65 protein-coding genes, 4 tRNA genes and 1 pseudogene (1 of these 70 only partly in view) are annotated in these 52,854 nt (G+C 60.9%); 33 read left to right on the forward strand and 37 right to left on the reverse strand.

Annotated elements, in window-relative coordinates; all coding sequences use genetic code 11:
- Together APH36_RS04180 and APH36_RS04185 are read right to left on the reverse strand one after the other, a co-directional pair.
- Positions 1 to 270 (reverse strand): AAA family ATPase (locus APH36_RS04180; RefSeq protein ID WP_156342057.1); only part of this gene is annotated, 270 nt, incomplete at its 3' end.
- A 137-nt stretch (positions 271 to 407) separates the two neighbouring features.
- On the reverse strand, positions 408 to 1,637 hold the full coding sequence (locus APH36_RS04185; protein ID WP_080578069.1) for a ParA family protein: 1,230 nt from the start codon (positions 1,635 to 1,637) through the stop codon (positions 408 to 410).
- A gap of 117 nt (positions 1,638 to 1,754) precedes the next feature.
- Between APH36_RS04185 and APH36_RS31545 the strand changes: the two genes are divergently transcribed.
- Complete coding sequence (locus tag APH36_RS31545; RefSeq protein ID WP_134792788.1) at positions 1,755 to 2,384, forward strand: hypothetical protein; 630 nt, start codon at positions 1,755 to 1,757, stop codon at positions 2,382 to 2,384.
- 171 nt (positions 2,385 to 2,555) lie between these two features.
- On the opposite strand, the gene APH36_RS32535 is transcribed toward APH36_RS31545, so the two are convergent.
- From APH36_RS32535 to APH36_RS04195, 3 genes are read right to left on the reverse strand one after another with little or no spacing between them, the layout of a single operon-like run.
- Positions 2,556 to 2,945 (reverse strand): hypothetical protein, encoded by a 390-nt coding sequence (locus APH36_RS32535; RefSeq protein WP_080578070.1) that lies wholly within the window; start codon positions 2,943 to 2,945, stop codon positions 2,556 to 2,558.
- 5 nt (positions 2,946 to 2,950) lie between these two features.
- Positions 2,951 to 3,418 carry a hypothetical protein gene (locus tag APH36_RS04190; RefSeq protein WP_016711400.1) on the reverse strand — a complete coding sequence of 156 codons (468 nt, stop codon included), beginning with the start codon at positions 3,416 to 3,418 and terminating at the stop codon, positions 2,951 to 2,953.
- A 48-nt stretch (positions 3,419 to 3,466) separates the two neighbouring features.
- Positions 3,467 to 3,859, reverse strand: a complete 393-nt coding sequence (locus APH36_RS04195; protein WP_016711401.1) for a hypothetical protein — start codon at positions 3,857 to 3,859, stop codon at positions 3,467 to 3,469.
- Positions 3,860 to 3,995: 136 nt separating this feature from the next.
- Between APH36_RS04195 and APH36_RS04200 the strand changes: the two genes are divergently transcribed.
- Together APH36_RS04200 and APH36_RS04205 are read left to right on the forward strand one after the other, a co-directional pair.
- Positions 3,996 to 4,457 (forward strand): helix-turn-helix domain-containing protein, encoded by a 462-nt coding sequence (locus APH36_RS04200; RefSeq protein ID WP_016711402.1) that lies wholly within the window; start codon positions 3,996 to 3,998, stop codon positions 4,455 to 4,457.
- 269 nt (positions 4,458 to 4,726) lie between these two features.
- A pseudogene (locus APH36_RS04205) lies at positions 4,727 to 5,062 on the forward strand (endonuclease); the annotation flags it as partial.
- Positions 5,063 to 5,065: 3 nt separating this feature from the next.
- Here the strand turns inward: APH36_RS04205 and APH36_RS04210 are convergent.
- From APH36_RS04210 to APH36_RS04225, 4 genes are all read right to left on the reverse strand, one after another.
- Entirely contained in the window at positions 5,066 to 5,491 is a 426-nt protein-coding gene (locus tag APH36_RS04210) for a GTP pyrophosphokinase (protein WP_060497607.1), read from the reverse strand.
- 156 nt (positions 5,492 to 5,647) lie between these two features.
- Entirely contained in the window at positions 5,648 to 6,217 is a 570-nt protein-coding gene (locus APH36_RS04215; protein ID WP_060497608.1) for an SPOR domain-containing protein, read from the reverse strand.
- A 132-nt stretch (positions 6,218 to 6,349) separates the two neighbouring features.
- A tRNA-Val gene (locus APH36_RS04220) sits at positions 6,350 to 6,426 on the reverse strand.
- Between the two features lie 169 nt (positions 6,427 to 6,595).
- Positions 6,596 to 6,672, reverse strand: a tRNA-Val gene (locus tag APH36_RS04225).
- A 203-nt stretch (positions 6,673 to 6,875) separates the two neighbouring features.
- On the opposite strand from APH36_RS04225, the gene APH36_RS04230 reads away from it, so the two are divergent.
- Positions 6,876 to 8,159: an FAD-binding oxidoreductase gene (locus tag APH36_RS04230; protein ID WP_060497609.1), complete on the forward strand. Its 1,284-nt coding sequence runs from the start codon at positions 6,876 to 6,878 to the stop codon at positions 8,157 to 8,159.
- Positions 8,160 to 8,273: 114 nt separating this feature from the next.
- Here APH36_RS04230 and APH36_RS04235 read toward each other — a convergent pair whose 3' ends face one another.
- Positions 8,274 to 8,951: a peptidase C39 family protein gene (locus APH36_RS04235; RefSeq protein ID WP_060497610.1), complete on the reverse strand. Its 678-nt coding sequence runs from the start codon at positions 8,949 to 8,951 to the stop codon at positions 8,274 to 8,276.
- A gap of 223 nt (positions 8,952 to 9,174) precedes the next feature.
- Here APH36_RS04235 and APH36_RS32010 point away from each other — a divergent pair, with 223 nt between their 5' ends.
- Positions 9,175 to 9,351, forward strand: coding sequence for a hypothetical protein (locus APH36_RS32010; RefSeq protein WP_164524771.1), 177 nt, complete (start codon positions 9,175 to 9,177; stop codon positions 9,349 to 9,351).
- 45 nt (positions 9,352 to 9,396) lie between these two features.
- On the opposite strand, the gene APH36_RS04240 is transcribed toward APH36_RS32010, so the two are convergent.
- Complete coding sequence (locus APH36_RS04240) at positions 9,397 to 10,149, reverse strand: TerC family protein (RefSeq protein WP_019096844.1); 753 nt, start codon at positions 10,147 to 10,149, stop codon at positions 9,397 to 9,399.
- A 29-nt stretch (positions 10,150 to 10,178) separates the two neighbouring features.
- A complete protein-coding gene (locus APH36_RS04245) occupies positions 10,179 to 10,418 on the reverse strand; it encodes a hypothetical protein (protein WP_060497611.1) in 240 nt (79 codons plus the stop codon).
- Between the two features lie 131 nt (positions 10,419 to 10,549).
- On the opposite strand from APH36_RS04245, the gene nhaR reads away from it, so the two are divergent.
- The 3 genes from nhaR to APH36_RS04260 all read left to right on the forward strand — a co-directional run bounded on the left by nhaR (position 10,550) and on the right by APH36_RS04260 (position 13,481).
- Complete coding sequence (nhaR, locus tag APH36_RS04250) at positions 10,550 to 11,443, forward strand: transcriptional activator NhaR (RefSeq protein ID WP_060497612.1); 894 nt, start codon at positions 10,550 to 10,552, stop codon at positions 11,441 to 11,443.
- 90 nt (positions 11,444 to 11,533) lie between these two features.
- The gene (gene sstT / locus APH36_RS04255; RefSeq protein WP_060497613.1) at positions 11,534 to 12,745 is read left to right on the forward strand and encodes a serine/threonine transporter SstT; all 1,212 of its coding nucleotides are present in this window, start codon (positions 11,534 to 11,536) and stop codon (positions 12,743 to 12,745) included.
- An 88-nt stretch (positions 12,746 to 12,833) separates the two neighbouring features.
- Positions 12,834 to 13,481: a YceH family protein gene (locus APH36_RS04260; RefSeq protein ID WP_060497614.1), complete on the forward strand. Its 648-nt coding sequence runs from the start codon at positions 12,834 to 12,836 to the stop codon at positions 13,479 to 13,481.
- Between the two features lie 4 nt (positions 13,482 to 13,485).
- Here the strand turns inward: APH36_RS04260 and APH36_RS04265 are convergent, their stop codons facing one another.
- The 8 genes from APH36_RS04265 to APH36_RS04300 all read right to left on the reverse strand — a co-directional run bounded on the left by APH36_RS04265 (position 13,486) and on the right by APH36_RS04300 (position 20,843).
- A complete protein-coding gene (locus APH36_RS04265) occupies positions 13,486 to 13,674 on the reverse strand; it encodes a hypothetical protein (RefSeq protein WP_043199601.1) in 189 nt (62 codons plus the stop codon).
- 167 nt (positions 13,675 to 13,841) lie between these two features.
- Positions 13,842 to 15,404, reverse strand: coding sequence for an alkyl hydroperoxide reductase subunit F (gene ahpF, locus APH36_RS04270; RefSeq protein ID WP_025753711.1), 1,563 nt, complete (start codon positions 15,402 to 15,404; stop codon positions 13,842 to 13,844).
- Positions 15,405 to 15,530: 126 nt separating this feature from the next.
- Positions 15,531 to 16,094, reverse strand: a complete 564-nt coding sequence (ahpC, locus tag APH36_RS04275; RefSeq protein WP_003250537.1) for an alkyl hydroperoxide reductase subunit C — start codon at positions 16,092 to 16,094, stop codon at positions 15,531 to 15,533.
- A gap of 206 nt (positions 16,095 to 16,300) precedes the next feature.
- Positions 16,301 to 17,656, reverse strand: a complete 1,356-nt coding sequence (gene gorA / locus APH36_RS04280; RefSeq protein ID WP_060497615.1) for a glutathione-disulfide reductase — start codon at positions 17,654 to 17,656, stop codon at positions 16,301 to 16,303.
- A gap of 97 nt (positions 17,657 to 17,753) precedes the next feature.
- A complete protein-coding gene (gene galU, locus APH36_RS04285) occupies positions 17,754 to 18,593 on the reverse strand; it encodes a UTP--glucose-1-phosphate uridylyltransferase GalU (RefSeq protein ID WP_016711416.1) in 840 nt (279 codons plus the stop codon).
- 251 nt (positions 18,594 to 18,844) lie between these two features.
- The gene (locus APH36_RS04290; RefSeq protein ID WP_060497616.1) at positions 18,845 to 19,759 is read right to left on the reverse strand and encodes a c-type cytochrome; all 915 of its coding nucleotides are present in this window, start codon (positions 19,757 to 19,759) and stop codon (positions 18,845 to 18,847) included.
- Positions 19,756 to 20,406, reverse strand: a complete 651-nt coding sequence (locus tag APH36_RS04295) for a cytochrome c (RefSeq protein ID WP_060497617.1) — start codon at positions 20,404 to 20,406, stop codon at positions 19,756 to 19,758. Before APH36_RS04295 ends, APH36_RS04290 begins: the two co-directional genes overlap by 4 nt.
- 77 nt (positions 20,407 to 20,483) lie before the next feature.
- Positions 20,484 to 20,843 (reverse strand): hypothetical protein, encoded by a 360-nt coding sequence (locus APH36_RS04300; RefSeq protein WP_060497618.1) that lies wholly within the window; start codon positions 20,841 to 20,843, stop codon positions 20,484 to 20,486.
- Positions 20,844 to 21,002: 159 nt separating this feature from the next.
- On the opposite strand from APH36_RS04300, the gene APH36_RS04305 reads away from it, so the two are divergent.
- The 8 genes from APH36_RS04305 (at position 21,003) to csrA (ending at position 26,762) form a co-directional block, all read left to right on the forward strand.
- Positions 21,003 to 21,305 carry a DUF1883 domain-containing protein gene (locus tag APH36_RS04305; RefSeq protein ID WP_003250918.1) on the forward strand — a complete coding sequence of 101 codons (303 nt, stop codon included), beginning with the start codon at positions 21,003 to 21,005 and terminating at the stop codon, positions 21,303 to 21,305.
- A gap of 7 nt (positions 21,306 to 21,312) precedes the next feature.
- Entirely contained in the window at positions 21,313 to 21,483 is a 171-nt protein-coding gene (locus APH36_RS32015; protein ID WP_177337078.1) for a hypothetical protein, read from the forward strand.
- A gap of 51 nt (positions 21,484 to 21,534) precedes the next feature.
- Positions 21,535 to 22,611, forward strand: coding sequence for a nitronate monooxygenase family protein (locus tag APH36_RS04310; RefSeq protein ID WP_060497619.1), 1,077 nt, complete (start codon positions 21,535 to 21,537; stop codon positions 22,609 to 22,611).
- 88 nt (positions 22,612 to 22,699) lie between these two features.
- Complete coding sequence (gene modA, locus APH36_RS04315; protein ID WP_060497620.1) at positions 22,700 to 23,458, forward strand: molybdate ABC transporter substrate-binding protein; 759 nt, start codon at positions 22,700 to 22,702, stop codon at positions 23,456 to 23,458.
- Complete coding sequence (gene modB / locus APH36_RS04320; protein WP_060497621.1) at positions 23,458 to 24,138, forward strand: molybdate ABC transporter permease subunit; 681 nt, start codon at positions 23,458 to 23,460, stop codon at positions 24,136 to 24,138. The genes modA and modB overlap by 1 nt, the downstream gene beginning before the upstream one ends.
- Position 24,139: 1 nt before the next feature.
- Positions 24,140 to 25,231 (forward strand): molybdenum ABC transporter ATP-binding protein, encoded by a 1,092-nt coding sequence (gene modC, locus APH36_RS04325; protein ID WP_060497622.1) that lies wholly within the window; start codon positions 24,140 to 24,142, stop codon positions 25,229 to 25,231.
- A gap of 57 nt (positions 25,232 to 25,288) precedes the next feature.
- Positions 25,289 to 26,311, forward strand: coding sequence for a DNA topoisomerase IB (locus tag APH36_RS04330; protein ID WP_060497623.1), 1,023 nt, complete (start codon positions 25,289 to 25,291; stop codon positions 26,309 to 26,311).
- 253 nt (positions 26,312 to 26,564) lie between these two features.
- Positions 26,565 to 26,762 (forward strand): carbon storage regulator CsrA, encoded by a 198-nt coding sequence (gene csrA, locus APH36_RS04335; RefSeq protein ID WP_004375914.1) that lies wholly within the window; start codon positions 26,565 to 26,567, stop codon positions 26,760 to 26,762.
- A gap of 45 nt (positions 26,763 to 26,807) precedes the next feature.
- Here csrA and APH36_RS04340 read toward each other — a convergent pair whose 3' ends face one another.
- The 4 genes from APH36_RS04340 to APH36_RS04355 form a co-directional block, all read right to left on the reverse strand.
- On the reverse strand, positions 26,808 to 27,161 hold the full coding sequence (locus APH36_RS04340; protein ID WP_060497624.1) for a response regulator: 354 nt from the start codon (positions 27,159 to 27,161) through the stop codon (positions 26,808 to 26,810).
- Between the two features lie 12 nt (positions 27,162 to 27,173).
- Positions 27,174 to 28,619, reverse strand: a complete 1,446-nt coding sequence (locus APH36_RS04345; protein WP_060497625.1) for an ATPase domain-containing protein — start codon at positions 28,617 to 28,619, stop codon at positions 27,174 to 27,176.
- 5 nt (positions 28,620 to 28,624) lie between these two features.
- Positions 28,625 to 29,785: a nitrogen regulation protein NR(II) gene (locus tag APH36_RS04350; RefSeq protein WP_019096530.1), complete on the reverse strand. Its 1,161-nt coding sequence runs from the start codon at positions 29,783 to 29,785 to the stop codon at positions 28,625 to 28,627.
- An 84-nt stretch (positions 29,786 to 29,869) separates the two neighbouring features.
- Entirely contained in the window at positions 29,870 to 30,145 is a 276-nt protein-coding gene (locus tag APH36_RS04355) for a hypothetical protein (protein WP_060497626.1), read from the reverse strand.
- A gap of 201 nt (positions 30,146 to 30,346) precedes the next feature.
- Here APH36_RS04355 and APH36_RS04360 point away from each other — a divergent pair.
- Positions 30,347 to 30,431, forward strand: a tRNA-Leu gene (locus APH36_RS04360).
- A gap of 104 nt (positions 30,432 to 30,535) precedes the next feature.
- A complete protein-coding gene (locus tag APH36_RS04365) occupies positions 30,536 to 30,949 on the forward strand; it encodes a DoxX family protein (protein ID WP_016711429.1) in 414 nt (137 codons plus the stop codon).
- A gap of 1 nt (position 30,950) precedes the next feature.
- On the opposite strand, the gene APH36_RS04370 is transcribed toward APH36_RS04365, so the two are convergent.
- Positions 30,951 to 31,148, reverse strand: coding sequence for a hypothetical protein (locus APH36_RS04370; RefSeq protein WP_016711430.1), 198 nt, complete (start codon positions 31,146 to 31,148; stop codon positions 30,951 to 30,953).
- Positions 31,149 to 31,530: 382 nt separating this feature from the next.
- Between APH36_RS04370 and adhP the strand changes: the two genes are divergently transcribed.
- The 3 genes from adhP (at position 31,531) to APH36_RS30545 (ending at position 33,337) form a co-directional block, all read left to right on the forward strand.
- On the forward strand, positions 31,531 to 32,541 hold the full coding sequence (gene adhP, locus APH36_RS04375; RefSeq protein WP_060497627.1) for an alcohol dehydrogenase AdhP: 1,011 nt from the start codon (positions 31,531 to 31,533) through the stop codon (positions 32,539 to 32,541).
- Between the two features lie 89 nt (positions 32,542 to 32,630).
- Positions 32,631 to 32,837, forward strand: a complete 207-nt coding sequence (locus APH36_RS04380; RefSeq protein ID WP_060497628.1) for a DUF6434 domain-containing protein — start codon at positions 32,631 to 32,633, stop codon at positions 32,835 to 32,837.
- Positions 32,838 to 33,100: 263 nt separating this feature from the next.
- Positions 33,101 to 33,337 carry a hypothetical protein gene (locus tag APH36_RS30545; protein ID WP_082426335.1) on the forward strand — a complete coding sequence of 79 codons (237 nt, stop codon included), beginning with the start codon at positions 33,101 to 33,103 and terminating at the stop codon, positions 33,335 to 33,337.
- 79 nt (positions 33,338 to 33,416) lie between these two features.
- Here the strand turns inward: APH36_RS30545 and APH36_RS04385 are convergent.
- Together APH36_RS04385 and sohB are read right to left on the reverse strand one after the other, a co-directional pair.
- Positions 33,417 to 33,490 (reverse strand) — tRNA-Cys (locus APH36_RS04385).
- Between the two features lie 154 nt (positions 33,491 to 33,644).
- Positions 33,645 to 34,664, reverse strand: coding sequence for a protease SohB (gene sohB / locus APH36_RS04390; protein WP_060497629.1), 1,020 nt, complete (start codon positions 34,662 to 34,664; stop codon positions 33,645 to 33,647).
- 197 nt (positions 34,665 to 34,861) lie between these two features.
- Here sohB and APH36_RS04395 point away from each other — a divergent pair, with 197 nt between their 5' ends.
- From APH36_RS04395 to APH36_RS04410, 4 genes are all read left to right on the forward strand, one after another.
- On the forward strand, positions 34,862 to 35,572 hold the full coding sequence (locus APH36_RS04395) for a histidine phosphatase family protein (protein WP_060497630.1): 711 nt from the start codon (positions 34,862 to 34,864) through the stop codon (positions 35,570 to 35,572).
- A 57-nt stretch (positions 35,573 to 35,629) separates the two neighbouring features.
- Entirely contained in the window at positions 35,630 to 35,947 is a 318-nt protein-coding gene (locus APH36_RS04400; RefSeq protein ID WP_060497631.1) for an SCP2 sterol-binding domain-containing protein, read from the forward strand.
- Positions 35,948 to 36,131: 184 nt separating this feature from the next.
- The gene (locus APH36_RS04405; protein WP_060497632.1) at positions 36,132 to 37,199 is read left to right on the forward strand and encodes a phosphotransferase family protein; all 1,068 of its coding nucleotides are present in this window, start codon (positions 36,132 to 36,134) and stop codon (positions 37,197 to 37,199) included.
- A 36-nt stretch (positions 37,200 to 37,235) separates the two neighbouring features.
- Positions 37,236 to 38,003, forward strand: coding sequence for an SDR family oxidoreductase (locus APH36_RS04410; RefSeq protein ID WP_016711440.1), 768 nt, complete (start codon positions 37,236 to 37,238; stop codon positions 38,001 to 38,003).
- On the opposite strand, the gene APH36_RS04415 is transcribed toward APH36_RS04410, so the two are convergent.
- Both APH36_RS04415 and APH36_RS04420 read right to left on the reverse strand, forming a co-directional pair.
- A complete protein-coding gene (locus APH36_RS04415; protein ID WP_060497633.1) occupies positions 38,004 to 38,825 on the reverse strand; it encodes a bifunctional 2-polyprenyl-6-hydroxyphenol methylase/3-demethylubiquinol 3-O-methyltransferase UbiG in 822 nt (273 codons plus the stop codon).
- 110 nt (positions 38,826 to 38,935) lie between these two features.
- The gene (locus tag APH36_RS04420) at positions 38,936 to 39,286 is read right to left on the reverse strand and encodes a hypothetical protein (protein ID WP_060497634.1); all 351 of its coding nucleotides are present in this window, start codon (positions 39,284 to 39,286) and stop codon (positions 38,936 to 38,938) included.
- A 114-nt stretch (positions 39,287 to 39,400) separates the two neighbouring features.
- Here APH36_RS04420 and APH36_RS04425 point away from each other — a divergent pair, with 114 nt between their 5' ends.
- Positions 39,401 to 39,691: an RcnB family protein gene (locus tag APH36_RS04425; RefSeq protein ID WP_060497635.1), complete on the forward strand. Its 291-nt coding sequence runs from the start codon at positions 39,401 to 39,403 to the stop codon at positions 39,689 to 39,691.
- Position 39,692: 1 nt separating this feature from the next.
- Here the strand turns inward: APH36_RS04425 and APH36_RS04430 are convergent, their stop codons facing one another.
- Positions 39,693 to 40,853, reverse strand: a complete 1,161-nt coding sequence (locus APH36_RS04430) for a GGDEF domain-containing protein (protein ID WP_060497636.1) — start codon at positions 40,851 to 40,853, stop codon at positions 39,693 to 39,695.
- Positions 40,854 to 41,077: 224 nt separating this feature from the next.
- On the opposite strand from APH36_RS04430, the gene APH36_RS04435 reads away from it, so the two are divergent.
- The 4 genes from APH36_RS04435 to APH36_RS04450 all read left to right on the forward strand — a co-directional run bounded on the left by APH36_RS04435 (position 41,078) and on the right by APH36_RS04450 (position 45,262).
- Complete coding sequence (locus APH36_RS04435; protein WP_060497637.1) at positions 41,078 to 41,269, forward strand: hypothetical protein; 192 nt, start codon at positions 41,078 to 41,080, stop codon at positions 41,267 to 41,269.
- 73 nt (positions 41,270 to 41,342) lie between these two features.
- Entirely contained in the window at positions 41,343 to 41,732 is a 390-nt protein-coding gene (locus tag APH36_RS04440) for a glycine zipper domain-containing protein (RefSeq protein WP_025753699.1), read from the forward strand.
- Between the two features lie 138 nt (positions 41,733 to 41,870).
- A complete protein-coding gene (locus tag APH36_RS04445; RefSeq protein ID WP_060497638.1) occupies positions 41,871 to 43,700 on the forward strand; it encodes an SLC13 family permease in 1,830 nt (609 codons plus the stop codon).
- A 137-nt stretch (positions 43,701 to 43,837) separates the two neighbouring features.
- A complete protein-coding gene (locus tag APH36_RS04450; protein ID WP_060497639.1) occupies positions 43,838 to 45,262 on the forward strand; it encodes a GGDEF domain-containing protein in 1,425 nt (474 codons plus the stop codon).
- Between the two features lies 1 nt (position 45,263).
- Here APH36_RS04450 and APH36_RS04455 read toward each other — a convergent pair whose 3' ends face one another.
- Positions 45,264 to 46,025 (reverse strand): TSUP family transporter, encoded by a 762-nt coding sequence (locus APH36_RS04455; RefSeq protein WP_016711449.1) that lies wholly within the window; start codon positions 46,023 to 46,025, stop codon positions 45,264 to 45,266.
- Positions 46,026 to 46,125: 100 nt separating this feature from the next.
- On the opposite strand from APH36_RS04455, the gene APH36_RS04460 reads away from it, so the two are divergent.
- Positions 46,126 to 47,031, forward strand: coding sequence for a LysR family transcriptional regulator (locus APH36_RS04460; RefSeq protein WP_060497640.1), 906 nt, complete (start codon positions 46,126 to 46,128; stop codon positions 47,029 to 47,031).
- A gap of 334 nt (positions 47,032 to 47,365) precedes the next feature.
- Here the strand turns inward: APH36_RS04460 and APH36_RS04465 are convergent, their stop codons facing one another.
- The gene (locus tag APH36_RS04465) at positions 47,366 to 47,722 is read right to left on the reverse strand and encodes an SH3 domain-containing protein (protein WP_019096764.1); all 357 of its coding nucleotides are present in this window, start codon (positions 47,720 to 47,722) and stop codon (positions 47,366 to 47,368) included.
- A 555-nt stretch (positions 47,723 to 48,277) separates the two neighbouring features.
- Between APH36_RS04465 and APH36_RS04470 the strand changes: the two genes are divergently transcribed.
- Positions 48,278 to 48,463: a hypothetical protein gene (locus APH36_RS04470; RefSeq protein ID WP_060497641.1), complete on the forward strand. Its 186-nt coding sequence runs from the start codon at positions 48,278 to 48,280 to the stop codon at positions 48,461 to 48,463.
- Between the two features lie 75 nt (positions 48,464 to 48,538).
- Here the strand turns inward: APH36_RS04470 and APH36_RS04475 are convergent, their stop codons facing one another.
- Positions 48,539 to 49,693 carry an MFS transporter gene (locus APH36_RS04475; protein WP_060497642.1) on the reverse strand — a complete coding sequence of 385 codons (1,155 nt, stop codon included), beginning with the start codon at positions 49,691 to 49,693 and terminating at the stop codon, positions 48,539 to 48,541.
- Positions 49,694 to 49,978: 285 nt separating this feature from the next.
- On the opposite strand from APH36_RS04475, the gene APH36_RS04480 reads away from it, so the two are divergent.
- A complete protein-coding gene (locus tag APH36_RS04480; protein ID WP_060497643.1) occupies positions 49,979 to 51,196 on the forward strand; it encodes an amidohydrolase family protein in 1,218 nt (405 codons plus the stop codon).
- Positions 51,197 to 51,361: 165 nt separating this feature from the next.
- Here APH36_RS04480 and APH36_RS04485 read toward each other — a convergent pair whose 3' ends face one another.
- The 4 genes from APH36_RS04485 to APH36_RS04495 form a co-directional block, all read right to left on the reverse strand.
- Positions 51,362 to 52,240, reverse strand: coding sequence for a LysR substrate-binding domain-containing protein (locus tag APH36_RS04485; protein WP_060497644.1), 879 nt, complete (start codon positions 52,238 to 52,240; stop codon positions 51,362 to 51,364).
- Between the two features lie 110 nt (positions 52,241 to 52,350).
- The gene (locus tag APH36_RS04490) at positions 52,351 to 52,653 is read right to left on the reverse strand and encodes a GNAT family N-acetyltransferase (protein ID WP_306303026.1); all 303 of its coding nucleotides are present in this window, start codon (positions 52,651 to 52,653) and stop codon (positions 52,351 to 52,353) included.
- A complete protein-coding gene (locus tag APH36_RS33035; protein WP_306303027.1) occupies positions 52,654 to 52,800 on the reverse strand; it encodes a hypothetical protein in 147 nt (48 codons plus the stop codon).
- Between the two features lie 33 nt (positions 52,801 to 52,833).
- On the reverse strand, positions 52,834 to 52,854 hold the end of the coding sequence (locus APH36_RS04495) for a methyl-accepting chemotaxis protein (protein ID WP_374754778.1). The gene runs 2,166 nt beyond the window's last position; only the last 21 of its 2,187 coding nucleotides appear in the window; its start codon lies off the right edge, out of view — the gene reads right to left on this strand; it ends in the stop codon at positions 52,834 to 52,836.

Raw genomic sequence — 52,854 nt, forward strand, 5'->3', positions numbered from 1 at the left:
GGGAACCCGGGGCGATTCAAAGTGAAAATCCGCTTCAAGCCACAGAGAGCGCTCTTCGGGTGCTTCCACCTCATCAAACGGTACGTAAAAATCGGAACGGCGAATCCGACGCAGCGACGGATCGAAGCAGAACATTCGGCACAACGCCTGTAGAACGGCAGTTTTGCCTGCTCCGTTCGGGCCAATTAGAAACGTGGAATCCTCAAAGTAGATCGAGGTTGGCTTGCCGAAGGATTGAAAATTACTCAGTCGAACACTGTGCAGCTTCATTGCCTATCTCCGTCCATGATGCGCTGGTTTCCACCAGCCAGGGTGGGAGGAGGATAAGCTCATTTCACACAGTGATGGTAGAGGGCCACTACCCTAATGCGATGTCCTGCGTACGAGCGGAGCGCGATAAACTCGGCCTAGGCTGATCTAGGTAGGTACACCATCCCATGATATTCCCTTGTAACGCAGTCAATCAGCTCATCGGTAAGCCGACGAATCTCGTCGCTAGCCAGTGAGTCTGGAGCGAAGTCGACTACCGAATCAAAATAGCAGTAACCGTCCCAAAAACCTCTAGTGCTGTTGTATCTCGCAATCTCCATGGAATGCGCCTTAGTCATAAACGTACGCAACATCGGCACTCTCAGTTTTCGCGCCTCAAGGTAAACTTCGGATTGATGCTCATAGGATTCAATTACCTCTCTACGAACCTGCTCCGCGTCCGCCTCATCATCTATATACTCAAGATATTCCGTACCATCCCCACACGGAGCATGATTAGTGATAAGCGTATATAAGTGAGACACCGGACGCCCACCATTCATCGCTATGATATCCTCACAATATTGCTCAGCACTCCATATCGAAGACAGGCAACGATTATCTAGCACCAAGGCTATGACATTCGAAAGCAACAGCGTCCTGTACATATCTCTATTCAGATCCAGCAAAATATAATCATATTCTTTAACAAGGGTAGACAACGCATGGCTGGCTACTTTTTTCCGTTTGATCCTCTCAATTTGATATCCGTAGCAAAATCGAATTTCGCCAGGATCTAGAACGCCCGTCCCAGCAAGGTCTTCTTCAAGCTTGCGCTCAAGGTCACGAAGTTCCGCTGAATACAGGATCACATCGGACTCATCGAAATACGTCACAGGGCTATTTTTAATCTTCAGCCGACGATGCTCACGCATTTCGTCACCCATGCTACATCTGTAGACCACATCTCCCGTAATGATTGCCACGCGGCTTCCACGCCTCGCCAACTCCGTGGCCACATCGACCGTAATGGGGGATTTTCCTACTCCGCCCTTATAGGCTGTGATGCTGATGATCTTGCAACCCACAGACAGCAACCTACCGTCGTTCGAAGTCGGCGGATAGGGCACACCATGGCGCTCACAAAAGACACGAAGGCTTCGCTCTGGGATCGTCCTGTGAGATTTGCAGTCCGCCGAGGTCTCGTAGCTTCGCCAAGCCCTAGCCTTAATATCGATAGAAATCGCCGCCTGCTCACAGGTGAGCCTGAGAGATCGTCTCAGATTTTTGAGATCGCTAGGACTGATAAGGGACATAGGTATCCGCCTCCATAGATACCGAAAGAGTAGCGAGCAGCTTTCTGATCGACAATGTGCACAGCGTGCCATCTGGGCCAGTGCGCTTTACCTCGTGCATTCAAGCTTTAACCACCAGGCGGCCTGCACATAGCAACAAGCCATCATGGTAGGATATTGAACTACTCTTCGGCACGACGAGCTCGACACATGTTTGACCCAGAGGATATTGACCCAGACTACATTTCATTCTTATGGAGCGTGTACCACTGCCGCCAAAGTCCATCCGCCGAAGAGTATTTAGATTTCGCCAGGCAGGATCTTACAGACGGTAACACTCCAAGGCATCTTATCAACGCATTATCAAATGCGAAGCGTGCTCTGCACATGAGAATGGAGGATGTATGCCTAGGCTTCGGAGCAGTCTCACTTAAAAGACTTAGAAACTTCCATGCATTATCCGAATACTTAAAGAAGTGCGGACTTCCTTCGCTTTCCGTACTCGAAAAGCTTAATAAAGCAAGAAACGACACCGAACATGACTTCACCGTTCCAGAACAAGAGATGGTTGAAATTTACATTGACGTAGCGCACCTATTTCTAAGTGCTACAGACAGATGGTCTGGCAGGCATCCATGCGACATCGAGATAGATCACAAGAACGAAGCCGGCGATAGGTGGTTGCGTGAGGTTAATTTTCACTGGAGAAAAGGAAGCGTAACACTAAAAATCAATGGCAAAGATAGCCAACGTTATGAATACCCTCACAGTGTTACCTATACCAACAAAGACCCTGAGTTCTTTAAGTGGGTTACCTTTGCCACTAAACACAGTATCTAGCCAGACAAGTGGGGCTATGAAGAACGCGCTCTCTAAGCAAGCGGAGCGCGCAGGCCAGGAAGGCCGAAGGCGTGAAGGCTGTCAGCCCGACAGGGCCGAGACTGGGCGGAACGCCATGGCTCGGTTCACGACAGCCTGGCCGCTATCAGCGGCACGCCCCCTGCGTATAAATCAGTGAAGCCGATTCGGTGATGGGAGATATCCGCCTCCAGCAAGGAGCCTGAACTCGCGGAGGCTTCTCCGACCACCATCTCGCTTAAAGGTAGCCGCGACGTAGCGGGAATTGACGGTGGTAATAACCCAGAACCGCCCTTCCCTCTCTACCTTCTGGATGTCCGAAGTCCGTATCAAGTGACCATCCGAAAACCGCCCATATGGCCCTTTTCGGGCATGTCCATACACCACGCCTACCGCACTGCATGCGTGTATTTGAACGTTCAACAAGTACGCGGTGACCTCGTCCTCATACTCCTGCCCGACAGCTCGAGCAATTCGAAGCAGGTCAAAATCAGAGTAACGCTTAACATGGTAGTCGACTGAAACCGTGCTGATGTCTGTCATGATTATTACGCCCCCGCCATCTCGGCTGCAGCAGCTTTTACAGGGCTGCGCCGGTACAGCTCTTTCAATCCTTTCAGAGACCCCACATCGAGTTCAGGCTCATGGGTGTCGACGTATACTTTTCCGCTCTCGACCTCGAGAACACAGATGGGCACCTCTGCTTTATTGAAGCCCATCGAAAGAGACGTCAGATTTTCCATCTTCCAGCCACCACCTTTGTTCATCCAGCCGGGTGTGACCACTTGGACTTCCCGGACAATCAGGCTCTGATCTTGGGCTAACAACAGCTCAACGAGTCGGGCCTCATCGTTGGGCATTTCCGTATGATTCCTGAATTGACCATCATCGAAACGCTGAACGCTAACGTGATACCAGTGGGTAGCGAGAGCTCTGGATACACTATGCCAATGCATCAGCCCGTCGCCAAACATGCCAGGGATTCCGGCCATGTCAGCTTGGTGGGAACGGAACATATTTTGATCTCTGGAATAGTCGAGTCGTCACGAGCGGGGCCGTGACTCCTAAAAGATTGAGAAGATGCCTTGCAAGGTGGACGACTTACGATAACCAGAGCCCTTAAGCACGTAGACCGTATTCCGCGTCCCGAATAAATATCCATCCTTGAAGGTCTGAGCGATTGTTGACCTAACCCATTCTCCCGGCTCGAAACGCCGCTGTTCATCGTGAACAACCTTGTGGGCAAACAGGAACATGGGCTGGCATCCAGCCGAAGCTACCTTGGCCAGCTCATCTTCAGTGAGGATGGCATCCAAGATCACCCACTCCTCGACAACGCAAAGAGGCATCCACTTGTAGTGCTGCCTGGCGAGGATAAGCACATCAGCTAATTCGAGCTCGCAGCCCATCAAGCTGACACCCTCTCCCATCAGTCCATCATTGATGGCGCCACTCATACATCCTCCTAACGGTGCCCCACCTGAACGCATCTTAAGCGCAGCGGATTCGTCTCTTGCGTCACACGTATCAATATATAGATTTGTGCGGCGCCTAGCAAACACGTCATACCGTCTGCTTTTAGGGAATGGATGGATGTCGCTGCGCTACTCGTTCGCGGCAGTGCTAAGGCTGCTGCGTCATCAGAAGGGTCTGACTCAATCGGACATCTCAAATACCGTGGCCCAGTCCCATGTGAGCCAACTGGAGTCCGCTAAGACAACTGCGACAATCGACGTGAGCTGCGAACTCGCGAGAGCAATGAGGATGCAGCCTGGATCTCTAATCACCCTTGCCCTCGCCTGCTATGGCCAGCGCACGCCACGCGAATTACTTACCGACGTTTTGGCAGAACTCGAGGAGTTGGAGCTTGCGGATGTCGTCTTGAACCATCAGCAGCAGCCCACCAAGACACCCGCGATGATCGATGCAGAACGCAAGAGAGACGCCATTAGAGCATTGAAGCGAGAGGGTGCTACTCAGGCTGAGGCTGCCAGGCAGCTTGGGCTCCCTGAGGCCACATTACGACGCCTATGGCACCAAGTATCTGACAGTTGATTCTTCTCACTGATAAAGCGGAGGCTCAAGCCAAGCTTCGGCATGCTGGCCTTATTTGAGAGGGCGTAAAGCGAGGTAGCCATTTCGCTCCATAACTGTGAACAAGCGCGTCACCAATACCGTTCGTCGGAAAAAATCTAAGCAATTCGACAGCCAAAATGTCAACATTGACAGATAAAAGCACTCTGCATATCGCGTTAAAAATCCTTTTATATCATTGATTTTTAGGGTTTTTTCTCGACATTCCAAAATGTCAATGTAGGGCTGCCTCGGATAATCAAGTCAATGGCGACCGCAGCAACTTCAGTTTCGGCTGGCTGCCGGAGCAACGCGGCCAGTATGGCAGTTGCCTGACCCAAGTCGACTTCAAAGCCAGGAAGGTCATGCCACGCCCCTCGATACGCGGCATGATCGCCCGCACCTACTTCTACATGAGCAAGCAGTACAACCTGCGCCTGTCCCGGCAGGACAGCCAGTTGTTCAAGGCCTGGAACAAGACCTATCCGCCGCAGGCATGGGAGCGGCAACGCAACCAGCAGGTGGCTTGCGTGATGGGCCGGGGGAATGAGTTCGTCGGGCCGGTCAACCTCAAGGCCTGCGGCTGAGCCTCAGGCCAACGCCTGCAAATAGGCGCTGGCTTCCCGGTAGCGGGCCAACCGCGCCAGGTCGGCGGGGCCAGGGCAAGGAATGCGCGTAATGTCGCTGTTATCGGCCAGATCGGCCAGTTTGACGGTTCGCGCCAGCGGGTCATCGCCCAGACGCACCACGAAGTCCTGGTAAGCCTCACCCTCGCGGCGACTGAGCGCCAGCAAGGCTGCAAGGATTTTAAGCGCGAAACCCTCGCGCGCCAGGTCGGACAGGGTCAGCGGGGTGTCCTCAATCACATCGTGAAGTACTGCGACAATCCGTTGTTCGGGTGTGGACACCCGCATCATCACCCGTAGCGGGTGGAGGATATAAGCTGCCCCACCCTTGTCGTATTGCCCTTCATGCGCCCTGGCGGCCACGGCAATGGCCCGCTCCAGTGTAGACATGAGGCCCCTCCCCGTTCGGCATCGTCACTCCAAGCATAGCCAAACTTGTGTGAACAATGCTCAGCGCAAACTTCGGCGAAACTGGCTTGCTCCAAGTCTACGACTTGACGCGATCCCTGTAGGAGCGGCCTTGCATCGCGAAAGGGCCTGGGAAGGTTAGCGTGTGGCCCCGTGCTGGATAACCACCGAATCGGTGCCCAGCTTGGCCATCACTTCATCCCTGCGCGCTTTTGCTTCTTCGCGGGTAGGGAATGGCCCCATCAGCACCACTGGCTTGCCGTCGCGGTATTCCACCGAAGACGGGATGCCCTTTTCGATAAGCCGTGCGGTCATGTCACTCAGCGCGCCCATGTTGGCACCCTGAACCACCTCTACATCCCAGCCCTCGGGTGCCGGTTGGTCTGCCAGCGCCTCGGCGCGGCGCTGCAGGTCGGCACCGCCGCACATCTCGCGGATGCGCAGGTTGTTGCCAGTGTCGTCGACGATGATGTCGTACTGGCCATCGCGCTTGATCGCCACGTAGCTGCGGTAGGCTTCGTACTGCCCGGCATCATCCTTGCCACGGACCTGGCCGCAGATGGTGCCCTGGGTGTCGATCCGTACGTTGCCGAACTTGGCGGTTTTGGGGTTGTGCAGGTGCTCGGCCACCTGCTTGTGCACGCCTTCGACCTCGTTCTCACAGCCCGCCAGGGCGAGCACTGCCATTACCACAGCCAGTTTGCGCACGCGTGTACCTCCAGATTCGAAGGGGCGGATTCTAGCACGCCGACCTCGATCCCGAACCGCGACCAAACGTTACACGCTGCTTCACGCGCACATGCAAAAAGGGCGATCATTTCTGATCGCCCTTTTCGGATTTGGTAGGCACAATTGGACTCGAACCAACGACCCCCACCATGTCAAGGTGGTGCTCTAACCAACTGAGCTATGTGCCTGTCGTGTGGTGCGCATGTTAGTGATCGAATGCACACCTGTAAAGCTTTTTTTTGAGAAAAATCAAAAACTTTCGAATGTAAGCGCTTGGCGCCCCTGCAACGGTTTGCAGCACCCGAAACCGGGCAATGAAAAAAGGGGTGACCCTTGCGGATCACCCCTTCTTCGATTTGGTAGGCACAATTGGACTCGAACCAACGACCCCCACCATGTCAAGGTGGTGCTCTAACCAACTGAGCTATGTGCCTGTCGTGTGGTGCGCATTCTACGCATTCCTAAAACCCTGTCAACACTTTTTTTCGCGCTAAGCTACTGAATCTTAAACTCTTTATAGATAGAAGGGCTGTCAGGTACCCCGTAAAGGATTTTCATCAGACGACTAGCGGGTGTTTATTATTATTGATAGCATCGGTACATTCGTTAAAAATATAAAACACGAGGTTCCTGCAGCATGGCTAACACCCCCTACCCCCAGTCCTACTACGCCGCCTCGGCCAACCCGGTGCCGCCACGTCCGGCGCTGCAGGGTGAGGTGGAAACCGATGTGTGCATCATCGGCGCCGGCTACACCGGCCTGTCCAGCGCCCTGTTCCTGCTGGAGAACGGCTTCAAGGTAAGCATCGTCGAAGCGGCCAAGGTCGGCTTTGGCGCGTCGGGCCGCAACGGCGGCCAGATCGTCAACAGCTACAGCCGCGACATCGACGTCATCGAGCGCACCGTTGGCCCCAAGCAGGCGCAACTGCTGGGCCACATGGCCTTCGAAGGCGGCCGCATCATTCGTGAGCGCGTGGCCAAGTACAACATTCAGTGCGACCTGAAAGACGGTGGTGTGTTCGCCGCCCTCACCAGCAAGCAGATGGGCCACCTGGAGTCGCAAAAGCGCCTGTGGGAACGTTTCGGCCACAACCAGCTGGAGCTGATGGACCAGAAGCGCATCCGCGAAGTGGTCGCCTGCGACAGCTATATCGGCGGCATGCTGGACATGAGCGGCGGCCACATCCACCCGCTCAACCTGGCCCTGGGCGAAGCCGCTGCGGTCGAATCGCTGGGCGGCATCATCTATGAGCAAACCCCAGCGGTGCGCATCGAGCGCGGTGCCAACCCGGTCGTACACACGCCACAAGGTAAAGTGCGCGCCAAGTTCATCATCGTCGCCGGCAACGCCTACCTGGGCAACCTGGTACCGGAACTGGCCGCCAAGTCCATGCCGTGTGGTACCCAGGTGATCACCACCGAGCCGCTGGGTGACGAACTGGCACGCACCCTGCTGCCGCAGGACTACTGCGTCGAAGACTGCAACTACCTGCTCGACTACTACCGCCTCACCAGCGACAAGCGCCTGATCTTCGGCGGCGGCGTGGTGTACGGCGCGCGTGACCCGGCCAACATCGAGGCGATCATCCGTCCGAAGATGCTCAAGGCCTTCCCGCAGCTGAAGAACGTGAAGATCGACTACGCCTGGACCGGCAACTTCCTGCTGACCCTGTCGCGCCTGCCGCAGGTTGGCCGTATCGGTGACAACATCTACTACTCCCAGGGCTGCTCGGGCCACGGCGTAACCTACACCCACCTGGCAGGCAAGGTGCTGGCGGAGGCCCTGCGTGGCCAGGCTGAGCGTTTCGACGCCTTCGCCGGCCTGCCGCACTACCCGTTCCCGGGTGGCCAGATGCTGCGCGTGCCGTTCAGCGCCATCGGTGCCTGGTACTACAGCCTGCGCGATCGCCTGGGCTTCTGATGTAAGCAGGCCCGGCCTATTCGCGGGCAAGCCCGCTCCCACAGGTTCCGCACTGGTTTCAGGCTCAGTGCGATCCCTGTGGGAGCGGGCTTGCCCGCGAAAGGGCTGGCAACGCTATTTGTTCAGGCTACTCACAGCCTGCTTCGCCGCAATCTCCTGCCCCGCCCGCGCCAGCTCATCCGCCGCCTGCAGCCAGCGCTGACGATCCACCTGTGCCGGCAACTGCCTCGGCGGCTGCACCAGCACTGCCCAACTCCCCTGCTTCGCCCACGCCGAGGCAAAGTCATCGAACGCCATCACCTGCCGCCGGTGCATGCCCGAGCGCAACAGCACCCGTTGCTTGTAACGGTCATAGCCGATCAGCACCGCATAACGCGGCTCGCCCCACCACGCCGAACCGTCCTCGTAACGCAGCAGCACCGGGTTGCCAGCCGCCACCTGGGCCAGCAGCGCGTCCAGCTGCTTGTCCAGCGGGTACACCACCATGCCGTAGTCCCGCGCCACACGAGGAATGCCGGTGTCCAGCGCTTCGGCGCCCTGCGGCAGGTTCAACGGTTTGTCCAGCAGCCCCGGCGTGATGGGCGCGCCCTGCTGCGACAGCACGGCCGCCAGGGCCATGGCGCCACTGTGGTTGGCGTTGCCACGGTAGAACGGCACGCTGCTGATCTCGACACGCTGCGGCAGGCCCTTGAGGTTGGCGGGCGGTGCACTGGCACAGCCGGCCAGGCTGGCCGCAATCAGGCAGGCAGCCAGCAGCCGACGGGGGACGGTTTTGAAGGAATGTTGCTGCATGGACGCTCGCTTGTTTCAACGCCAGGCAGGCAGCGCCTGACTCTGGCCAACGATCATAGGCCCCACAGCGGCGCGGGTATAGTCCGACAGCGGCTTAGAGCAAATCGGACCCAGAGATAGACCATTGTTCGATGGAACGTCACAGGCGAAGGGCTAGACTAAAGCAGTGTCTGGAAGGCAAGCGCTGGCTGACCGTGCGCTGCCCTTGGAGATGGAGGCACAGATGAGCCTGACCATGGCAATCCTCATGCTGGTGGGCATGTGGCTGAGCGTCGCAGCCGCCATGCTGTGGGGTGTACTCCGTATCGTGCGGCGTCATTCCCACCACCACCTGCCACCGCAGGCACCCGCCAGGCCGCAGCCTGTACGCCGGGCACGGCGGCATGCCGGGGTGCACTAAACTTTCAGAAACCGCGAACGGGGCGCATGGCGCCCCGTTTTTTTATCAACCTTCAGCCGCCTCACGCTTCAATCGCGCCCTGCGAGCCAGGATGTTGAGGATCTCGATCGCGGTCGAGAACGCCATGGCCGCATACACATACCCCTTCGGCACATGGGCACCAAAGCCTTCAGCGATCAGTGTCATGCCGATCATGATCAGGAAGCCCAGGGCCAGCATGACCACCGTCGGGTTGTCATTGATAAAGTTGGCCAGCGGGTCGGCGGCCACCATCATCACGATTACAGCCGTGATCACGGCAATGATCATGATCGGCAAGTGCTCGGTCATGCCCACGGCGGTGATGATGCTGTCCACCGAGAAGACGATGTCCAGCAGCAAAATCTGGAAGATCGCCGCCGCAAAGCCCAAGGTAACCGTAGACGACACCTTGGCTTCTTCCTTGGCGCCGTGCGGGTCGACGTTTTCGTGAATCTCCTTGGTCGCCTTCCACAGCAGGAACAGGCCACCGGCAATCAGGATCACGTCCTTCCACGAGAAGGCGTTGCCGAACACTTCGAACACCGGGTCGGTCAGCTGAACGATCCAGGCCACCGTGCTGAGCAAGGCCAGGCGCATGACCAAGGCCATGCTGATACCAATGCGACGCGCCTTGGAACGGTATTCCACCGGCAGCTTGTTGGTCAGGATGGAAATGAAGATCAGGTTGTCGATGCCCAGTACAACTTCCATGGCCACCAGCGTAGCCAGGGCAACCCAGGCGGTGGGGCTAGCGGCGAGTTCCAGCAAGTATTCCATTGTTCAAATCCTGCAGCGGCGGGGTGGGGTCAGATTTCCTGAGTGTCTTTTTTCTTGTCGGCATCTTCAAGCGTGTGCCCTTCTTTGCCGATGGCCTCACTCAAGGCCTGTTGGGCGGCCTTGTTGGTGTCGTCGATCGCCTGCTTGGCCGACTGCGCCGCCTGGTCGAGCACCTGCTGGGCGGATTTCTCGGCCTGGTCGCAACCCGCGAGCGTGAACAGGGCCAACGCCAGCACCAACGGGGTGCCAATGGATTTGAGTTGTAGCATGGTGTCCTCGCATGAAATATCCCGGCGGCGCATGGCGCCTGATGCCGTGCATTCTAGAGACGCCAATAGTTCAGGAAAATTCGTATTTTCATGGCGTATACTTCGGTTTTTACGAATCGGGGCGACCGACGGTGCTCAACTATCGCCAACTGCATTACTTCTGGGTCGTGGCCAAGACGGGCAGCATCACCCGCGCCAGCGAACAGCTCAACCTCACACCACAAACCATCAGCGGGCAGATCAGCCTGTTCGAGCAAACCTATGGCCTGGAGCTGTTCCAGCGTGCGGGCCGACAGCTGGAGCTGACCGAGACAGGCCGCCAGGCGCTGGTTTATGCCGAGCAGATGTTCCAGATCGGCGGCGAGCTGGAAGCCATGCTGCGCGCCGGCCCGCAAGAGCAGATCCTGTTCCGCGTGGGGGTGGCCGACGTGGTGCCCAAATCCATCGTCTACCGCCTGCTGGCACCGACCATGGAGCTGGATGAAGTGCTGCGCATCAACTGCCGCGAAGACAAACTCGAGCGGTTGTTGGCAGACCTGGCCATCCAGCGCCTGGACCTGGTGATTTCCGACAGCCCCATGCCCAGCCACCTGGACATCAAAGGCTACAGCCAGAAACTGGGCGAATGCGGACTGAGCTTCTTCGCCACCCCGGCGCTGGCACAACGGCTGGACGGCCCCTTCCCGGCTTGCCTGCAGGATGCACCGCTGCTTGTTCCCGGCCAGGAGACCGTGGTGCGCAGCCGCCTGCTGCGCTGGCTAGGCGAGCAACAGGTGCAGCCACGGATCGTGGGCGAGTTCGATGACAGTGCCTTGATGCAGGCGTTCGGGCAGTCAGGCAGCGGCATTTTCGTCGCCCCCAGCGTGATTACCGACGAAGTGTGCCGCCAGTATGGCGTGGAACTGATCGGGCAGACCGAGGCCGTGCATGAGTCGTTCTATGCCATTTCGGTGGAACGCAAGGTCAAGCACCCGGGGATCGTGGCGATTACCGAAGGCGCACGGCGGGAGTTGTTTCACTGGTGACGTTGGCCCCTGCGACGACACAGCCGAGGCTGCGCCGCCGCGCTCTGTGCTAAAGTCGCGCCCTTTCACAATAATGAGATTGTGCTGCACATGTCCCCTGTACTTCGCCTACTCAACCGAACCAGCCTGGTGACGCAGATCGTCATTGGCCTGCTTGCCGGTATTGCACTGGCCCTGCTGGCGCCCGCCATGGCCCTGGACCTCGCCTTTCTCGGCAAACTGTTCGTCAGCGCGCTGAAAGCGGTTGCGCCGGTCCTGGTGTTCATCCTGGTCATGGCCTCGATCGCGAATCACCGCCACGGTCAGGAAACCCACATTCGGCCAATTCTGTGGCTGTACCTGCTAGGCACTTTTGCCGCGGCGGCTGTGGCGGTCGTTGCCAGCATGCTGTTCCCTTCCACGCTGGCGCTGAGCGCGGGTGATGCCACACTGGCGGCTCCGGGAGGCATCAGCGAGGTTCTGCAGAACCTGGTGCTCAGCGCAGTGGACAACCCGGTCAACGCGCTGCTCAGCGGTAATTTCATCGGCATCCTGAGCTGGGCCATCGGCCTGGGCGTTGCGCTGCGCCATGCCAGCCCGGCCACCCGCACGGTCGTGGAAGACTTGTCCAATGGCGTGACCCTGATCGTGCGCGTGGTCATCCGTTTCGCCCCGCTGGGCATCTTTGGCCTGGTCAGCGCCACCCTGGCGCAGTCTGGCCTGGACGCTCTGCTCGGCTACCTGCACCTTCTTGCAGTCCTGATCAGCTGCATGCTGTTCGTGGCGCTGATCATGAACCCACTGATCGTGTTCTGGAAAATCCGCCGCAACCCCTACCCACTCACCCTGCTGTGCCTGCGCGAAAGCGGCATTACCGCGTTCTTCACCCGTAGCTCGGCGGCCAACATCCCGGTCAACCTGGCCCTGTCGGAGCGCCTTGGCCTGCATGAAGATACCTATTCGGTCTCGATCCCGCTGGGTGCCACCATCAACATGGCCGGTGCCGCCATTACCATCACCGTGCTGACCCTGGCAGCGGTACACACCCTGGGTATCCAGGTGGACCTGCCAACTGCCGTGCTGCTCAGCGTGGTGGCTGCGGTATGTGCCTGCGGCGCATCGGGTGTGGCAGGTGGTTCGCTGTTGTTGATTCCACTGGCGTGCAGCCTGTTTGGTATCCCCAGTGAAATTGCCATGCAAGTGGTAGCGGTGGGCTTCATTATCGGTGTGCTGCAGGATTCGGCCGAAACGGCGCTGAATTCTTCGACCGATGTGCTGTTCACTGCAGCGGCGTGCCAGGCAGAAGAGCGGCGCAGCGCTTGAGATTGTCGGGGCCGCATCGCGGCCCCAATTGCTATACACCGTGGCATTACCTACCCTAGTGGCCTTTCCCCAGCAATGAGACAGGGCCATGTCAGAACACGAAACCGCAGGTGAAGGCCGCTTCAACAGCATCGAGATCCGCGTTCTCGGCTCACTGATCGAAAAGCAGGCCACCAGCCCGGAAAGCTACCCACTGACCCTCAATGCCCTGGTCCTGGCCTGCAACCAGAAGACCAGCCGCGAGCCGGTGATGAACCTTACACAAGGCCAGGTCGGCCAGGCCCTGCGTGCCCTCGAAGGGCAAGACATGACCCGCCTGCAGATGGGCAGCCGTGCCGATCGCTGGGAACAGCGGGTAGACAAGGCCCTGGAGCTGGTACCGGCCCAACTGGTGCTGATGGGCTTGATGTTCCTGCGCGGCCCGCAAACCCTCAACGAACTGCTGACCCGCAGTAACCGCCTGCACGACTTCGACGACACCGAACAGATCCAGCACCAGCTGGAACGCCTGATATCGCGGGATCTGGCCTTGCACCTGCCGCGCCAGGCCGGCCAGCGTGAAGACCGCTACACCCATGCATTGGGTGACCCTGCGGAAATCGAGGCGATCCTCGCTGCACGCCAGCAGGAAGGTGGCGTGCGCAGCAGTGGCGCCAGTGTGTCGGAAGAACGGATCGAAGCCCTGGAAGCCCGCATTGCGGCGCTGGAGGCGCGCCTGGCCGAGCTGGAAGGCTGAGCCGTCACGGCTCGCGGTCGGGGAAGTTGCGGCAGCTCTTGCGTTCGGCCAGCTCCCTGTCACTGGGGCGCTGGTCGACGAACACGGTGCGGCCGTCGGCGTAGATTTCCAGGTAACCCCAGTGCAGGTCCTGTTCTTTCTGCCCGGGCTTTGGAGGGACTAACCACCAGGGTTCGCGGCTGATCAGGGTCATGAGAGTTGTTCCTGAGGGATCTGCAGTAAGCATAGACACCTTCAAGTACAACTTTGCCAATACCAGCCCTTTCGCGGGCAAGCCCGCTCCCACAGTGACTGCCACAACATCAAGGTGTGTGCAGTACTTGTGGGAGCGGGCTTGCCCGCGAAGAGGCCGGTACGGGCTTACGCCGGCGCCGAAGTCCGGATCAGGTGGTCGAAGGCTGCCAGCGAGGCCTTGGCCCCCTCGCCCACCGCAATCACGATCTGCTTGTACGGCACGGTGGTCACGTCACCCGCCGCAAACACACCCGGGATGCTGGTCTGGCCCTTGGCATCGACGATGATCTCACCACGCGGCGACAGCTCGACGGTGCCTTTCAGCCAGTCGGTGTTCGGCAGCAGGCCGATCTGCACGAAGATACCTTCCAGCGCCACTTCATGCTGTTCATCGGTGGTACGGTCCTTGTAGCGCAGGCCGGTCACTTTCTCACCATTGCCCAGCACTTCGGTGGTCAGTGCGCTGGTGATCACTTTCACGTTCGGCAAGCTGTGCAGTTTGCGCTGTAACACCGCATCGGCCCGCAGCTGGCTGTCGAACTCGATCAGCGTCACCTGGGCGACGATACCGGCCAGGTCGATGGCCGCTTCCACGCCCGAGTTGCCACCACCGATCACCGCTACACGCTTGCCCTTGAACAGCGGGCCGTCACAATGCGGGCAGTAGGCGACACCACGGGCGCGGTATTCCTGCTCGCCCGGCACATTCATTTCGCGCCAGCGGGCGCCGGTGGCCAGGATCACGGTCTTGGCCTTGAGCGATGCGCCGCCGGCCAGGCGTACTTCATGCAGGCCGCCATCGGTGGCCGGGATCAGTGCTTCGCCGCGCTGCAGGTTCATGATGTCCACGTCGTACTGCTTGACGTGCTCTTCCAGCGCCGTGGCCAACTTCGGCCCTTCGGTTTCCTGCACCGAGATGAAGTTCTCGATGGCCAGGGTATCGAGCACCTGGCCGCCGAAACGCTCGGCGGCGACGCCGGTGCGGATGCCTTTACGTGCCGCGTAGATGGCTGCTGCCGCGCCGGCTGGGCCACCGCCGACCACCAGCACATCAAAGGCGTCCTTGGCGTTGATCTTCTCGGCCTGGCGAGCACCGGCGTTGGTGTCGATCTTGCCTAGGATTTCTTCCAGGCCCATACGGCCCTGGCCAAACACTTCACCGTTCAGGTAGATGCTCGGCACCGCCATGATCTTGCGCGCTTCCACTTCTGCCTGGAACAACGCACCGTCGATGGCCACATGGCGCACATTAGGGTTCAACACCGCCATCAGGTTAAGCGCCTGAACCACATCCGGGCAGTTCTGGCACGACAGCGAGAAGTAGGTTTCGAAGGTGAACTCGCCTTCCAGCGCCTGGATCTGCTCGATCACTTCGGCACTGGCCTTGGACGGGTGGCCGCCGACTTGCAGCAGCGCCAGCACCAGCGAGGTGAATTCGTGACCCATGGGGATACCTGCAAAGCGCAGGCTGATCTCGCCATTGGGGCGATTGAGCGAGAACGATGGACGACGGGCGTCATCACCATCCGCGCGCAGGGTAATCAAGGTTGACAGGCTGGCAATTTCCACCAGCAGGTCATGCAATTCGCGGGACTTCGCGCCGTCGTCGAGGGAGGCAACGATCTCGATCGGCTGGGTGACCCGCTCCAGGTAGGTTTTCAGTTGCGATTTAAGCGTGGCGTCCAACATACGGGCGATTCCTTTTTTCAAAACTCGGATACAAAAACGCCCAGGCGAGGTCGCCCGGGCGCTTTTACGGGGCGGTGACTACTTCAGCTTTGGCGGCTGGCTACCGCCCACGACATGCACATAGCCTTAGATCTTGCCGACCAGGTCCAGCGATGGCGCCAGGGTGGCTTCGCCTTCTTTCCACTTGGCCGGGCACACTTCGCCTGGGTGAGCGGCAACGTACTGGGCAGCCTTCACTTTACGCAGCAGTTCGGCAGCATCGCGGCCTACACCACCGTCGTTCAGTTCGACGATCTTGATCTGGCCTTCCGGGTTGATCACGAAGGTACCGCGATCGGCCAGGCCGGCTTCTTCGATCAGCACGTCGAAGTTGCGCGAGATGACGTGGGTCGGGTCACCGATCAGCGGGTATTCGATCTTGCCGATGGTGTCCGAGGTGTCGTGCCAGGCTTTGTGGGTGAAGTGGGTGTCGGTGGACACACCGTAGATTTCCACGCCCAGCTTCTGGAACTCGGCATAGTTGTCAGCAAGGTCACCCAGCTCGGTCGGGCATACGAAGGTGAAGTCGGCCGGGTAGAAGAACACGACAGACCACTTGCCTTTCAGGTCGGCTTCGCTGACCTGAACGAACTCGCCTTTGTGGTAGGCAGTGGCGTTGAACGGTTTGACCTGGCTGTTGATGATTGGCATGAGAGACGCTCCTTCATGGGGTTGGAATCAGTTGATGGATAGAATCCTAACTAATCATCCCGCAGATGGCTCATTGGCAAAGCTCATGCTTGCGATTGGTTTTGGCTATAACCGGGGTTTATTAATAGAAGGGAATCGGCTGAGCAAAGGATTGCGGGGTGCGTTTGGGCCTCATTGCCGGCAAGCCAGCAACGAGGCCGTTAGCATCAGCGGGTCACGGTGCGCATGGTCACGAACTCTTCAGCCGCCGTCGGGTGGACGCCGATGGTCTCGTCGAACTGTTGCTTGGTCGCACCGGCCTTCAGGGCAATGCCCAGGCCCTGGATGATCTCGCCAGCGTCAGGGCCCACCATGTGGCAACCCAGCACCTTGTCGGTGTCGGCATCGACCACCAGCTTCATCAGGGTCTTTTCCTGGATGTCGGTGAGTGTCAGCTTCATGGCGCGGAAGCGGCTTTCGAACACCTGCACCTTATGCCCGGCCTCCAGCGCCTGCTCCTCGGTCAGGCCGACAGTACCAATAGGCGGCTGGCTGAACACCGCAGTCGGAATGTTCTGGTAATCCACCGGGCGGTATTGCTCTGGCTTGAACAAGCGACGTGCCACCGCCATGCCCTCGGCCAAGGCCACGGGGGTCAGCTGAACACGGCCGATGACATCGCCAATGGCCAGAATCGACGGGGCGGTAGTCTGGTACTGGTCATCGACGCGAATGTAACCGCGTGGATCCAGCTCTACGCCCGTGTTCTCCAGGCCCAGGTTGTCCAGCATCGGGCGCCGGCCTGTGGCGTAGAACACACAATCTGCCACCAATTCGCGGCCGTCTTTCAACGTGGCCTTGAGGCTGCCATCTTCCAGCTTGTCGATGCGTTGGATGTCGGCGTTGAACTGCAGGTTCAGGCCGCGCTTTTCCAGCTCTTCCTTCAAGTGCGTGCGCACCGAGCCATCGAAGCCGCGCAGGAACAGGTCGCCTCGATAGAGCAGCGTGGTATCGGCCCCCAGGCCCTGGAAGATACCGGCGAACTCGACGGCGATGTAACCGCCCCCCACAACCAACACCCGTCGTGGCAGGTCCTTGAGGTAGAAGGCTTCGTTGGAGGTGATGGCCAGCTCCTTGCCCGGGATCTCCGGCACCTGTGGCCAGCCACCGGTGGCGATCAGGATATGCTCGGCCGTATAGCGCTGGCCTTCGACCTCCACTTCATTGGCGCCGGTCAGCCGCGCATGGCCCTGCAGCAGGGTCACACCGCTATTGACCAACAGGTTGCGGTAGATGCCGTTGAGGCGCTCGATCTCGCGATTCTTGTTGGCAATCAGGGTACCCCAGTCGAAATGCCCCTCTTCCAAGGTCCAGCCAAACCCTGCGGCCTGCTCGAGCTCGTCAGCGACATGCGCGCCGTACACCAGCAACTTTTTCGGTACACAGCCAACGTTGACGCAGGTACCGCCCAGGTAGCGGCTTTCGGCCACAGCCACCTTTGCGCCAAAGCCGGCGGCAAAGCGCGCCGCGCGCACACCGCCAGAACCGGCGCCAATCACAAACAGATCAAAATCGTAGGCCATGTATTCAGTCTCCTAGGCAGGCGCCCAGCATAACGCCGTTGGCCGCCGCAAACAAAAAAGCCACCCCGAAGGGTGGCTCTTGTACCAGCAGGGCTTATCAGTAAGCCTTGCCAGCCTTGTAGAAGTTCTCGAAGCAGAAGTTGGTCGCCTCGATGTAGCCCTCGGCACCACCGCAGTCGAAACGCTTGCCCTTGAACTTGTAGGCGATCACGTTGCCTTCGGCCGCTTGCTTCATCAGGGCATCGGTGATCTGGATCTCGCCGCCTTTGCCAGGTTCGGTCTGTTCGATCTTCTCGAAGATGTCCGGGGTCAGGATGTAACGGCCGATGATTGCCAGGTTCGATGGGGCATCTTCAGGCTTCGGCTTCTCGACCATGGCGTCGACACGGAAGATGCCGTCCTTGATCTCTTCACCGGCGATGACGCCGTACTTGTTGGTTTCCTGCGGATCGACTTCCTGGATGGCGACGATCGAGCAGCGATACTTCTTGTACAGCGCAACCATTTGCGCCAACACGCCTTCACCTTCGAGGTTGACGCACAGGTCATCCGCCAGCACCACGGCGAACGGCTCGTCGCCGATCAGCGGGCGACCGGTCAGGATGGCGTGGCCCAGGCCCTTCATTTCGGTCTGGCGGGTGTAGGAGAACGAGCACTCGTCGAGCAGGCGACGGATGCCGACCAGGTATTTTTCCTTGTCGGTGCCCTTGATCTGGTTTTCCAGCTCGTAGCTGATGTCGAAGTGATCTTCCAGCGCGCGCTTGCCGCGACCGGTCACGATGGAGATCTCGTTCAGACCAGCATCCAATGCTTCTTCAACGCCATACTGGATCAGTGGCTTGTTGACCACCGGCAGCATTTCCTTGGGCATGGCTTTGGTAGCGGGCAGGAAGCGAGTACCGTAGCCGGCTGCCGGGAACAAGCATTTCTTGATCATAAACGTCCTTACAAAAGGCTAGGCCTGTGGAATTCGGCGCAGTCTAATCAGGCGGCAGTCACCTTACAATGCCCCCTGGTATCGACCGATGCCATCATAGAGATATCCCAGTGTAGATAGTTCCGGGGCATCGTAAATATTACGGTCATACATGACGGATGGATGACAGCAAAATGATGTTGCCCGTACCGGCCTTTTCGCGGGTTTAGCGAGGCATCGAACCGCCGCGAAGAGGCCGGCACAGGCCCCCATCAACTGCCCGTGCCCTGGCCGACCAGCACCCCGTCAACCTTCTGCCCGTATAGGTTCACGCCATCATTGGCATGAAACTTCACCCGCGTCTTCTCGATGGAGCCTTCCACCAGACGTGGGTCCTGAGGCCGCTCATGGCGGTTGATCCACGCCGCCACGTCCCAAGCCTGCTGGTCACTGAGGCTGCCCGGTTTGCCCAGCGGCATGTTGTACTTGATGAACGACGCCGCCGTGTTGATACGGTGCATGCCGGCGCCCCAGTTGTAGGAATCCTTGCCCCACAGCGGTGGCATCACGTATTCGCCCGCCACCTTCTGCCCTTCGCCGCTGTCACCGTGGCAAATCGCGCATTGCTCGCGGTACACCTGCTGGCCACGCTTGAAGTCGTAGCCGCCCTTGGGTGGCGGCACCTCAGGGTAGCCACGCCCGGCAATCTCCACGCCGGTAGGTGCCTTGGTCGAAAGCCAGTACGAGTACACGGCCAGCGCCGTCATCTGCGGGCTGTCGGCAGCAGGCGGCTTGCCGTTCATGCTGAACTGGAAACACCCTTGGATGCGCTCGGCGTAGGTGTTCACCTTGTCATTCTTCTTGCGGTACGCGGGGTACATCGGGTAAGCGCCCCACAACGGTGCCGAATGGGCTAGCCGCCCCTGATCAAGGTGGCAGTTGCTGCAGTTCATGCCGTTGCCCACGGCCTCTGGCATCAGGCGACGGGTGTCGACGAACAAGGCATGGCCTTCACGCACTGTCTTGCCAAAGGCATTGTCAGGCAACTCGCTTTCGGCGGGCGGCATGAACTGCGGCGCCACCTGCACATCGGGCACCTTCAGCTGCGACTGGTCTTCCATGGCGATCGGCGCGGCTTGGGCGCTGCCCATGGCCAGCAGCAACAAGGCTGGAATCATCGGTTTCATGGCTTGACCTCCTGGCTGACGGGGTGGGCGAAGAACTCGGCAACGGCCTTGATCTCGTCATCGGTCATGGCCTTGGCCACGCCCACCATCAGCTGGTTGGGGTCATTGCTGCGGCTACCGTCGCGCCAGGCATTGAGCTGCGCCACCAGGTAGCTGGCGGGCTGGCCGGCCAAGGGCGGGAAGTGTTCGCCGACCCCGCCGCCACCGGGGCCATGGCATTGCACGCAGCCGGGAATCTGCCGACTCCAGTCGCCGTACAGGGCCATGCGAGTGGTAGGGTCATCGGCCATCTGCTGGCGGCGCAGGTCGCCAACGGGGTCTGCCGGCAGGCTGGCCAGGTACAGGCTGACCGCCTTGATTTCATCTTCGCTCAGGGCCTTGGCCAACGGCTCCATCACCGGCTGCTTGCGGCTGCCGTTGCGCCAGTCATGCAGTTGCTTGCTGAGGTAACCGGCCGGTAGCCCGGCCAAACGAGGAAAGCCGGCAGCAGCAATACCCTTGCCGTCCGGGCCATGGCAGCCGAGGCAGGCCATGGCGGCGGGGTTGGCCCCACCCTGGGTGAAGATTTTCTGGCCATCGGCGGCATGCGCCGTCGGCCAGGCCAGGATCAGCAGGCTGCCGATCACGACGCGTCTCAACGGTGTCATCACGAAACTCCTTCTCTTTTGTTATATGTTTAGGCTTAAAACATATAAGCAAAGAGCGGAAGGTCCGTTGCCTCAGATCAATTTCCGGAGATGCACTGGGTGGCTGCGGTACGCACATCGCCCAGGCGCAGGGGGAAGTTGTTCAGCCGCTCGTGCAGCTTGATGCTGCTACCGCTGCCACGCTTGTCGATATCCACAAGCGCCGCCGGCCCGGCACCCGACGTGAGTTTTTGCGGCACGATCAGCCGCAGGCCGTCACCGCGCTGCTCTTCAGTCAGCGGGTCGCGGGTATCGGCCAGCTTCTGCTTGACGCAGTCGGCATATTCACGCGGGCTCTTGCCAGAAATCACATCCAGCGTTTCGCGTGATTGCTCCAGCTCCGTAACGCTCACGCAGCCACCGAGCGTCACCGCTAACGCGGCCACCATCCACTTCATTTGCAACACCTCTGCCTTCAAGAGTTCGGTTTGACCACAGCCGGGCGGTTTTGCTCCCTGCTTTGGCAGAATTATCTGCGCCGGGTGAACAGCGCGGCAGTGTAACGGCACATCGTGGTATCGTTTGCGTTTGCAGATCCAAACCTTGCGGAGCATCACATGAAATTCGTACACCAGCGCGAGCACCTGAACGAGGACGACATCGTCGTCATCGAGTGCTCCCAGCGCTGCAATATCCGCCTGATGAACGACGCCAACTTCCGCAGCTTCAAGAATGGCGGCCGTCACACTTACCACGGCGGCCATTTCGAGAAGTTCCCGGCGAAAATCACCGTACCCAGCACGGGCTTCTGGAACATCACCATCGATACCGTCACCACCCGCCCGATCTCGGTCACCCGCAAGCCGACCCTGACCCACAAGATCAAGATCATCCGCCGTTCGTCGTCGAAACTCAGATAAGGCCCCCATGACCCAGACCATCAAGTACGTCATCAAATACAAGCTCGACGGCCAGCGCCGCTGGGACTTCGCACTCATGCAGGATGCCTCTCGGGAGCAAGCCCTGGAAGCCCTGCGCAAGATCCACGGCGAAGACGCCGAGAAGATCAGCGACATCCAGGTCAGCAAGGCCTTGTAAAACCCGCTTCAAGCCCCTGTAGCGCCGCCCGCCCCGCACATGGAGAACCGCATGAGCCATTGGCCCGACCGCCGAATCCTCGATCTGCTGGGCATCGAGCTGCCCATTCTCCAGGCCCCCATGGCCGGTGCGACAGGCTCGCCCATGGCCATCGCCGTGGGCCTGGCAGGCGGGCTGGGCGCCCTGCCCTGCGCCATGCTTACCGGCGAACAGATACGTGCGGAAATCGCCGCATTGCGCGCCGGTTGCCCGGGCCGCCCGCTGAACCTGAACTTCTTCTGCCACCAGCCACCCGCGCCCGACAGCGCGCGCGATGTACGCTGGAAGCAGGCCCTGGCCCGTTATTACAGTGAAACGGGGGCCGACTTTTCGGCGCCCACGCCGGTGTCCAACCGTGCGCCGTTCGATGAGCAAAGCTGCCAACTGGTCGAGCAACTGCGCCCGGAAGTGGTCAGCTTTCACTTTGGCCTGCCGCAGGCTGAACTGCTGCAACGGGTGAAGGCCAGCGGTGCCAAGGTACTGTCCAGCGCCACCACGGTGGAAGAAGCGGTTTGGCTGGAGCGCCACGGCTGTGACGCGATCATCGCCATGGGGTATGAAGCCGGCGGCCACCGCGGCATGTTCCTTAGCGATGACATCACCCGCCAGATCGGCACCTTCGCCCTGGTGCCGCAGGTAGTGGATGCGGTCAGTGTGCCGGTCATCGCCGCTGGCGGTATCGGTGACCACCGCGGCCTGGTGGCTGCACTGGCGTTGGGCGCGTCGGCTGTTCAGATCGGAACCGCTTATCTGTTCTGCCCCGAGGCCAAGGTTTCGCCGGCTCATCGCAAAGCCCTGGACAGTGCCTCTGCCAGCGACACCGCGTTGACCAACCTGTTTACCGGGCGCCCGGCGCGTGGCATCAACAACCGCATCATGCGTGAGCTGGGGCCGATGAGCGCGCTTGCACCGCGCTTCCCGCTGGCGGGTGGAGCATTGATGCCACTGCGGGCGATTGCCGAGCCGCAGGGCAACAGTGATTTCAGCAACTTGTGGTCGGGGCAGGCGCTGCGGCTGGGCCGGCACATGCCGGCCGGGGATTTGACCCGGGCGATTGCCGAACAGGCACTGGCCGTGGTTTATCGTTAGGCTTCTTCAGCAGGCTGGCCCTCTTCCCGGCAAATGGCCTATCGCTATATAGTTCAGGACATAACGATAACCCCAAGGAGCTGTTTTCATGCGTATCCGCCCGTCCCACCTGGCCTTCACCGCCCTGGCCAGCCTGTTCGCCTTCAACACGGCCTGGGCCGATGAGGTTCAGGTCGCGGTCGCAGCCAACTTCACAGCCCCTATCCAGGCCATTGCCAAAGCCTTCGAGAAAGACACCGGCCACAAGCTGGTCGCGGCCTACGGCGCCACCGGGCAGTTCTATGCCCAGATCAAGAACGGCGCACCGTTCGAAGTGTTCCTTGCCGCTGACGACACCACCCCGAAAAAGCTTGAAGACGAAAAAGAAATCGTCCCCGGTTCGCGCTTTACCTACGCCATCGGCACCCTCGCCCTGTGGTCGGCCAAAGAAGGCTACGTAGATGCCAAGGGTGAAGTACTGAAGAAAAACACCTACCAGCACTTGTCGATCGCCAACCCGAAAGCGGCACCCTACGGCCTGGCCGCCACCCAGGTGCTGGACAAGCTGAAGCTCACCGAAGCCACCAAAGGCAAGATCGTCGAAGGCCAGAACATCACCCAGGCCTTCCAGTTCGTCTCCACCGGCAATGCCGAGCTGGGCTTCGTCGCCCTGTCGCAGATCTACAAGGACGGCAAGGTGACCAGTGGCTCGGCCTGGATCGTGCCAGCCAACCTGCACGACCCGATCCGCCAGGACGCCGTAATCCTCAACAAAGGCAAGGACAACGCCGCCGCCAAGGCGCTGGTGGAATACCTTAAAGGCCCAAAAGCCGCAGCGGTAATCAAGTCCTACGGCTATGAAATCTGATGCCACTGGATGCCAGTGACCTGGGGGCAATCTGGCTGACCGTTAAACTGGCCAGCCTGACCACCCTGATCCTGCTGATTATCGGCACACCCATCGCCTGGTGGCTGGCGCGCACGCGCTCATGGCTGCGCGGGCCGGTGGGTGCGGTGGTGGCACTGCCGCTGGTGCTGCCACCGACGGTGATCGGCTTTTACCTGCTGATCGCCCTCGGCCCGCACGGCTGGCTCGGTCAGGCCACCCAGGCGCTTGGCCTGGGCAGCGTGGTGTTCAGCTTCACGGGCCTGGTGATCGGTTCGACGGTGTATTCCATGCCGTTCGTGGTGCAGCCGTTGCAAAATGCCTTTGGTGCGATCGGCCAGCGTCCACTGGAAGTCGCTGCCACCCTGCGCGCCAGCCCGTGGGACACCTTCGTGCATGTGGTGCTGCCACTGGCCCGGCCTGGCTTCGTCACCGCCAGCATTCTTGGCTTTGCCCACACCGTGGGCGAGTTTGGCGTGGTGCTGATGATTGGCGGCAACATCCCCGACAAGACCCGCGTGGTTTCGGTGCAGATCTTCGATCACGTCGAGGCCATGGAGTATTCACAAGCCCACTGGCTGGCCGGTGCCATGCTGGTGTTCTCTTTCCTGGTGCTGCTCCTGTTGTACGCCGGGCGCCGTGGCAAAGCTGGCTGGAGCTGATATGACCGCATCGATTGTGGCGCGCCTGAACCTGGCGCGCGACGACTTTACCCTGGACGTCGACCTGCACCTTCCGGGGCGCGGCATCAGCGCGCTGTTCGGCCACTCGGGCTCTGGCAAGACCAGCTGCCTGCGCTGCCTGGCCGGGCTGGAACGGGCCGCCAGCGCCTACATCGAGGTTAACGGCGAAGTCTGGGAAGACAGTACCCGCCGCTACTTCCAGGCACCGCACCTGCGCCCGGTTGGCTATGTGTTCCAGGAGGCCAGCCTGTTCCCGCACCTGTCAGTGCGCGGCAACCTTGAGTTCGGCTGGCGCCGGGTGGCCGCTGCCGAACGCAAGGTCAGCCTCGACCAGGCCTGCCAGCTACTGGGTATCGGCCACCTGCTGGAACGCCGTCCCGCTACCTTGTCGGGTGGCGAAGCGCAGCGGGTGGGCATTGCCCGCGCCCTGCTCAGCAGCCCGCGCCTGCTGTTGATGGACGAGCCCCTGGCGGCCCTGGACGGGCCGCGCAAGCGCGAGATCCTGCCTTACCTTGAGCGCCTGCACGACGAACTGGACATTCCATTGGTGTATGTCAGCCACGCCCAGGATGAAGTGGCACGCTTGGCCGACCACCTGGTACTGCTGGAGCAAGGCAAGGCGGTGGCCAGCGGCCCGATCGGCGAAACCCTGGCACGCCTGGACCTGTCATTGGCCCAGGGCGAGGATGCCGGCGTCGTCTTCGACGGCATGGTGGTGGGGCATGACCCGCACTACGACCTGCTCGACCTGCGTCTGCCCGGCAGCGGCGCGCCACTGTTGCGCATCGCCCATCCGGCACATGTGATGGGCAGTACCTTGCGAGTAAAGGTGCAAGCCCGGGACGTCAGCCTGGCGCTGACGGCTGACAGCACATCGAGCATTCTCAACCGCCTGCCGGTGCGTGTGCGCGAAAGCCGCCCGGCCGATAACCCGGCCCATGTGCTGGTGAGCCTGGATGCCGGCGGCAATGCCTTGCTCGCCCGCATCACCCGCTTCTCGGCAGACCAGCTCGGCCTGCACACGGGTCAGGCGCTGTTTGCCCAGATCAAGTCGGTGGCCCTATTGCGCTGAGCATCCTTTACACGGGCGTTGTCCATTGATCAGTGACTTGATTGAGGCCTGCCGCCCATGCTCGACTGCCCCCTGCCACGCACCCTGCACTACGTTGACGACAGCCAGCCGGGCCTGACCCGGCGTCGCTGGCGCGACCGTTTCATCTACCTGGATACCGATGGCCAACGGGTGCGCGACAGCGAAACCCTCGCCCGCATCGCGTCACTGGTGATTCCGCCGGCCTACACGGATGTGTGGATATGCACCGACCCACAGGGCCACCTGCAAGCAACCGGCCGCGACGCGCGTGGCCGCAAGCAGTACCGCTACCACACGCAGTGGCGCGAGCTGCGCGACCAGCACAAGTATGGGCGTATGCTGGCCTTTGCCCAGGCCCTGCCTGCACTGCGCGCACAACTGGAGAGCCACCTGGCACGGCCAGGCCTGGACCGGGAAAAAGTGATGGCGCTGGTAGTGAGCTTGCTCGACCACACCCTGATCCGCATTGGTAATCAACGCTACCTGCGCGACAACCAGTCGTATGGTCTGACCACCCTGCGCAACCGTCATGTGCAGATCAAAGGCAGCACCATCCGCTTCCAGTTCCGCGGCAAGCGCGGCGTGGAGCACAACGTCACCCTCAACGATCGGCGGCTTGCCAGCCTGCTCAAACGCTGCATGGAGCTGCCCGGACAGGCACTGTTTCAATACCTGGATGAGGACGGCCAGCGCCACAGCGTCGGCTCCAGCGAGGTCAACCAGTTTCTGCAGCAGCTGACCGGCGCGGACTTCACCGCCAAGGACTACCGCACCTGGGCCGGCAGCAGCCTGGCCCTGGACCTGCTGAAGCCCTTGGCCTGGGAGCCGGACGCCGAGGCCAAACGCCAAGTCGCCGCAGTAGTCCGCCAGGTCGCCAAACGCCTTGGCAATACGCCCGCAGTGTGCAGGCGTTGTTATATACACCCTGCGGTACTTGAGCACTATGCCTTGGGGCGCCTGGCCAACTTGCCGAAAAGCCGAGTGCGCAAAGGGCTGGACCCCGAAGAAGTGGCATTGCTGATATTTCTGCAGGCACTTGAGGAACAGGATGACCATTAAGCCTGTCTATTCACCCCATGATGCGAAGAAATTTCCCATTGGCCGCCAAGCGCCCTATTCTTGCCATCGAGCACCTTGACCGGCAAAACGCTGACGGTTTGCTTCGGCACCTGCAACTGAAGACTCGCAACAGAATTTGTCTGTCGGGGAATTACTATCCGCCGAAAGCGTCTTTAATGAGAAGGAAGAGGGACCCGCTCCCGCCGCCAAGGCAATTAGCCTGGCGGTCTTTTACATCACCAAGGAGATCTACATGCTGATACTCACCCGCAAGGTTGGCGAAAGCATCGTCATCAACGATGACATCAAAGTCACCATTCTGGGCGTCAAAGGGATGCAGGTGAGGATCGGGATCGATGCACCGAAAGATGTTCAGGTTCATCGCGAAGAAATCTTCAAGCGCATCCAGGCCGGCAGCCCGGCCCCGGAAAAGCACGACGACTCGCACTGAGCGACCTGCCTCAAGCCGCACGGACGCGCTTGATCGCCCCACGCCTCAGGTGCCGAGCAGTTCGTGCACCTTGGCGACCATACAGTCCATGTCGAACGGTTTGTCGAACACGGCGGCGAACAGTTCCGGGCATCCCTGGTTGGCCTTTGCGCCGCTCATGAGGATGACCGGTAACTCGCTCAAGGCCGGGTCTTCACGCATCGAGCGCACCAGCTCTTCACCGTTTAGCAGCGGCATCATGTAATCGGTGATGACCAGCTGAACACGCTTCTCCTTCAGCGCTTCCAGCGCCTTGCAGCCATTGCTCGCCTTTTCCACCAGGTAGCCTTCGTCCTCCAGGGCAAAACCGAGGATATCGGCAATCAGGTACTCGTCATCGACGATCAGGATGGTGTTCATGGGCCTGCTCCGTCACCCGCCCCCTTGCGGCACCGGCGTTCCCGAGAGCACGCCACAGGCGCCTTCGAACGCCTTGCGCAGGCTAATGCCTTGCGGCCCCATCAGCAGTTCGTGCAAAGCAGGGTCATGGTGACTGTCACGCACCTTGAGGATCGACAGCATGCGCCGCAGCTGCGAATCTAGCTCGACGAAGCGCATCAGCATCAGGTTGTCGACGATGCTCGACAGGTCCGGGGCCGGGGCGCTGATTTCCGAGCCGAAGATATCGCGCATTTCCCAGGTCAGCATCACGCTCACATCACGCGCGCGCAGTTCACCGGTCAAGGCGCGGAAAAATGCATTGAGACGCGCCGGGTCAACAGCCAGTCGGCTGAACGCCCCGAGGCTATCAATCAGCACGCGCTTGCAGCCCTGCGCCTCGACACGTTCGAGCAGGCGCGCCCCTACCTGGTCCAACAAACCTTCGGTGGTCGGTTGCCAGCACAGCTGCAGGCTGCCGGCGCGTTCCATCGCTGCAAAGTCGTAACCCAGCGATGCAGCCTTGCTACGCAGGCGTTCGGGGGTTTCGTAGAAGCCGAAATGCAGCCCCGGCGCTTGCGCAGTGCTGGCCCCCAGAAAGGCCAGCCCCAAGGATGTCTTGCCAATACCCGAAGGCCCGATCAGCAAGCTGACCGACCCCGTGGACAGGCCCCCGTCGAGCATTTCATCCAGGCTTGGCACACCGCTGCTGATGCGTGCAGGGATGGCGCTGCCCAGCTGGCTGGGGTGGCTGAACAACGCCTCAAGGCGCGGGTAGACGTGCATGCCGCTTTCATCGATAAGGCACTCATGGCGCCCCGACAACGCCCCACTGCCGCGCGTCTTGCGCAGCTGGATATGGCGCACGGCGCGGCTGCCCACCAGTTGCTCACCCAACTCGATCACGCCATCGACCATGGTGTGTTCCGGGCTGCCCTCGTCCAGCCGTGCGCTGGTGAGCAGCAGCACCGTGCAGCCGGCGAAGGCCGCATGACCCTGTAGCTCGGAGACGAACTTCTTGGTGTCCAGCGCAGTTTCCGCGCGCACCCGGGCATTGAGTACACCGTCGACGATCAGCAAGCTGGCCTGCTGCCGGGCGATTTCCTGGCGCAACAGCCGCACAACGGCATCCAGCCCTTCCTGCTCAAGGGTGTCGAAGGCACTGACAAACTGGATCTGGTCGCCGACCAGCGAAGGGTCGAAGAAGTCCAGCGTGCCCAGGTACTGGAACAGCCGCTCATGCGACTCGCTCAGCAAGGTGGCCACCAGCACCCGGCCACCGCCGCGTACATGGCCGCAGGCCAGCTGGTTGGCGAGAATGGTCTTGCCCGCACCCGGTGGGCCCTGAATGATGTAGGAGGCACCGGCTACCAAGCCACCCTTGAGCAAGGCATCGAGCCCTTCGATACCCGTCACCAGCCGCCTGAGTGCCTGTGCCATGATGCTCACCTGTCGAGATTGCTGTGGGTCTTGTCCTGATACGTTGGCAAGTAAAGTTGCATGGAAGTTCCGTGGCCGGGCTCACTGTCGACAAAAATGGCGCCGCCGCTCTGCCTGGCAAAGCCATATACCTGGCTAAGGCCCAAGCCAGTGCCCTTGCCGAAAGGTTTGGTCGTGAAGAACGGCTCGAAGATGCGTGGCAATACCTCAGGCGCAATGCCTTCGCCGCTGTCTGCCACCACAAAACGCACGAAACGGCCTTGCAACCCTTCCACGTCGCCCGCCAGTTCGACTACTTCGGCCGACAAGCCTATCCGGCCCTCCCCTGCGATGGCATCGCGGGCGTTGAACAACAGGTTCAGCAGCACCATCTGCAATTGCCCGGCATCCACTTCGATCAGCGGCAAGTCCGCCTGCAACTGCACCTGCAGGTCAATCGAACTGGGCAGGGCATGTTCCAGGAGCCCACGCGTGGCAGCTACAAGGTCTGCCGGCGCTACACACGCCACATCGAGTTTGCGGTGGCGGGCAAAGCTGAGCAGTTGCTGGGTCAGTTCAGTGCCTCGCTGCCCGGCATCCAGAATATGCTGCAGCATGCGCTGGGCACGCGCCGGGTCCTGGGTGGCTATCGCCAGGCGCGCCGAACTGATGATGATGGTCAGCATGTTGTTGAAGTCATGCGCCAGCCCGCCAGTCAGTTGGCCGAGGGCCTCCAGTTTCTGTGCCTGGAACAGCTGGGCGCGCACCGCGTCCAGTTGCATCGCCGACTCGCGGCGGTCCGTGATGTCCCGGGTAACTTTGGCCAGGCCGATGATCTGGCCCTGGTCGTCGCGGATCACGTCCAGCGCCGCCAAGGCCCAGAACTGTGTACCATCCTTGCGCACGCGCCACCCTTCATCCTGCGCTACACCCTGCTCCAGCGCCTGGCGCAACAAGCGCTCCGGGCGGCCGTCGGCACAGTCCTGCGGCGTGAAGAACAGCGAGAAATGCTTGCCGATCACTTCATCGGCGCGGTAACCCTTGATCCGTTGCGCACCGGCATTCCACGACACCACATGGCCGGCTGGGTCAAGCATGTAGATGGCGTAGTCCACCACCGACTGAACCAGCTGCTCGTAGCGGTGGGCAGGCATGACGGGGTGGTCGGGGCAGTCAGCTGAAACCATGCAAGCTCCACTGGCACAGCGGGAGGAACAAAATGAGCTTAGCCGAAGACGCCCGGTGACAAACAGCCGTGCAGCTACCGTGGGTCACCGTTCAGGCTCGACCAGTATCGGGCTGATGCGTCGCGGCATGGCGACTTTCAGCAGCCACAGGCCAACCAGCATGATAACACCGCCACCTGCCAGGGCCATCAGCCGCTGCGGTTGAGGATGATCGGCATCGAACCCCAACATCAGCAGGTAAACACCCAGGCTGACCAGGCTGAGGTAGAGAAAAGCCCCCAACACGATCACCTGCGCAAACAGCAGCCGCCAGAACAGCCGCGGGCGCACGACACGCTCGCAAGCGTCGGACTGAGTCATCGCCGCATACTCTTGGATCCAATAAAAGGGCCACAGTGGCGCAATGACAGCAAAGTGTCAATTATCCGTTCGCTCGCCCCTTCATTCTGTTGATCATAGGTGCTGCAGTTGACTCAACTATAACAATGGGTTATAAAGCGCGCTTGATTGCGAAGCCCTTCTGCTTAGAAGCGAGCCGGTCGTTACGACCCCGTCAAGCATGCGAGTGTGGTGGAATTGGTATACACAGCAGACTTAAAATCTGTCGGCGTGAGCCTTGCGGGTTCGAGTCCCGCCACTCGCACCAAACTTCGTTGAAAAGGCGCCCTTGCGGCGCCTTTTTGCTGCCTGCCGGCAATGTCTCGCGCAGCTGCTAGAGTGGAGCTTGTACTCGTCCACTGGAACGCCGCCATGCGCTACTCACTGTTTGATGGCCAACGCGACATCATTATCCTGATAGCCCGCGTGCTGCTGATGATCCTGTTCGTCTTGTCGGGCTGGGCCAAGCTGACCGGTTTTGACGGCACGGTCGGCTACATGACCTCGCTGGGTGCCCCTGCCCCCATGCTGGCGGCTGCGATTGCCGTGCTCATGGAGTTCGTGGTCGGTATCCTGCTGATCCTGGGCTTCTATACCCGGCCGCTGGCGTTCCTGTTCGCACTGTTCGTGCTGGGCACGGCGCTGCTGGGCCACCCGTTCTGGAACATGGTCGACCCCGAGCGCAGCGCCAACATGACCCAGTTCCTGAAAAACCTCGCCATCATGGGCGGCCTGCTATTGCTGGCCGTAAGCGGCCCAGGGCGTTTCTCGGTGGACGGCCGCTAGGTCAGTCGTCTTCGCAATCGTCGAACCAGGCTGGGTGATCCCGCTCCTCGTCATCGAGGTCATCCAGCGTTTCCTCGTCTTCTTCCACTTCATCCTCGGCGCCCTGGGCATCTGCCTCGTGCTCCACGTCGTCGTAGAGAAACTCATGGTCGAGCAGGTGATCGTGTTCGGGTTCGTGCAGGTCGTCTTCGTCGTGCATGCTGGCTCCTGGCGTGATGGCAGGCCTGTATAGGCTGATCAGGTTCCGAGGTCAATGCGTTGCCACTTAATCCTGGGTTAACCAACCGGGCGCAACCTGCAGGCTCTCCCTTCAAACGTCTTTTGCCCGCCGCTCATGGCGGGCTTTTTTATGGTGTTGCGCAGATGACAGCCTCATGACCTGCGCTTCACGAAATACTGACAAACGGATGGGCACACTGACACTGCTCCGTACGTTCTTGCAGCCCGCCGCATCATTGCCGCGGGCTTTTCTTTTGTGGCGCTCACCCACTCCATGACCTGAAGCAGTTTTGCACGGCCACGCAAGGGCTATGCTAACCCGGCGATAACCCAAGCTCACTCGGATAGACACGGAGGCTCTTATGAAAGCTGCTGTTGTTGCGCCAGGCCGTCGCGTGGATGTGGTTGAGAAAACCCTGCGCCCCCTCGAACACGGTGAAGCGCTGCTGAAGATGCAATGCTGCGGTGTGTGCCACACCGACCTGCATGTAAAAAACGGCGACTTCGGCGACAAGACCGGCGTCGTGTTGGGCCACGAAGGCATCGGCGTGGTCCAGGAAGTCGGGCCGGGCGTTACCTCGCTCAAGCCAGGCGACCGTGCCAGCGTGGCATGGTTTTATCAGGGGTGCGGGCATTGCGACTATTGCACCAGCGGCAACGAAACCCTGTGCCGCGAAGTGAAGAACTCCGGGTACACCGTGGACGGCGGCATGGCAGAAGCCTGCATCGTCAAAGCCGATTATTCGGTCAAGGTACCTGACGGCCTCGACTCCGCCGCCGCCAGCAGCGTTACCTGCGCCGGCGTGACCACCTACAAGGCGGTAAAAATCTCCAACATCCGCCCCGGCCAATGGATCGCCATCTACGGCCTCGGCGGCCTGGGCAACCTGGCGCTGCAATACGCCAAGAACGTGTTCAACGCCAAAGTGATCGCCATTGACGTAAACGAAGAGCAACTGCGCTTCGCCAGCGAAATGGGCGCCGACCTGGTGATCAACTCGCGCACCGAAGACGCCGCGAAGGTCATCCAGGCCAAGACCGGGAGTGCCCATGCAGCTGTGGTTACCGCCGTTGCCAAAGGTGCATTCAATTCGGCTGTAGATGCGCTGCGCGCAGGCGGCCGCCTGGTTGCCGTCGGGCTTCCGTCAGAGTCCATGGACCTGAATATCCCCCGCCTGGTGCTGGACGGAATCGAAGTGGTTGGCTCGCTCGTCGGCACACGGCAAGACCTGCAAGAGGCCTTCCAGTTTGCCGCTGAAGGCAAAGTAGTGCCCAAGGTAACCCTGCGGCCAATCGAGGACATTAACCAGATCTTCGACGAGATGCTGGAAGGCAAGATCAAAGGCCGCATGGTGATCCAGTTCGAAGGTTGATAGCCTGAAGGCCGATCATTTCGAACGACCAAAAGCCCGGGGATGATCATTCACGGGCTTTTGCCCCTTTCATAGTCAAGGAACAGACCATGAGCTTCGACTGGCACGCCGGGCCGATTACCCGCACCACGCCCCTGGACAAGCACTACCGCAACACGCAGAAGGTGCGTCAGTTTCTGCTCGGCGAGTGTGGCCAGGCATTCACGTTCGACCGAGCCTTCATGGCGTGGATCAAGAGCGGGACGCCGTCCACCATGGGCGACGTCGCGGATGAATGGTTACGGATGCATCGCTGACTTTCGTTGGCGGGCACCTGTGTTGCAGCCGCTTTCTCCAACATCTTGTCCAACGCTTCAACCATGCTGGAATAATCCATTTCCTGACGACCTCGCTGGTGGAATGGGCTTGAGCTCAACGTTAGCTTGCGAACATTTCAATTCGTGGTGAGGGAACCGGGGCGTGATTACCGCCCTCCCTTCTGATGACCACGTATGGGTGGTGCGGTTCAAGCTAAGTGCTCAAGATGCAGCATCGAGCCTGTACACACGAGGAGATGGGCATGTCGATTCGAAGCTTGGCCAAGCATCTACCGCCAGATCCTTCCAGAGCGGGCTGGGTTCTGGGATGGGGCGTTCTGAGAGACAGGCATCCCTGGCATTTCGTCGACGTCTATGCCGACCAGAAGACCGCCGAAGCGGAAGCACAGCGCCGAGGGAAAGGTTACGTCGTGGAGTTCGGCTCGCATCGCCTGGGGTCGCGTGATTTTGTCTGTGGCGTAACCTTGCCTGAAGGCTAGCGCCCAAGCGGAAATGATCAGACTTTCCAGCGCGCAAATAAAAACCCCGCAGACGTTAGTCTGCGGGGCTTTCGAATGGTGGAGGCCGAGGTCGGAATCGAACCGGCGTAGACGGATTTGCAATCCGGAGCATAACCACTTTGCTACTCGGCCTCAAAGGTCGGATCTAGCTGCTTGCGCTTTGCTATCTCCTTGAAACGCTGAACCTTTTTCAAAGTTTGCTGCGTTTCGATGGGCGCCATTATGTCTTCATTCCTTTAACCTTGCAACCCCCTGAACGAAAAAAAATTTCAACGGGTTCAAGGTGTTAGCGAAGACGCCCGAGTTTACTCCACAAACCTACCACCGTGTTCTCCACCGTGCCGCTGGCCGCCATGCCGATGCGTTCCTGCAGGCTCTTGCGTTCGGCATAGTGCAGGTGGAACAGGTTGGCAGTGCGCGCACGCTCGCTGAGGTATTCGTCGCTGGTCTGCAGTTCGTCCACCAGCTTTCGGTTGAGGGCCGCAACCCCGAGCCAGACTTCGCCGGTGGCCACTTCATCAATGTGCAACTGTGGGCGGTAGCGTGCAACGAAGTCCTTGAACAGCTGGTGGGTGATGTCCAGGTCTTCCTGGAACTTTTCCCGGCCCTTCTCGGTGTTTTCGCCAAACACGGTGAGGGTACGTTTGTACTCGCCAGCCGTCAGCACTTCGAAGTCGATGTCATGCTTCTTCAACAGGCGGTTGACGTTGGGCAGCTGCGCCACCACGCCGATCGAACCCAGCACGGCAAACGGCGCACTGACAATCTTCTCGCCGATGCAGGCCATCATGTAACCACCGCTGGCGGCCACCTTGTCGATGCACACGGTCAGCGGGATGCCAGCCTGACGAATGCGCGCCAGCTGCGACGCTGCCAGGCCGTAGCTGTGCACCAGGCCACCGCCACTCTCCAGGCGCAGCACCACTTCGTCACGCGGGGTGGCGAGGGTCAGTAGCGCGGTGATTTCGTTACGCAGGCTTTCAGTGGCCGAGGCCTTGATGTCGCCATCGAAATCCAGCACGAAGACCCGGCCCTTTTCCTCGGCCTTGCCCTTCTTCTGCTGTTTTTCCGCCTTGGCCTGCTGCTTGCGCAAGGCCTTGAGCTGGGCCTTGTCCAGCAGGCCAGACTCCAGGCGCTCGCGCAGGTCCTTGTAGAACTCGTTCAGGCGGGTGACCTGCAATTGCCCACCCGTTTTGCGCCGCCCCTTGCCGCGCAGCCCGGCGATGGCTGACAGCACCACCAGGATGGCGATGACCAGGGTGGCGGTTTTGGCGAGAAAGCTTGCGTATTCGGCAAGAAACTCCACGTTGACTCCTTAAATACCTGCGCCACGGCGGCGCGTAACTGTTGCAAGCATACCGTTGAGCCTGAGGTGCTGCCAGCCGGCGCAAACGCTGGCAACATCTTTCAAACAACCTTTTCAAACGCTTGTATGTTTTTTCGTTGACAGCCCGTGTGCCGCATCCTAACCTCGCAGCAACCTCCAACAGGCCGGAACCTTTCGTGGGCAACCTCTACCTGATCCGACATGGCCAAGCCTCCTTCGGTGCCGATGACTATGACGTCCTCTCCCCCGTGGGCGTGCGCCAGAGCCAGGCCCTGGGTGAGCACCTTGCCCAGCTGGGTGTGCGGCTGGACCGTTGCGTGGCAGGCGACCTGCGCCGCCAGCAGGATACCGCGCACCTTGCCCTGGAGGCCTTGCAGGCCAGCGGCTGCGCGGTGCCAGCGGTTGAGACCGACGCGGCGTTCAATGAGTTCGATGCTGACGGCGTCATCCGTGCCCTGTTGCCCGGGCTGCTGCCGCAAGAGCCAAACGCCCTGCACATCCTGCGTAATGCTGCGCAGCACCGCAGCGAGTTCCAGCGCCTGTTCGCCTTGATGGTGCAGCGCTGGCACGACGGGGAGCATACCGATGACGGCCTGGAAACCTGGCAAGCGTTTACTGCCCGCGTACAGGGTGGGCTGCAACGCGTACTGGATACCGCCGGCAGCGGCGACAATATCGCCATTTTCACCTCGGGCGGTACCATTGCCGCCCTGCTCCACTTGGTTACCCGTATCACCCCCAGCCAGGCGTTCGCGCTGAACTGGCAGATCATCAACACGTCGCTCAGCCAGCTGAAATTCCGCGGCCGCGACGTGGCACTGGCTTCCTTCAACAGCCAAGCCCATGTGCAGCTGTTGAGGGCGCCGGAGTTTGTCACCTACCGATAAGCCCGGCTTTGTTGTGTCCCTGCGGGGACGTGTAAATCACTCTATAAGGAATGCGCCATGACCTCCGTAGCTGATGCCGTCAAAAAGATGCAAGAGAAGTTCAACCCATCCGCTGCCGCCGGCCTGGACCTGGTGTTCGGCTTCAACATCACCGACGAAGGCAAGCACTACGCGCTGATCGTCAAAGACGGCACCTGCGACCTGCAGGAAGGCGAAAACCCGGATGCCAACTGCACCCTGATAATGGACAGCGAAACCCTGAAGGGTATCGTCAGTGGCGAAACCGACGGCATGCAGGCCTTCATGGGCGGCAAGCTGCGCGTTGAAGGCGACATGATGCTGTCGATGAAACTCAGCGAGCTGTTCCCGTCCTGAGGGCTGGGGATACCGGATGATCGAAAACCGAAGCCCTCGCGGCTTCGGTTTTTTTTTGCCTGGCATTCGGTGCAGTGATCCACCGGCAACACCCGCACCTATATGGCACCTGGCACGCTTGTTCCAGCCCGGGCAGGCCATTAGATTAGCCAATAGTCCTTGCGATCGAGAATAAGGAAAACGCATGACGCTCACCGACCAGTCCACCCAGGTACGCCCCGGCGAAGAACTCGACGCGGCCGTCATCGACCCTTACCTCAAGGCCAATATCCGCGGCCTGGATGGGCTGCCCAGCATCAGCCAGTTTCCGGGTGGCGCCTCCAACCTCACCTACCTGGTCAGCTATCCGGACAGTGACTTCGTACTGCGCCGCCCACCGTTCGGGCATAAAGCCAAGTCGGCCCACGACATGGGCCGCGAGTTCCGCATCCTCAACCAGCTGAACAGCGGCTTCCCCTACTGCCCCAAGGCCTATGTGCACTGCACCGACAGCAGCCTGATCGGCGGCGAGTTCTACGTGATGGAGCGGGTCAAGGGCATCATCCTGCGCTCGGATATCCCTGCCGAACTGAACCTAGACGCCAGCCGCACCGAGGCCCTGTGCAAAAGCTTCATCGACCGCCTGGTCGAGCTGCATCAGGTGGACTACAACGCCTGCGGCCTGGCCGACCTGGGCAAGCCGGAAGGCTATGTGCAACGCCAGATCGAGGGTTGGACCAGCCGCTACGAAAAAGCCCTGACCCCGGATGCCCCGCGCTGGGAGCAGGTGATTGCCTGGTTGCACGACAAGATGCCCGCCGACCACCCAAAGCCCGGCATCGTGCACAACGATTACCGCTTCGACAACGTGATCCTCGACGCCGACAACCCCATGCGCATCATCGGGGTACTGGACTGGGAAATGGCCACCCTGGGTGACCCGCTGATGGACCTGGGCAACAGCCTGGCCTACTGGATCGAGGCCGAAGACCCGGCACCCGTGCAACTGATGCGCCGCCAGCCGAGCAATGCACCAGGCATGCTTACCCGTCGCCAGTTCGTCGATTACTACGCCGAGCGTGCGGGCATCCCGCTCGACAACTTCGATTACTACTATTGCTATGGCCTGTTCCGCCTGGCCGGCATCGTCCAGCAAATCTATTACCGCTATTTCCACGGCCAGACCCAGGACAAGCGCTTCGCCCAGTTCATCCACATGAACCGCTTGCTGGAGCAGATGACCCTGCAGGTCATTGCCAAGTCCAGCCTGTAAGCCATGACCACGACGACGGATAACAAGGAAAACAGCATGTCCAAGACCCACCTGTTCGACCTCGACGGCAAGATTGCCTTCGTTTCCGGCGCCAGCCGTGGCATTGGCGAGGCGATCGCCCACTTGCTGGCGCAGCAAGGGGCTCATGTGATCGTTTCCAGCCGCAAGCTTGACGGTTGCCAGCAGGTGGCCGATGCCATCATCGCCGCCGGCGGCAAGGCCACGGCGGTAGCCTGCCACATCGGTGAGCTGGAGCAGATCCAGCAGGTGTTTGCCGGCATTCGCGAACAGTTCGGGCGCCTGGACGTGCTGGTCAACAACGCCGCCACCAACCCGCAGTTCTGCAACGTGCTGGATACCGACCCGAACGCCTTCCAGAAGACCGTGGACGTGAACATCCGCGGCTACTTCTTCATGTCGGTGGAAGCCGGCAAGCTGATGCGTGAGCACGGCGGCGGCAGCATCATCAACGTCGCCTCCATCAACGGTGTATCGCCCGGCCACTTCCAGGGGATCTATTCGGTAACCAAGGCAGCGGTCATCAACATGACCAAGGTCTTTGCCAAGGAGTGCGCCCAGTTTGGCATTCGCTGCAACGCCCTGTTGCCGGGCCTGACCGACACCAAGTTCGCCTCGGCTCTGGTGAAGAACGACGCCATTCTGAACGCCGCACTGCAGCAGATCCCGCTCAAGCGCGTGGCCGACCCCAAAGAAATGGCCGGCGCAGTGTTGTACCTGGCCAGCGATGCGTCCAGCTACACCACCGGCACGGCACTCAATGTAGACGGCGGCTACCTGTCCTGATCAAGCCTTGATTGCCACCAAGGTGTAGCTCAAGGGCAGACGTGCGGGCTGCTCGCGCAAGCGATACTCACCGTCGCTGCCCTTGACCATCTGCCCCGGCAGCGCCTCCCAGGGAATGCTCTGGTGCTCGACCAGTGCCGTCAGTTGCAGCCCATGCGCCAGCAAGGCAGTCACCACCTCGCCCAGGCCGTGGTTCCATTCGTGGGTTTCGGTGTGGGCAAGGCGCTGGTCGGTTTCGACGTAGGTCTGGTCGTTGTGCCACACCGTCGGCGCTTCGTGCTCGAAATACGGGTATTCGAGCTGCAGGCGGTCCTGATGGTCTTCGTTGACCGCCATCAGCATCGGGTGCCCATCACGCAGGAATAGCCGCCCGCCTGGCTTCAACAGTGCTGCCACCGTACGCGCCCACGGCTTGATGCGGGGCAACCAGCACAGTGCGCCGATACCGGTATAAACGAGGTCGAAAGTGCCTGCCGGCAGCACGCTGTCGGCGGCATAGACGTCAGACTCGACATACTCGATGGGCACCGCGCACCGCTTGGCCAGAGCACGCGCTTCGGCCAGTGAAGCTGCGGAATAGTCCAAGCCACAGACCTTGGCGCCAAGGCGCGCCAGCGAGAGCGTATCGGTACCGATGTGGCACTGCAGGTGCACAGCGTTCAGCCCTTTGATATCACCAAGCAGTGGCAGGTCGAAGCGGACGGTTTCGGAAAGGTGCCCGGGGCGCTGGACCAGAAGCTCGACTTCGTAGTCCTTGGAGGCAGCGTGTAGCGGAGCGCGTTCGTCCCAGCTGGCACGGTTGAGTTGCAGTGAGCGATCCATGGTGTCGTCCTTGAGTGGTAACGGCTGATGCTAGCCGTTACCACGCGTCTTGCGACACAACTGCCTTGCTAAAAAGTGTAAAGCCCGCCCCTATAGGATGAGCGCCTGCGTTACAGGCACGTAGCCGCAGCCGCCCGGCGCTGCAGCGCCACGCCGTCATTCTTCTGCGCGTAATAGTCAACCCGCGCCCCACCCGCCTGTGGGTAAACATCCACGAACGCTTCGGCTTCGCGGGTATACACGGTAAACCCGCCCTGCTTGCTCGGCTCCAGGTAGCCACTGGCATCGTCGCCGAACACCTTCTCTTCCTGCCAGCTGAACTGGATGCACTGGGCCACCAGCTCTGGCGCCTTATGCGAATCGAGCTGCGCCGTCGGCTTGCCGCCGCGGGCTGTCTCCATGGTCGCAGAAGCACAACCGACCAGCATCAGTGCTGCGGCCATCGGCAGAATCGCACGCATGTTCCATCCTCAGGGTAAAAAAGAAGGCGACTCTAGCACTGGCATGCATCGCGAGTGAATTGCCACACACCTGCCGCTGTCGCAGATAAGACACGTAGCCAAGAGGAATACCCCATGAAACTGCACTATCTGCTGCTCGCGGCCCTACCCTGCCTACCCCTGGCGGCAAACGCCACTCCTTCCAGCGAAGAAAGCGTCACCGCCCCGGAAACACACAATCGCGAACTCAAGGTGGGTGACAAGGCGCCGGACCAGTACAAACGGGACGATCAAGCCATTCAGGACTGGCAAGCCAAGGGCCTGCCCAAGCCCGAAAAAGAAAGCCACTGGGTACGCATGGGCGAGCACTTTGTACTGGTACAGATCACCAACGGCGTAGTACTGGCAATCCAGCCGGCGTCGTGAGTCAACCCGCTTCGGCCATTGCCGCCATATGCACTGTATTGCGCCCGGCGGCCTTGGCCTGGTAAAGCGCTGCGTCAGCCTGGGCCAACAGACTGGAGGTGCTGTCTTTGAGCCCAGGCACGCCGCACCACAAGCCCACGCTGAAGCGCAGTTCGATCTGGTCACCGGCAAAACTCGCCGGGTTGCGCGCAATGGCCTCACGCAGCCCTTGCAGCGCGGCCATCGCCCCGCTGCGGTCAGCGCCCGGTAGCAGCAACAGGAACTCCTCGCCACCATAACGGCCCAGGCAGTCACCTTGGCGCAGCCGCTGTTGCAACTGGCGCACGCAGTGGCACAGCACCTCATCACCTGCCAGGTGCCCATACAGGTCGTTGATGCGCTTGAAATGGTCGATGTCGATCATCGCCACAGCCAGGCTGCCCTGTTGCTGGCGAGCCTGGTCCAGTTCCACGGCAAAGCGCTCAAGGATCGCCCTGCGGTTCAGCGTGCCGGTCAGCACATCGTGCAGGGCCAGGTGCTGCAAGCGGGATTCGCTGCGCTCCTTGGCCATCAACACCAGCCCGATCGAATACATCATCACCGTGACGGTGCCAATCGCCACGGAAATGCTCTGCTTGAGGTTGCTGGTGTCATAGCGCAACTCCACCGCCGTGCCATTGGCCACCGCCACCACACGCATGCCCAGGCCGACCAGGCTGATCAACGCACCGATCTGCAGCAGCAAGTGGGCCTTGCCCGGCCGCTCGGCATAGCGTCGCGCCCAGTACAGAATCATCGAGCACTGCAGCATCAGCACCAGCGTTGCCAGCAGCATACGTGGCTCTACCGTATCGAGCAGCAGCATCAACCCCACCAGCATGCACGCCGGGATAATGAAGATAATGCGCCAAGGCACTATCTGCTGACGCACCCGGAACAGGCTGGCCGTATAGAACGCCAGGGCCAGCGACAACAGGCTGTTGCCCAGGCCATAGCTGAGCCACAGCGGGGCATGGGCATAGACGGTGTAGCAGACATAGGCCAGGGCATGCACCAGCAACCCGCACCCCGTGAGTAACAGGTTGTCACGGCGGTTACTGCGCCCGACCAGCAACAGGCAGAAGGCCAGAATGGTTGCAACCAAGGCAACGGCGGCGAACAACGTGGGGGTATGGGCGATCATCATGATTCACTGTGTGGCAAATTGCCGTCTTGCCAGCGGCTTAACCCACAGTCTAGAGGGGCATCGCCGGCTCGACCATGACCGAATGGGACAGAACAGCAGCCCACAAGCACGCCGCTCATCACTGGCGCGACAAATTTTTGCCTGCCAGGGAAACCAAATGGATCATTCCCAGTCTCAGCAAGTGCCCTGTAAACCATTGCGGATCAAGGACCTATATCGTGATGACCCGCCTTGCAAGCCTTTCGCTGGTTGCTGTTGTCCTGCTGACCGCAGGCTGCCACAGCCATCGCTACCATGACGACGACGATGGCTGGCGTGACCGTGACCGCGACCATCGCCACCACCATCGCCATGAGCGCGACGATGATGACGATGACAATCGCCAGTATCGCGGTGACCGCTACTACCGCTGAAGCGTCTTTGCACCCCTGACCCGCCGCCCGTTGCGCGGCACCTTAACCTGATGATTCCTTTGAGGTTCGTATCATGCGTCTGACTCTGCCTTCCCTTGCCCTCGGCCTGCTGCTGTGCCAGGGCGCTTTCGCCGGTGACGGTACTGCCGCCATTGGCGGTGGCCTGGGTGGTGCCCTGGGTAACGTTGTCGGTCAATCGATCGGTGGCAAGACCGGGGCGGCCATCGGCGCCGGCCTCGGCGGCGCAGCCGGCAGTGCGGTAGGTGCACGCAAAGGCAACCGTACCGAAGCCGCCATCGGCGGCGGCCTGGGCTCGGCCGGCGGCTCGCTGCTGGGCGGCGCGGTGGGCGGCAAGACCGGCTCTACCGTCGGTGCCGGCCTGGGCGGCGCGGCCGGTGGTGCCATCGGCAACCACCTGGGCGACAATAACGGCAGCAAAAAGCACCGCCGTCACCGTCACTGATCCGGTGACCCAAGGGGCCACAATGCGGCCCCTGTTGTTTGGCAAACCCTGCAGTACATCAACACCCCCTTCATCACAAGCTGGCACACTGGCTGCTACTGTCTATCGTGCCCCTGTGTGAAGGAACACCCCCTCCCCATGAACCAAGAGCTGCTCTGGGTCCTCGGCCTGCTGGCCATCGTCATCCTCCTGTTCGTCATCAACCGCCCGCGCATGGACGTGGTCGCACTGCTGGTGATTCTCGCCCTGCCGCTACTCGGCATCCTCACCGTCGAGCAGGCCCTGGCCGGCTTCAGCGACCCCAACGTGGTGCTGATCGCCGCCCTGTTCGTGATTGGCGAAGGCCTGGTGCGTACCGGCATTGCCTACCGCATCGGCGAATGGATGAGCGAGCGGGCCGGCAACAGCGAGGAGCGCCTGCTGGTGCTGCTGATGGTGGCGGTGGCCGGGCTGGGCTCGATCATGAGCTCCACCGGCGTGGTGGCCATCTTCATCCCGGTGGTGCTCAGTATTGCCGCACGCCTGAAACTCTCGCCCAGCCGCCTGATGATGCCGCTGGCGTTCGCCGGCCTGATCAGCGGCATGCTCAGTCTGGTGGCCACACCGCCCAACGTGGTGGTGCACAGCGAGCTGGTGCGCAATGGCGAAGCCGGTTTCAGCTTCTTCAGCTTTACCCCGTTTGGCCTGGTGGTGCTGGTGCTGGGCATCGGCTACATGCTGCTGACCCGGCACTGGCTCAACGGCGAAGTGCGCAAGGACGGCCGCGTGGAAACCCGCCGGACACTGCTGGACCTGGTGCTGGACTACAAGCTCAACGGCCGCGAACGGCGCCTGCGCATCCGCCCTCACTCGCCGCTGATCGGCCACACCCTCGGCGAACTGGAACTGCGTACCCGGCACGGCGCCAACGTGATCGGCATCGAACGCCAGCACAAGTTCACCACGCGGGTGATGGCTGCCGACTCCAGCACCGTGCTGCACCAGGGCGACGTGCTGCTGCTCGACCTGTTCGCCAACCGCGATGACCTGCGCAGCCTGTGCCAGACCATGCAACTGGAGCCGCTTCACTTCAAGGCCGCCTATTTCATCGACCAGTCCCAGGAACTGGGCATGGCCGAGGTCTCCCTACCACCGGGGTCGCAGCTGATTGGCAAGAGCATTCTCGAACTGGCCTTCCGTACCCGCTTCGACCTCAACGTGGTCGGCCTGCGCCGCGAGCAGGCAGCGATCGAAGACCAACTGGTGGAAGAAAAGCTGCGCCTTGGCGACACGCTGCTGGTGGTCGGCCCGTGGAAGGCCGTACGCCAGTTGCAAAGCAAACCCAGGGACTTCCTGGTGCTGAGCCTGCCTGCCGAAATCGACCAGGTGGCCCCCGCCCGCACCCGCGCGCCGCAAGCGCTACTGAGCCTGGCGGTGATGGTCGGGCTGATGGTCAGTGGTGCCGTGCCCAATGTCATGGCCGCGCTGATCGGCTGCCTGCTGATGGGCGCCGGCCGCTGCATCGACATGAGCAGCGCTTATCGGGCCATTCATTGGCAAAGCCTGGTGCTGATTGTCGGCATGCTACCCTTCGCCCAGGCGCTGCAGAAAACCGGCGGCATCGACCTGGCGGTGAGCGGGCTGGTCAGCGTGCTGGGAGGGGCCGGCCCCAGTGCCATTCTCGCCTGCCTGTTTGCCGTCACGGCGGTGATTGGCCTGTTCATTTCCAATACGGCCACTGCGGTGCTGATGGCGCCGGTGGCTGTCAGTACCGCAGCACAGCTGGGGATGTCACCCTACCCGTTCGCCATGACCGTGGCGTTGGCCGCATCGGCGGCGTTCATGACGCCGGTGTCATCGCCGGTCAATACGCTGGTGCTGGGCCCAGGGCAGTACCGTTTCGCCGACTTCGTCAAAATCGGCGTACCGTTCACCCTGCTGGTGATGCTGGTGACCGTGTTGATGGTGCCGTGGTTCTTCGGGCTGTGACGACACAATTGAGGAATGAAGGCAATTTGGCATTATCTCGACCGTTCGCGGCAGATTGACATCAACTGCCCTGACGAAACACACTGCGGGTCATTGCCCCAGGTGCTTCAAGGCGTTGTCCTGGATTTCGTTTCCGCTTGCCGGTCGAGCCCATGGTTTTTGCTGCCCAATCGCGCTTGTTGCCTTACGTCGTTCTGCTCTGCCTGACCTTTGCCCTCACCCTGGGGGGCATCCTGGCACGCCCGATCGAATCGCTGTCGCTGTTCTGGCCGGTGAATGCCGTATTGGCCGGTGTACTGCTGCGCTACCCTCGCCAGGCCACACTTACCGGCTTTGGCCTCGTCTGGCTGGCCATGATCGGTGCCGACCTGCTGTGCGGCAGCGCCTGGGCCCCGGCCCTGTGGTTCAACCTGTGCAACCTGGGCGTGGTGGTGACCCTCTGGCAATTGCTGTCGCGCTTGCCGCGCCTGCACCGACGCATGCGAACCCCGCACGGCGTACTCAGCGTATTTGCCGCCTGCGCCGCTGGCGCCATGGTGGCGGCCAGCATGGCGGCGGCGATGGCCGCGCCCTGGTTCCAACAATCGTTGCGCGCCACTTGGCTGGCCTGGTTCAGCGAACAGTTCTCGACAAGCGTGCTGGTGCTGCCGGTGCTGCTGACTGCGCCCTCGGTACGGGCCTTGGTGCGCGGTGGTGCCCAGGCCATCCGCCTGGCACCGCTGCTGGTGCTGCTGGCCTCGCTGGCGTTCAGCATTGCCTTTGGCGGCCCCGGGGCCATTGCCTTCCCGATTGCCGCTTTGCTGTGGTGTGCCTGGACCTATTCGCCCTTTATGGTTTCGCTGCTGGCACTCACCGCCGGCAGTACCTTGATTGTGGCGGTGGCGCAAAACCTCATGCACTTTAGCGTGCCGCAAAGCGAGCCAGGGGTGACCACGCTGATGTCGGCGCGCCTGGGCATCGCCATGTTGGTGCTTGGCCCGCTGGTGGTGGCCTGCGTCAGCCAGGCCAACCGCAGCCTGATGGCCCGCCTGGCGCACCAGGCGACCATCGACCACCTTACCGGCGTGCTCACCCGCAGTGCCTTTACCCGCCGCGCCAACGCGTTGCTGGACAGCCGCCAACAGCATGCCCAGGCACTGCCGGTGACCCTGATGATGCTGGACATCGACCATTTCAAGTCGATCAACGATGTCCACGGCCACGCGGTTGGTGACCAGGTGCTGCGCCAGTTCGCCAGCACCTTGCAAGACCAGTTGCACAACGATGAGCTGCTCGCGCGCCTGGGAGGCGAGGAGTTCGTCGTCATTCTCCCGGGCCTTGCGCCAGAACGGGCCAAGTTCACCGCCGAACGCCTGCGCCGCGCCGTACAAGACCTGCATGTGGTGCAGGCCGACCAGCGCCTGCAGATTACCGTCAGTATCGGCCTGGCCGGCTGCGACGCCGACTGCCCGGCCCCCAGCCTGGACGCGCTGCTGGCAAGCGCCGACCAGGCGCTGTACCGGGCCAAGGCCCATGGCCGCAATCGCGTCGAGCAGGCCGAGGCGCAGCGCCAGGTGATCTGAGTCAACCGGCCAGCAAGTCCCACGACAGCTTGGCGATCAGCACGCACAACAGCACCAGGAACAACCCGCGGACAAAGCCGGCGCCCTTGCGCACTGCCAGCCAGGTACCGGTCAGCGCGCCCAGGATGTTGCACACCGCCATGGGCAGGGCGATGGCATACAACACGTTGCCCGTCGGCACGAAGAACACCAGTGCCGCCAGGTTGGTGGCGATGTTCACCACCTTGGCCGACGCCGAGGCGTGCAGGAAGTCCAGGGCAAAGAAGCGGATGAACAGGAAGATCAGGAAGCTTCCGGTGCCCGGGCCAAACAGACCGTCGTAAAAACCGATCGCACCGCCGATCAGCACCGCCAGGCACTGCTCCTTGCGGCCGATTTGCGCAGGCTTGTGCAGGGTGCCGAAGTCTTTCTTGCAGAAGGTGTAGATGGCCATCAGCACGATCAGCACCAGCACCGCCGGGCGCATCACGCTGGGCGGCACCAGCGACACCGTGGCGGCACCGGCGAACGACATGACAAAGGCGCTGAGTGCAGCGGGTACGATCAGCCCCCAGTCCAGCGTCACCTTGCGGATAAACGACCGCGCCGCGAAGGCCGTGCCGCACACCGACGCCAGCTTATTGCTGCCGAGCAATGCCGCTGGCTGTGCGGTGGGCAGCACATTGAACAAGGCCGGGATCTGGATCAGCCCACCGCCCCCCACGGCGGCATCGATCAGCCCAGCGGCAAAAGCGAACACGGAAAGTACAGCGATATCCATCATGATGCAGGCCCAGAGGCAGAGAAGACGCCTGCAAGGCTAATCAAAGTACCGCGCTTGTGTTGAAATGCCATATTGCGAAAACTGCAACAAGGAGAAGACGATGGCATTGGACATGCTGCGGGAAATCCAGGCGTTCGTCAGCGTGGCACACAAGCGCAGCTTTGTCGCCGCTGCCCGCGCATTGGGGCGCTCTCCCAGCGCAGTTACCCGGGCTGTGCAAACCCTGGAAGACAATGCCGGAAGCAAGCTGCTCAACCGCAACGCCAACGCCGTGACCTTGACCGAAGCCGGCAAGCGCCTGTTGCCGCACGCCGAACGCTTGCTGGATGTGCAAGGCGATGCAGCCGACGAACTGGCCGCGCTCAGCGGCAGTGCCCAAGGCTGGATCCGCTTTGCCGTGCCGCAGTTGCTGGGGGAGCATGTGTTGCCGCAGGTGCTTGCCGAGTTTTCTCGCTGCCACCCGCAAGTGACCCTGGACGTGCAGTACAGCGACGAAGCCCTCGACCCACTGCAAGGCAAATTCGATTTCGTGGTACGCGGCGCCTTCCCCCAATCAAGCGAGCTGATCGGCTACCCGCTTTGGCCCTATCAGCGCCACCTGTATGCCAGCCCCGCCTACCTGGGCCAGGCCGGCACACCGCAACACCCGGAAGACCTGGAGGGGCATACGCTGATCCTGCATACCGCGCCACGCATCCTTAAGGCCTGGCATTTCTGCCGCGAGGGCCAGATCACCAGCCTGCGCCCCAGGCCCAGGTTGCGCCTGGGTTCGGGTGATGCGGTGTACCACAGCACCCTGGCCGGTGCCGGTATCGCCCGCCTGGCCGCCTGGGTTGGCGAAGCGCATGTCAAAACCGGGCGCCTGGTGCGGGTGTGCCCACAGTACCGCCTGACCTCCAGCAGCGGCCAGGACCCGCAGATGCATGCGCTGTACCCTGCCGGCGAGCTGCCGACACGGGTACGTGACTTGCTGGCGGCCCTGCGCCGAGCCGGCATGGCCCAATGAAACAGCCACTGAAACGGCTGTTCAATTTCTGCTCAATTTAACAGAGCCCGCCGTGGGCTTGGCTTTCAGCACTTTATCCACAGACCTACCCACGTTTTTTGTGGACAGATTTCCCCGCGCAAAGAATGACTTATCCCATGCGCGGGTAAACGTTGAACCTCAGCTTGGCGGAATCGTACCAAGAAGACCAATCAGAATGGTCAGTAGCAGAAAACCACCCAGGAATAGCGCCAGCTTGCCCATTGGAACCTCTACAGTTGTGATGCGGGAATGGGCATATTCTCGGCCTTGGGCTGATACGGTTACAGATTCAGCTTTGTGGAAAAAAAGCGGATCAGATGGAAACCTGCTGAAGCTTTTCTGCAGGCAGCCAGCCCAGCTCGCCATTGCCATGGCGACGGCACCAGACCCACCCGTTGAGCGGGCGCAGCATCTGCACCCGTTGCCCGGGGTCGGCATCGAGCTCATGCGCTGAGTAATTGTCCAGTGCCCTGCCCTGGCACACGCTGATCCGCTCGATCAACTGGGCCGGCACCCAGCCAGGCTCCTGACCACTGCAGGTGCACAGGTACCAGTCCTGCCAGCCTGGCTCACCCTCGTAGCGTGGCCCGATGTTCAGCAGCGTGCCCTTGGCGAAGCGAATGGGCCGCGGGTATTCACTGCGATGGGGTTCAATGACAACGTAATGCATGGGCCTCTCCTTGGCCGGGTAAACCTTCGATGGGTGCAGCAGCGGAAAAAACCACCGCTGCACCGCGCTTGTATCGTTATCTGTACCCATTGAGACCTGATACACAAGCACGTATCCAACGGGTCAATCGGACATATCGGCGATACAGCTATCAACTTTACTAGCACACATCAACCCGCCCCACTGGCTCATGCCAAGGAGATGCCCGATGCCTGCCCGCCACTCGACACGCGGCCAAGCGGTCGTGGATGCGGACCACTTGTAACGCGCAAGCAATTGCTACACGAAGTTGCGAAGGGCACGGCAAGCCATTTACAGGAAATTGCCGAGAGCCTGTAGGGACGAAGCCCCGTTGTGGCTAGGTATCACGCGGGGTTCAGCCAAGATTGAATGAAACGATTTGAAATGCAGCTTGTAGGATCTTTTACCTCGCAACGTAGGAGTATTCGCCTTGAGGGGATTTCCCTGTATGAAACATCAGTTTCTACAGCAAAATCGAGCTGCTACGGTCCGGTTTTCCTACAACGGCACGGAAGCCCACAGCGTGAGAAAAGCATGGACCCGTACAATGCCTCGGCCCTGAAGCTGCAGAAGAATTTGCTGAACCTGCGCCTTGAGCGCGATCGCCTAAGGAGGGAGGGTAAGGACAACGAAGCGGACGCGTTGGCTGAACCGATCGCCAGGATAGAGGCGGCTATCCAGCAGTTACCGGATAGCTTGAAGCCCGTGACCTTGCAGTGACCTCTAACATCCTGCAAGGCAAGCACCGGCTCTGTAATCCATGGGCTCGCCCCCGTCGGCCCCAAGTGCCAACACTCAGTAGGCAGCCTTTCTGCCCACGCCTTTAGCGCTCGCCCCCAGGCAGGTCACCGCAAAGGCAATCACCAACGCCCCGGTCCCCAGCAAAAAGATCAACTGCTGGTTCGACCCCTCCACCAATAGGGCAATCAAAGCCGGCGTCACCGCCGCAGCGCCCATCAAGGTAATACTGACCAGCGGCGTAAGCTTGCCGGTCGGGTCGTTGGTGGTGATCAGCGCCATGTAGTACGACAGTGACAGCACCCAGCCAAAGTTGATCAGCAACAACGCCACGAACAACTGCATCGGTGTGCGGGTATGGCCCGTGAGCATGGCGATGGAAACGAACACCGCCACCAACCCCACAGCAATCATCAGTTGGCGGTTGACCCGCGCCCCCAGCAGGCTTGGCAGCCCCGCCCCAGGCAATCCGCCAATGGCCGACAGGCCGAACGCCCAACCGATGTCGACCCCGCTGATACCCTGGCCTCGCGCCAGCTGGTCGATGAAGCCCCACACACAGTAAATGGCAATCTGCATGAACAGCATGCCCACCAGCGCCGTACGCCCGGTACGTGCCGAACCACCCTGGGCAGGTGAGCCTTCGCCACTGGCCAGCAACGCCGCCGGACGGCGCGGCAACACCAGGCTGGCGCCGCAGATCAGCAAATACCACAGGCCGAATGCGCACAATGCAGTTACGGTGCCGCTCTGCGCGGCCAGCAACGGCAATGCGGCGGAGAACAGCGAGTATTCGGGGGTTTGCAACAACAGCATCAACCCGAACGATCGGTCCTGGTTGGGCAAGCGGCCCAGCATGCACACCGCGTAGGCATAAACCAGCCCCGCACAGGTGCCGGCCGCCAGGCGCACGACCAGCAACATCGTGTTGGTGATGGCAAAGGCGGTGGCGATACTCAACGCCACGCACAGCGCGCCAACGAACAGGCACAGACTGCGCCCGCCATGGCGCTTCATCAGCAGCGGGCACAGCAAGGTGCCCAGAGTCATGCCAATCATCTCGACCGACACCACCCAGCCTTGCTGGTCGAGTGACAGGCTCAGTTGCTCCGTGACCAAACCCATGAAGATGGGCTGCACACCACAGACGATGAAGGAAGTACAGGCGATGAAAATCAGCGCGGCACGCAGCAGCTTGGAATCGTAGGTCATGGGAGGACTCCGACACGGCATTTGTTTTTATTGTGGGTGAGGCTCAGCCCTGGAGGGCGCCATGACTGGCGGCTGGGCCGATCTCGGGCTCAATCCTGGGCCGTGATCGAACGCTTTGAAAGTTAATTATCAGAATCGAATGCAGTGGGCTTTTTAATGCAGGGCAACTTCACCAGCCCGCATCCAGAAATGCACTGAACCCAATCCTGATAATTAATTGGAGACATGCCCGCATCCGCCCTACCGTGGTACGTCACCCAAGCCGTTAGTAAAAAAGGCCCAACCATGAACGACCGTGAGTTCATCAATGCCATCGACGCCGATGGCCTGCCCCAGAACATTGCCGTAAGCAACGGCCGCATCAGCCACATCGGCCCACAACGCGCCAGCACGGCCGCCCGCGAAACCATCGACCTCGAAGGCCTGCTGGTGCTGCCAGGCTTTGTCGACGGCCACATCCACCTGGACAAAAGCTTTGTCGGTGACCGCTGGCGTCCGCACCAACCCGTCACCAGCCTGCGTGAGCGCCTGGCCGTGGAAAAACGCGAACTCGCCAGCGCCCCGCCCATCGTCGAGCGCGCCGATGCACTGATGCGCCAGGCGGCCTCGTTCGGCACCCTGGCCATGCGCTGCCATGTTGATGTGGACGCCACCACCGGCCTGACCAACCTGCACGCCATGCTCGAAGCCCGTAACAAATGGAAGGATCTTATCGACATCGAACTGGTGGCCTTCCCCCAGGCCGGTGTGGTGACCTGCCCCGGCACCGCTGAAGTGATGGAAGCGGCCATCCGCGAAGGGGTGCAGGTGGTCGGCGGCATCGACCCGACCACCCTTGATGGCGATGCCGATGGCCAGCTCGACATCGTGTTCGGCATCGCCGATCGGCATGGCGTGAAGGTCGATATCCACCTGCATGAGCCCGGCGACATCTGCATAGCCCAACTCGCCCGCATCGCTGAGCGCACACAGGCACTGGGCATGCAAGGTCTTGTGGCCGTCAGCCACGCCTATGGCTTGGGCGATGTATCCGATGCCGTGGTCGACCGCACCGCTGAAGTGCTGGCTGGCGCCGGCATTTCCATTATGACCAACGCCCCCGGCGAGCATGCTTTCCCACCCGTCCTACGCCTGCGTAACGGCGGCGTGCGGGTGTTTACCGGCAACGACAACATCCAGGATGCCTGGTGGCCCTACGGCAACGGCGACATGCTGCAACGGGCCATGCTGGTCAGCTACCGCTCGGGCTTTAACACCGACGAGGAACTGCGGGTGGCGTTACACATGGCGACCGAGGCCAGCGCTGCAGTGATGGGCAAACAGGATTACGGCTTGAAGGTGGGCAACGAGGCCAGCTTCATCCTGTTCAAGGCACCGAATGCCGCTGCGGCGGTGGCGGCGGCCATTCATGAACGCGTGATCGTGCGCCATGGTGCTTTCTGGGGTGGGCCTGCGCAGCTGCAGCTGAAGGCTGCGCAGTTTGCTGCCGAACTGCGCCGCTAACCAACCACCGTCATCTTAAGCCCTGACCCGCTCCTGTGGGAGCGGGTTCACCCGCGAACACCGGCAGAGCCGGTGCCATCAATCGCGTTGCCTTCTTCGCGGGTAAACCCGCTCCCACAGGGGCTGCGACACACTCTTGAGCTTTGTCACAGCCATGGCGCACCCTCACTCTGCCTCTGCCCGCAAAATACCGATCAGGATCTCGGCCAGCTCCATAACCATAGGGTCCGCCGTAGGCCGATGAAAAATCGCCGCCTCAAACACTTTGATCGGCTTGAACCCTTCCTCCACCCCCAATACCAGATGCTCTGGCGTCACCACCCGCGATGGCAATAGGCTCACCCCCAACCCATTGGCGACGGCCTCCTGAATCCCTGCTAGGCTCGAGCTGGTGAATGCAATACGCCAGCTCCGCCCCATGGCCTCGACCGCACTGATCATGTCGTCCCGGTACAGCCCTCGCGGCGGGAAGGTGACCAGCGGAATCGGGTCCTGGGCAAAGCACGGGTACTGCGCACTGTCGATCCACTCGATACGCTCTGGCTGGCAAGCATTGGCCTCACGGCTGTGGCGCCGTTGCTTGATCAACACCAGGTCCAGTTCGCCCCGATCATAGGCGCTCATCAGGTCACGGCTAAGGCCACCGGTAATCTCCAGTTTCACCGTCGGATTACGCCGGTTGAACGCCGCCAACGCCTGCATCGTCTTGCCCGCGACAAAATCGTCCGGCAGGCCGATGCGCACGGTCACCGTCACCCCACCCGACATGGCCTCGGTCAACTGGCTGCTCACCGCCAGCAGGTGCCGAGCGTAACGCAGCAGGGTTTCACCGGCGTCGGTCGGGTGCACCTCCCGGTTGCTGCGGTCGAGCAGCTGGTGGCCGACCATTTCTTCCAGCCGGCGCACCTTCTGGCTGACGGTGGACTGGGTGGAATGCAGGCGGGCTGCGGCGGTGGTGAAACTGCCGCAGTCGGCCACCATGACCACGGTGCGGAGCATGTCCAGGTCGTAGATGGCGCGGTTGGGGTTGGGGGATTCAGGCATTTGGCGCTTTCAGCTTTTCGATGGGGCTTGGTACATGATGCCCGAAGCCGGGGCGCATGACGCATTGCCCTTTTGCGGGGCATGCTTTGTACGCATGCACGAACGGCCTGTCAGGGCACCAGGGTCTTCTCGAAATAAACGCGCTTGAAACCGTCTTCCGTCCGTTGCCCTACATTCACATAGCCAAGCTTGGGGTAAATCGACAGGTTCTCGGTCATCTTCTCGTTGGTATAGAAATGGACGGCGCCTACCCCCTGTTGCCGGGCCGCATCTTCACAGAAGCGAGTCAGCGCCTTTCCTACACCCTGCCCGGCTGCGCTGGGCAGGACTGCGACGTTTTCCAGCAGCATGTGGCCGTGCTCGGCATAGAACACGATGAAACCCTGAAAGACCGCCCGATCATCCGTCGCCACTTACACCACACCGTCCGCTATCTGCCTGGCGAAGTCTGCGGTCATCGGGGCAGGTTTGCGCCCGATGAGTGGCACATACCGAGCGTAGGCCTGCTCGGCACACTGCCTGACTTCAGGCTCATCGGTTGCTACGGCCAGCCGGATCATGACGGTCTCCCTGATTACCGGATAGTGCGTTACTCAAGCAGCAACGCCTCGTTC

The sequence above is a fragment of the Pseudomonas sp. NBRC 111133 genome (assembly GCF_001320605.1).
In the GTDB taxonomy this organism is placed as follows: domain Bacteria; phylum Pseudomonadota; class Gammaproteobacteria; order Pseudomonadales; family Pseudomonadaceae; genus Aquipseudomonas; species Aquipseudomonas monteilii.

What these genes read in the sequence shown, in the direction of transcription:
- APH36_RS04235 (WP_060497610.1), bottom strand. Translation starts at nt 8,951, where the DNA reads ATGCAGCAACATTCCTTCAAAACCGTCCCCCGTCGGCTGCTGGCTGCC.
- APH36_RS04410 (WP_016711440.1), top strand. Translation starts at nt 37,236, where the DNA reads ATGTCCAAGACCCACCTGTTCGACCTCGACGGCAAGATTGCCTTCGTT.
- APH36_RS04445 (WP_060497638.1), top strand. Translation starts at nt 41,871, where the DNA reads ATGAACCAAGAGCTGCTCTGGGTCCTCGGCCTGCTGGCCATCGTCATC.
- APH36_RS04350 (WP_019096530.1), bottom strand. Translation starts at nt 29,785, where the DNA reads ATGGTTTCAGCTGACTGCCCCGACCACCCCGTCATGCCTGCCCACCGC.
- csrA (WP_004375914.1), top strand. Translation starts at nt 26,565, where the DNA reads ATGCTGATACTCACCCGCAAGGTTGGCGAAAGCATCGTCATCAACGAT.
- APH36_RS04245 (WP_060497611.1), bottom strand. Translation starts at nt 10,418, where the DNA reads ATGCTACAACTCAAATCCATTGGCACCCCGTTGGTGCTGGCGTTGGCC.
- APH36_RS04295 (WP_060497617.1), bottom strand. Translation starts at nt 20,406, where the DNA reads ATGACACCGTTGAGACGCGTCGTGATCGGCAGCCTGCTGATCCTGGCC.
- APH36_RS04400 (WP_060497631.1), top strand. Translation starts at nt 35,630, where the DNA reads ATGACCTCCGTAGCTGATGCCGTCAAAAAGATGCAAGAGAAGTTCAAC.
- APH36_RS30545 (WP_082426335.1), top strand. Translation starts at nt 33,101, where the DNA reads ATGTCGATTCGAAGCTTGGCCAAGCATCTACCGCCAGATCCTTCCAGA.
- APH36_RS04460 (WP_060497640.1), top strand. Translation starts at nt 46,126, where the DNA reads ATGGCATTGGACATGCTGCGGGAAATCCAGGCGTTCGTCAGCGTGGCA.
- APH36_RS31545 (WP_134792788.1), top strand. Translation starts at nt 1,755, where the DNA reads ATGTTTGACCCAGAGGATATTGACCCAGACTACATTTCATTCTTATGG.
- APH36_RS04440 (WP_025753699.1), top strand. Translation starts at nt 41,343, where the DNA reads ATGCGTCTGACTCTGCCTTCCCTTGCCCTCGGCCTGCTGCTGTGCCAG.
- APH36_RS04200 (WP_016711402.1), top strand. Translation starts at nt 3,996, where the DNA reads ATGTCGCTGCGCTACTCGTTCGCGGCAGTGCTAAGGCTGCTGCGTCAT.
- APH36_RS04485 (WP_060497644.1), bottom strand. Translation starts at nt 52,240, where the DNA reads ATGCCTGAATCCCCCAACCCCAACCGCGCCATCTACGACCTGGACATG.
- APH36_RS04420 (WP_060497634.1), bottom strand. Translation starts at nt 39,286, where the DNA reads ATGCGTGCGATTCTGCCGATGGCCGCAGCACTGATGCTGGTCGGTTGT.
- APH36_RS04260 (WP_060497614.1), top strand. Translation starts at nt 12,834, where the DNA reads ATGTCAGAACACGAAACCGCAGGTGAAGGCCGCTTCAACAGCATCGAG.
- sstT (WP_060497613.1), top strand. Translation starts at nt 11,534, where the DNA reads ATGTCCCCTGTACTTCGCCTACTCAACCGAACCAGCCTGGTGACGCAG.
- APH36_RS04330 (WP_060497623.1), top strand. Translation starts at nt 25,289, where the DNA reads ATGCTCGACTGCCCCCTGCCACGCACCCTGCACTACGTTGACGACAGC.
- APH36_RS04380 (WP_060497628.1), top strand. Translation starts at nt 32,631, where the DNA reads ATGAGCTTCGACTGGCACGCCGGGCCGATTACCCGCACCACGCCCCTG.
- modC (WP_060497622.1), top strand. Translation starts at nt 24,140, where the DNA reads ATGACCGCATCGATTGTGGCGCGCCTGAACCTGGCGCGCGACGACTTT.
- APH36_RS04430 (WP_060497636.1), bottom strand. Translation starts at nt 40,853, where the DNA reads ATGATCGCCCATACCCCCACGTTGTTCGCCGCCGTTGCCTTGGTTGCA.
- APH36_RS04340 (WP_060497624.1), bottom strand. Translation starts at nt 27,161, where the DNA reads ATGAACACCATCCTGATCGTCGATGACGAGTACCTGATTGCCGATATC.
- modB (WP_060497621.1), top strand. Translation starts at nt 23,458, where the DNA reads ATGCCACTGGATGCCAGTGACCTGGGGGCAATCTGGCTGACCGTTAAA.
- adhP (WP_060497627.1), top strand. Translation starts at nt 31,531, where the DNA reads ATGAAAGCTGCTGTTGTTGCGCCAGGCCGTCGCGTGGATGTGGTTGAG.
- APH36_RS04435 (WP_060497637.1), top strand. Translation starts at nt 41,078, where the DNA reads ATGACCCGCCTTGCAAGCCTTTCGCTGGTTGCTGTTGTCCTGCTGACC.
- APH36_RS04195 (WP_016711401.1), bottom strand. Translation starts at nt 3,859, where the DNA reads ATGAGTGGCGCCATCAATGATGGACTGATGGGAGAGGGTGTCAGCTTG.
- ahpC (WP_003250537.1), bottom strand. Translation starts at nt 16,094, where the DNA reads ATGCCAATCATCAACAGCCAGGTCAAACCGTTCAACGCCACTGCCTAC.
- APH36_RS04455 (WP_016711449.1), bottom strand. Translation starts at nt 46,025, where the DNA reads ATGATGGATATCGCTGTACTTTCCGTGTTCGCTTTTGCCGCTGGGCTG.
- APH36_RS04415 (WP_060497633.1), bottom strand. Translation starts at nt 38,825, where the DNA reads ATGGATCGCTCACTGCAACTCAACCGTGCCAGCTGGGACGAACGCGCT.
- APH36_RS04265 (WP_043199601.1), bottom strand. Translation starts at nt 13,674, where the DNA reads ATGACCCTGATCAGCCGCGAACCCTGGTGGTTAGTCCCTCCAAAGCCC.
- APH36_RS04425 (WP_060497635.1), top strand. Translation starts at nt 39,401, where the DNA reads ATGAAACTGCACTATCTGCTGCTCGCGGCCCTACCCTGCCTACCCCTG.
- APH36_RS04210 (WP_060497607.1), bottom strand. Translation starts at nt 5,491, where the DNA reads ATGTCTACACTGGAGCGGGCCATTGCCGTGGCCGCCAGGGCGCATGAA.
- APH36_RS04465 (WP_019096764.1), bottom strand. Translation starts at nt 47,722, where the DNA reads ATGCATTACGTTGTCATTGAACCCCATCGCAGTGAATACCCGCGGCCC.
- gorA (WP_060497615.1), bottom strand. Translation starts at nt 17,656, where the DNA reads ATGGCCTACGATTTTGATCTGTTTGTGATTGGCGCCGGTTCTGGCGGT.
- APH36_RS04190 (WP_016711400.1), bottom strand. Translation starts at nt 3,418, where the DNA reads ATGTTCCGTTCCCACCAAGCTGACATGGCCGGAATCCCTGGCATGTTT.
- APH36_RS04370 (WP_016711430.1), bottom strand. Translation starts at nt 31,148, where the DNA reads ATGCACGACGAAGACGACCTGCACGAACCCGAACACGATCACCTGCTC.
- APH36_RS04290 (WP_060497616.1), bottom strand. Translation starts at nt 19,759, where the DNA reads ATGAAACCGATGATTCCAGCCTTGTTGCTGCTGGCCATGGGCAGCGCC.
- APH36_RS32010 (WP_164524771.1), top strand. Translation starts at nt 9,175, where the DNA reads ATGAGCCTGACCATGGCAATCCTCATGCTGGTGGGCATGTGGCTGAGC.
- APH36_RS32015 (WP_177337078.1), top strand. Translation starts at nt 21,313, where the DNA reads ATGACCCAGACCATCAAGTACGTCATCAAATACAAGCTCGACGGCCAG.
- APH36_RS04405 (WP_060497632.1), top strand. Translation starts at nt 36,132, where the DNA reads ATGACGCTCACCGACCAGTCCACCCAGGTACGCCCCGGCGAAGAACTC.
- APH36_RS04305 (WP_003250918.1), top strand. Translation starts at nt 21,003, where the DNA reads ATGAAATTCGTACACCAGCGCGAGCACCTGAACGAGGACGACATCGTC.
- APH36_RS32535 (WP_080578070.1), bottom strand. Translation starts at nt 2,945, where the DNA reads ATGACAGACATCAGCACGGTTTCAGTCGACTACCATGTTAAGCGTTAC.
- APH36_RS04365 (WP_016711429.1), top strand. Translation starts at nt 30,536, where the DNA reads ATGCGCTACTCACTGTTTGATGGCCAACGCGACATCATTATCCTGATA.
- APH36_RS04345 (WP_060497625.1), bottom strand. Translation starts at nt 28,619, where the DNA reads ATGGCACAGGCACTCAGGCGGCTGGTGACGGGTATCGAAGGGCTCGAT.
- APH36_RS04240 (WP_019096844.1), bottom strand. Translation starts at nt 10,149, where the DNA reads ATGGAATACTTGCTGGAACTCGCCGCTAGCCCCACCGCCTGGGTTGCC.
- APH36_RS04185 (WP_080578069.1), bottom strand. Translation starts at nt 1,637, where the DNA reads ATGGCACGCTGTGCACATTGTCGATCAGAAAGCTGCTCGCTACTCTTT.
- APH36_RS04470 (WP_060497641.1), top strand. Translation starts at nt 48,278, where the DNA reads ATGGACCCGTACAATGCCTCGGCCCTGAAGCTGCAGAAGAATTTGCTG.
- modA (WP_060497620.1), top strand. Translation starts at nt 22,700, where the DNA reads ATGCGTATCCGCCCGTCCCACCTGGCCTTCACCGCCCTGGCCAGCCTG.
- galU (WP_016711416.1), bottom strand. Translation starts at nt 18,593, where the DNA reads ATGATCAAGAAATGCTTGTTCCCGGCAGCCGGCTACGGTACTCGCTTC.
- APH36_RS04300 (WP_060497618.1), bottom strand. Translation starts at nt 20,843, where the DNA reads ATGAAGTGGATGGTGGCCGCGTTAGCGGTGACGCTCGGTGGCTGCGTG.
- APH36_RS04480 (WP_060497643.1), top strand. Translation starts at nt 49,979, where the DNA reads ATGAACGACCGTGAGTTCATCAATGCCATCGACGCCGATGGCCTGCCC.
- APH36_RS33035 (WP_306303027.1), bottom strand. Translation starts at nt 52,800, where the DNA reads ATGATCCGGCTGGCCGTAGCAACCGATGAGCCTGAAGTCAGGCAGTGT.
- APH36_RS04475 (WP_060497642.1), bottom strand. Translation starts at nt 49,693, where the DNA reads ATGACCTACGATTCCAAGCTGCTGCGTGCCGCGCTGATTTTCATCGCC.
- APH36_RS04230 (WP_060497609.1), top strand. Translation starts at nt 6,876, where the DNA reads ATGGCTAACACCCCCTACCCCCAGTCCTACTACGCCGCCTCGGCCAAC.
- APH36_RS04355 (WP_060497626.1), bottom strand. Translation starts at nt 30,145, where the DNA reads ATGACTCAGTCCGACGCTTGCGAGCGTGTCGTGCGCCCGCGGCTGTTC.
- APH36_RS04310 (WP_060497619.1), top strand. Translation starts at nt 21,535, where the DNA reads ATGAGCCATTGGCCCGACCGCCGAATCCTCGATCTGCTGGGCATCGAG.
- ahpF (WP_025753711.1), bottom strand. Translation starts at nt 15,404, where the DNA reads ATGTTGGACGCCACGCTTAAATCGCAACTGAAAACCTACCTGGAGCGG.